At 51.4% G+C, this 57,671-nt stretch carries 48 protein-coding genes and 1 tRNA gene (2 of these 49 cut by a window edge); 3 read left to right on the top strand and 46 right to left on the bottom strand.

Going from position 1 to position 57,671, the window contains the following annotated elements; genetic code table 11:
- From ahpF to PG728_RS01970, 22 genes are all read right to left on the bottom strand, one after another.
- Positions 1-574, bottom strand: partial view of an alkyl hydroperoxide reductase subunit F gene (gene ahpF / locus PG728_RS02075; RefSeq protein WP_270625496.1) — the start only. It extends 980 nt beyond the left edge of the window; 574 of the gene's 1,554 nt are visible here — the first part of the coding sequence; the start codon lies at positions 572-574; its stop codon lies beyond the left edge, outside the window.
- A gap of 2 nt (positions 575-576) precedes the next feature.
- Positions 577-1,140 carry an alkyl hydroperoxide reductase subunit C gene (gene ahpC, locus PG728_RS02070; protein ID WP_072509340.1) on the bottom strand — a complete coding sequence of 188 codons (564 nt, stop codon included), beginning with the start codon at positions 1,138-1,140 and terminating at the stop codon, positions 577-579.
- A 104-nt stretch (positions 1,141-1,244) separates the two neighbouring features.
- Positions 1,245-1,544, bottom strand: a complete 300-nt coding sequence (locus tag PG728_RS02065) for a DUF2469 domain-containing protein (protein ID WP_072509339.1) — start codon at positions 1,542-1,544, stop codon at positions 1,245-1,247.
- A 2-nt stretch (positions 1,545-1,546) separates the two neighbouring features.
- Positions 1,547-2,392, bottom strand: a complete 846-nt coding sequence (locus tag PG728_RS02060) for a ribonuclease HII (RefSeq protein ID WP_270625495.1) — start codon at positions 2,390-2,392, stop codon at positions 1,547-1,549.
- Between the two features lies 1 nt (position 2,393).
- Entirely contained in the window at positions 2,394-3,146 is a 753-nt protein-coding gene (lepB, locus tag PG728_RS02055; RefSeq protein WP_072509337.1) for a signal peptidase I, read from the bottom strand.
- Between the two features lie 95 nt (positions 3,147-3,241).
- Positions 3,242-3,592 carry a 50S ribosomal protein L19 gene (gene rplS / locus PG728_RS02050; protein WP_072509788.1) on the bottom strand — a complete coding sequence of 117 codons (351 nt, stop codon included), beginning with the start codon at positions 3,590-3,592 and terminating at the stop codon, positions 3,242-3,244.
- A gap of 134 nt (positions 3,593-3,726) precedes the next feature.
- Positions 3,727-5,130: a tRNA (guanosine(37)-N1)-methyltransferase TrmD gene (trmD, locus tag PG728_RS02045; protein ID WP_270625493.1), complete on the bottom strand. Its 1,404-nt coding sequence runs from the start codon at positions 5,128-5,130 to the stop codon at positions 3,727-3,729.
- Between the two features lie 21 nt (positions 5,131-5,151).
- Entirely contained in the window at positions 5,152-5,637 is a 486-nt protein-coding gene (gene rimM / locus PG728_RS02040) for a ribosome maturation factor RimM (RefSeq protein ID WP_270625491.1), read from the bottom strand.
- Between the two features lie 73 nt (positions 5,638-5,710).
- A complete protein-coding gene (locus tag PG728_RS02035) occupies positions 5,711-5,959 on the bottom strand; it encodes an RNA-binding protein (RefSeq protein ID WP_072509334.1) in 249 nt (82 codons plus the stop codon).
- 2 nt (positions 5,960-5,961) lie between these two features.
- Complete coding sequence (gene rpsP, locus PG728_RS02030) at positions 5,962-6,417, bottom strand: 30S ribosomal protein S16 (RefSeq protein WP_072509333.1); 456 nt, start codon at positions 6,415-6,417, stop codon at positions 5,962-5,964.
- 292 nt (positions 6,418-6,709) lie between these two features.
- Positions 6,710-7,750, bottom strand: coding sequence for an inositol monophosphatase family protein (locus PG728_RS02025; protein WP_270625488.1), 1,041 nt, complete (start codon positions 7,748-7,750; stop codon positions 6,710-6,712).
- A 34-nt stretch (positions 7,751-7,784) separates the two neighbouring features.
- Complete coding sequence (locus tag PG728_RS02020) at positions 7,785-8,903, bottom strand: amidohydrolase family protein (protein WP_270625487.1); 1,119 nt, start codon at positions 8,901-8,903, stop codon at positions 7,785-7,787.
- A complete protein-coding gene (gene ffh / locus PG728_RS02015; RefSeq protein ID WP_270625486.1) occupies positions 8,900-10,474 on the bottom strand; it encodes a signal recognition particle protein in 1,575 nt (524 codons plus the stop codon). Before ffh ends, PG728_RS02020 begins: the two co-directional genes overlap by 4 nt.
- Before the next feature lie 36 nt (positions 10,475-10,510).
- On the bottom strand, positions 10,511-11,827 hold the full coding sequence (ftsY, locus tag PG728_RS02010; RefSeq protein ID WP_270625485.1) for a signal recognition particle-docking protein FtsY: 1,317 nt from the start codon (positions 11,825-11,827) through the stop codon (positions 10,511-10,513).
- 66 nt (positions 11,828-11,893) lie between these two features.
- Positions 11,894-12,520: a hypothetical protein gene (locus PG728_RS02005; protein WP_270625483.1), complete on the bottom strand. Its 627-nt coding sequence runs from the start codon at positions 12,518-12,520 to the stop codon at positions 11,894-11,896.
- 83 nt (positions 12,521-12,603) lie between these two features.
- Complete coding sequence (gene smc, locus PG728_RS02000; RefSeq protein WP_270625481.1) at positions 12,604-16,272, bottom strand: chromosome segregation protein SMC; 3,669 nt, start codon at positions 16,270-16,272, stop codon at positions 12,604-12,606.
- A 15-nt stretch (positions 16,273-16,287) separates the two neighbouring features.
- Positions 16,288-16,734 (bottom strand): nucleoside-diphosphate kinase, encoded by a 447-nt coding sequence (gene ndk, locus PG728_RS01995; protein WP_072509327.1) that lies wholly within the window; start codon positions 16,732-16,734, stop codon positions 16,288-16,290.
- 43 nt (positions 16,735-16,777) lie between these two features.
- Entirely contained in the window at positions 16,778-17,539 is a 762-nt protein-coding gene (locus PG728_RS01990) for an HPr family phosphocarrier protein (RefSeq protein WP_270625480.1), read from the bottom strand.
- Positions 17,540-17,666: 127 nt separating this feature from the next.
- Entirely contained in the window at positions 17,667-17,927 is a 261-nt protein-coding gene (locus PG728_RS01985; protein ID WP_270625479.1) for an HPr family phosphocarrier protein, read from the bottom strand.
- 36 nt (positions 17,928-17,963) lie between these two features.
- Entirely contained in the window at positions 17,964-20,057 is a 2,094-nt protein-coding gene (locus tag PG728_RS01980) for a PTS fructose transporter subunit IIABC (protein ID WP_270625476.1), read from the bottom strand.
- A gap of 25 nt (positions 20,058-20,082) precedes the next feature.
- Complete coding sequence (locus PG728_RS01975) at positions 20,083-21,054, bottom strand: 1-phosphofructokinase family hexose kinase (RefSeq protein WP_270625474.1); 972 nt, start codon at positions 21,052-21,054, stop codon at positions 20,083-20,085.
- Positions 21,051-21,821 (bottom strand): DeoR/GlpR family DNA-binding transcription regulator, encoded by a 771-nt coding sequence (locus PG728_RS01970; protein ID WP_270625473.1) that lies wholly within the window; start codon positions 21,819-21,821, stop codon positions 21,051-21,053. The genes PG728_RS01975 and PG728_RS01970 overlap by 4 nt, the downstream gene beginning before the upstream one ends.
- Before the next feature lie 231 nt (positions 21,822-22,052).
- Between PG728_RS01970 and ptsP the strand changes: the two genes are divergently transcribed.
- On the top strand, positions 22,053-23,723 hold the full coding sequence (ptsP, locus tag PG728_RS01965; RefSeq protein ID WP_270625472.1) for a phosphoenolpyruvate--protein phosphotransferase: 1,671 nt from the start codon (positions 22,053-22,055) through the stop codon (positions 23,721-23,723).
- 227 nt (positions 23,724-23,950) lie between these two features.
- Here the strand turns inward: ptsP and PG728_RS01960 are convergent, their stop codons facing one another.
- The 7 genes from PG728_RS01960 to PG728_RS01930 all read right to left on the bottom strand — a co-directional run bounded on the left by PG728_RS01960 (position 23,951) and on the right by PG728_RS01930 (position 37,477).
- On the bottom strand, positions 23,951-24,655 hold the full coding sequence (locus tag PG728_RS01960; protein ID WP_072509321.1) for an FHA domain-containing protein: 705 nt from the start codon (positions 24,653-24,655) through the stop codon (positions 23,951-23,953).
- 39 nt (positions 24,656-24,694) lie between these two features.
- Entirely contained in the window at positions 24,695-26,149 is a 1,455-nt protein-coding gene (locus tag PG728_RS01955) for a serine/threonine-protein kinase (RefSeq protein ID WP_270625469.1), read from the bottom strand.
- Positions 26,130-28,775, bottom strand: coding sequence for a transglutaminase-like domain-containing protein (locus PG728_RS01950; RefSeq protein ID WP_270625468.1), 2,646 nt, complete (start codon positions 28,773-28,775; stop codon positions 26,130-26,132). The genes PG728_RS01955 and PG728_RS01950 overlap by 20 nt, the downstream gene beginning before the upstream one ends.
- On the bottom strand, positions 28,772-30,022 hold the full coding sequence (locus PG728_RS01945) for a DUF58 domain-containing protein (RefSeq protein ID WP_270625466.1): 1,251 nt from the start codon (positions 30,020-30,022) through the stop codon (positions 28,772-28,774). Before PG728_RS01945 ends, PG728_RS01950 begins: the two co-directional genes overlap by 4 nt.
- A gap of 4 nt (positions 30,023-30,026) precedes the next feature.
- Positions 30,027-30,995, bottom strand: coding sequence for an AAA family ATPase (locus tag PG728_RS01940; RefSeq protein WP_270625464.1), 969 nt, complete (start codon positions 30,993-30,995; stop codon positions 30,027-30,029).
- A gap of 16 nt (positions 30,996-31,011) precedes the next feature.
- Entirely contained in the window at positions 31,012-36,873 is a 5,862-nt protein-coding gene (locus PG728_RS01935; protein ID WP_270625462.1) for an Ig-like domain-containing protein, read from the bottom strand.
- A gap of 193 nt (positions 36,874-37,066) precedes the next feature.
- Positions 37,067-37,477, bottom strand: a complete 411-nt coding sequence (locus tag PG728_RS01930; RefSeq protein ID WP_270625461.1) for a hypothetical protein — start codon at positions 37,475-37,477, stop codon at positions 37,067-37,069.
- Positions 37,478-37,797: 320 nt separating this feature from the next.
- Here PG728_RS01930 and PG728_RS01925 point away from each other — a divergent pair, with 320 nt between their 5' ends.
- Together PG728_RS01925 and PG728_RS01920 are read left to right on the top strand one after the other, a co-directional pair.
- Positions 37,798-37,962 carry a hypothetical protein gene (locus tag PG728_RS01925; protein ID WP_270625460.1) on the top strand — a complete coding sequence of 55 codons (165 nt, stop codon included), beginning with the start codon at positions 37,798-37,800 and terminating at the stop codon, positions 37,960-37,962.
- A gap of 157 nt (positions 37,963-38,119) precedes the next feature.
- Positions 38,120-40,777, top strand: coding sequence for a Cna B-type domain-containing protein (locus PG728_RS01920; RefSeq protein WP_270625458.1), 2,658 nt, complete (start codon positions 38,120-38,122; stop codon positions 40,775-40,777).
- Between the two features lie 555 nt (positions 40,778-41,332).
- Here the strand turns inward: PG728_RS01920 and PG728_RS01915 are convergent.
- From PG728_RS01915 to PG728_RS01835, 17 genes are all read right to left on the bottom strand, one after another.
- A complete protein-coding gene (locus PG728_RS01915) occupies positions 41,333-41,581 on the bottom strand; it encodes a hypothetical protein (protein ID WP_270625456.1) in 249 nt (82 codons plus the stop codon).
- On the bottom strand, positions 41,569-42,816 hold the full coding sequence (locus PG728_RS01910; protein WP_270625454.1) for an ATP-binding protein: 1,248 nt from the start codon (positions 42,814-42,816) through the stop codon (positions 41,569-41,571). The genes PG728_RS01915 and PG728_RS01910 overlap by 13 nt, the downstream gene beginning before the upstream one ends.
- Positions 42,817-43,260: 444 nt before the next feature.
- The gene (locus PG728_RS01905) at positions 43,261-43,536 is read right to left on the bottom strand and encodes a hypothetical protein (RefSeq protein ID WP_270625452.1); all 276 of its coding nucleotides are present in this window, start codon (positions 43,534-43,536) and stop codon (positions 43,261-43,263) included.
- Between the two features lie 9 nt (positions 43,537-43,545).
- A complete protein-coding gene (locus PG728_RS01900; protein ID WP_270625451.1) occupies positions 43,546-43,755 on the bottom strand; it encodes a hypothetical protein in 210 nt (69 codons plus the stop codon).
- Positions 43,756-43,960: 205 nt separating this feature from the next.
- Entirely contained in the window at positions 43,961-44,245 is a 285-nt protein-coding gene (locus PG728_RS01895; RefSeq protein WP_270625449.1) for a HigA family addiction module antitoxin, read from the bottom strand.
- A 15-nt stretch (positions 44,246-44,260) separates the two neighbouring features.
- On the bottom strand, positions 44,261-44,482 hold the full coding sequence (locus PG728_RS01890) for a type II toxin-antitoxin system RelE/ParE family toxin (RefSeq protein ID WP_270625447.1): 222 nt from the start codon (positions 44,480-44,482) through the stop codon (positions 44,261-44,263).
- The gene (locus PG728_RS01885; protein ID WP_072509311.1) at positions 44,469-46,076 is read right to left on the bottom strand and encodes a class I adenylate-forming enzyme family protein; all 1,608 of its coding nucleotides are present in this window, start codon (positions 46,074-46,076) and stop codon (positions 44,469-44,471) included. The genes PG728_RS01890 and PG728_RS01885 overlap by 14 nt, the downstream gene beginning before the upstream one ends.
- Positions 46,077-46,166: 90 nt before the next feature.
- Positions 46,167-47,315, bottom strand: coding sequence for a glycerate kinase family protein (locus PG728_RS01880; protein ID WP_270625446.1), 1,149 nt, complete (start codon positions 47,313-47,315; stop codon positions 46,167-46,169).
- A 97-nt stretch (positions 47,316-47,412) separates the two neighbouring features.
- Positions 47,413-48,747 (bottom strand): MFS transporter, encoded by a 1,335-nt coding sequence (locus tag PG728_RS01875; RefSeq protein WP_270625445.1) that lies wholly within the window; start codon positions 48,745-48,747, stop codon positions 47,413-47,415.
- Between the two features lie 9 nt (positions 48,748-48,756).
- Complete coding sequence (locus tag PG728_RS01870) at positions 48,757-49,635, bottom strand: SMP-30/gluconolactonase/LRE family protein (RefSeq protein WP_072509308.1); 879 nt, start codon at positions 49,633-49,635, stop codon at positions 48,757-48,759.
- 11 nt (positions 49,636-49,646) lie between these two features.
- Complete coding sequence (locus PG728_RS01865; RefSeq protein WP_270625444.1) at positions 49,647-50,822, bottom strand: thiolase family protein; 1,176 nt, start codon at positions 50,820-50,822, stop codon at positions 49,647-49,649.
- 55 nt (positions 50,823-50,877) lie between these two features.
- Positions 50,878-52,338, bottom strand: a complete 1,461-nt coding sequence (locus tag PG728_RS01860) for a CoA-transferase (RefSeq protein WP_024059245.1) — start codon at positions 52,336-52,338, stop codon at positions 50,878-50,880.
- The gene (locus PG728_RS01855) at positions 52,335-53,096 is read right to left on the bottom strand and encodes an SDR family oxidoreductase (RefSeq protein WP_072509306.1); all 762 of its coding nucleotides are present in this window, start codon (positions 53,094-53,096) and stop codon (positions 52,335-52,337) included. The genes PG728_RS01860 and PG728_RS01855 overlap by 4 nt, the downstream gene beginning before the upstream one ends.
- 22 nt (positions 53,097-53,118) lie before the next feature.
- On the bottom strand, positions 53,119-54,159 hold the full coding sequence (locus PG728_RS01850) for a LacI family DNA-binding transcriptional regulator (RefSeq protein ID WP_270625440.1): 1,041 nt from the start codon (positions 54,157-54,159) through the stop codon (positions 53,119-53,121).
- Between the two features lie 615 nt (positions 54,160-54,774).
- Positions 54,775-54,850: transfer RNA gene (locus PG728_RS01845), tRNA-Thr, on the bottom strand.
- A 136-nt stretch (positions 54,851-54,986) separates the two neighbouring features.
- Complete coding sequence (locus PG728_RS01840) at positions 54,987-55,910, bottom strand: DsbA family protein (RefSeq protein WP_072509304.1); 924 nt, start codon at positions 55,908-55,910, stop codon at positions 54,987-54,989.
- Positions 55,911-56,026: 116 nt separating this feature from the next.
- Positions 56,027-57,671, bottom strand: the 3' portion of a protein-coding gene (locus PG728_RS01835; RefSeq protein WP_270625439.1) for a serine/threonine-protein kinase. 194 nt of this gene lie beyond the right edge of the window; only the last 1,645 of its 1,839 coding nucleotides appear in the window; the start codon falls outside the window, past its right edge — the gene reads right to left on this strand; the stop codon is at positions 56,027-56,029.

The following is a 57,671-nucleotide window of genomic DNA, read 5'->3' as shown; positions in this document are numbered from 1 at the left end:
TGGTAACTACCTGTTCCAAAGTGGATCTGCCCTGTAAAAAGACTTCCCCGTCTTTTACTACCGTAGGTACGGATTGCAAATGTAGGTGGTCGAATTCCTCTCCGAAAGTTCCGCCATCAACCACCGTGTGTTTAACCACAGGATTGATTATCGAAATGGCGTTAAGAGCCTGGACTACGTCCGGACAGTTCATGCAGGAAAGTGAAACATAGGTGGTGTACTCGGCGGGTTCATCTATCTGTTTGATTGCGGCAATAATATCCTCATCTGCTTTAACCGGATGCCCACCTACCTGTAACAATGCGAGGACGAAACTGTTGAACTCGGTTCCGGAAGGAACCCCCGCAAAACGCACGCTAATATCGGAATCAACCCGGCGAATCACAAAGGATGGTTTGCGCTCGTTCTCTTCCCATTTGACCTGAATCAAATCCGATAATCCCGCAATCTGGTGCAAGATTTCGGAGGTTTGCTTAGATTGTTCGCTGTAGTCCAGTGAAGTAGCTAGTTCAACCGGGTATTTAATCAACCCGATAACCTGTTTTACCTGTTCCAGAATCTTCTCGTCTAGCATTTCTATAGCTTCCCTGACAAATCAAAAGTGGGAGTAATGGTGCTCTCTCCTAAATCCCAATTTGCGGGGCAGACCTCGTCGGGATGATCGTAAATATACTGCGCTGCCCGCACTTTTCGCAGCAGTTCCCCAGCGCTGCGTCCGACTGCATCTGAAGTGGTCTCGACATATTGGATAATGCCACTGGGATCAATCAGGAAAGTACAGCGATAGGCACACCCGGATTCTTCATCTAGGGCTTCAAAGGCGCGCGAAATCTTGCCAGTAGGGTCGGCAACCATGGGATAAGAAATCTTTTGAATTCGCTTAGAGCTGTCATGCCAGGCTTTATGAGAATGATGTTTATCGGTAGAAACCGAATAAACCTCAACTCCCATCCGCTGTAGCTGGGCGTAATTGTCGGCTAAATCCTCTAACTCGGTGGGGCATACATAGGAAAAATCTGCGGGATAAAAGAACATGACTGCCCATTTATCGCGATAGTCCTCACTGGAAACATCGACAAAAGAATCATTATGGAAAGCTATTCCGGACCAGTCCGGCGCTACCGTATTTATCTTGGACACTGCCAGCCTTTCTGCATATAAACCACTGTTAAATGCCTAACACTTCTCTCTATGGTAACAGGCAAGCCGGTTAGTCGTTAGGCAAACCAGTAACCAAGACCCGCTTACAGGGTAATTTCCGATTCCGGTAACTTCTCGACGTTTATGTCCTTGAAGGAGTAAACCTTTACTCGATTAACGAAGCGAGAGGGGCGATAAACATCCCACACCCAGGCATCTTGCAAAGTTACTTCAAAGAATACATCTCCGCCGTTATTGTGCATTTGCACATCTACCTCGTTAGCTAGATAGAATCGCCTATCGGTTTCCACCACATATTTGAAGATGGAAACTACGTCACGATATTCGCGAAACAGGGCAAGTTCCTGATGATTCTCATACGCCTCTAAATCTTCAATGCCCACTGTTATCCCTTCTGCGTGCTGAAAACTTGCGGAGACTGCGCTGGTCTTTCGCGGCGATTATTCCACGCTTGCGCCACTGTTGCAGACGATACCCCCTGCAAAGTCCAGCTGAGACGATGATATGAATCTAGCCCCAGCTGGGAAATAGCCGCCATATGCTGAGCCGACGCGTATCCTTTATTTTTTGCCCACCCATACCCCGGATCGGCAAGGTCGCTCATTAGTCTATCTCTACTAACCTTTGCCAGCACGGAAGCAGCCGCAATAACAACCGATTTTGCGTCCCCTTTCACCAAAGTGGTTACTTTTGGTGAGGTTCTGGGCGGGCAGGAATCTGCTATTGGCAAGGACGGGAATCCCGAATCGGTAGCGGAAAACAAATCTGAGGGGGGCGTAAGATAATCAAAACTGCCGTCAAGCAGTACTATCTGCGGATTATATCCGCTTTTTGCTAGGGCATCTAGGGCACGAAAGGCAGCTAGGCGCAATGCCGGGGTTAGACCCTCTTTATCAATCTCTGTCGCGGTGGCAGTACCCACCGCCCAGGCTGCCGGCCAGGCAGCTAACTCTTCAAACATGGCTTCACGCCGCTTGGCGGTGAGCTGTTTCGAGTCGGTTAAACCGGCGGGGGGCTCGCCCTCGCCTCCGTCAATTACCGCTATCCCTACGGCGAGCGGCCCGGCAATCGCGCCTCTTCCTACTTCATCTATACCGGCTATACAGATTCGGGTGGGAGCGAGGTTTTCTGTTTCTTGGGTGCTAGTAGGGTTAGCAGTTAAGGGCTTAAAAAGGGCGCGCGCACGCTCTAGTAGGGATAGTTCCAGGTCGCGGGTGGGAACGGTAGCCATTTTAGGGCGCGGGGGGAACCGCGGCGAAAGCGTCAGTGTTTTTTATGGTAGAGATGCGATTTATAGGCCACATAATCGCGAAAGCTCTACCGGTAACCTGTTTTACTGATACGAACCCGTTCGAGGGCTCTTTCATGTGAAAACGTGAATCCTCAGAGTTGGAGCGGTTATCACCCATTACCCAGAGCTTTCCGGCAGGTACGGTAACATCAAATTTTATTAACGAGGGCGCATTGCCGGGATTGATATATCCGCTCTCGTCTACTGATACGCCGTTTACTTTTAGACGTCCGTTCGTGTCACAGCATTGCACCCGGTCGCCGGGCAATCCGATTACCCTTTTTACCAGGTGATTTTGGGAATCATCGGGGCGTAGCCCCATCCAAATCATCATTTTACCGATAATGGAGGGGCTGGGAGTATTGGCGTCCCGCTTTAACCAGTTGTCATCGTCTTGAAAAACGATTACGTCTCCACGATTTAGCTGTCGGTAGTTGGGTACCAGTTTGGAGACGATTATTCGGTCATTGATTTGCAGGGTTTGTTCCATGGAGGAGGACGGAATCTGGAATGCCTGAAGCAGGAAGGCTTTTATGATTGCGGAGATAGCTAAAGCTACCACCACCATCATTAGGGTTTCGCGAATCACCAGCCACCATTTAGGAGGGGTTTTGCGTGCGCGACGACCGCCTGTTTTAGGGGTGTTGCTTGTTTCTTTTGCCCCTAAGCCACTTTCGGCTCGAGTTTGTCTCATTCCTTAACTCCCGCCATGAACCAACAAGTCCATCATGCCACAGATATAGTTAATCGGCTCTGCCAGCTGGCAGAGCCGATTAAGAATTAGCTTTGTTAGAAATCGCGGCGTTCTTTAATACGAGCCGCTTTACCATGACGTTCACGCAGGTAGTACAGTTTAGCGCGACGCACATCACCACGGGTTACTACCTGGATAGATTCGATAGTCGGCGAGTTTACCGGGAAAGTACGTTCTACCCCTACCCCGAAGCTAACTTTGCGAACCGTAAAGGTGGCGTTTGGCTGATTTGTGCCGCGGCGAGCAATAACTACGCCCTGGAATACCTGGATACGGCTATTTCCGCCCTCGGTAACCCGTACGTTTACTTTTACGGTGTCTCCGGCGCGAAATTCTGGTAGGTCGGAGCGCTGAGAGTCTTGGTTAATCTCGTCAATAATATTCAATGTTGTTTCCTCATTTGCTTTCGTTCCGCAGGTAACGTCAGCTGTCAGGCCGTATTTAACGGCGAATCTAGCATCACCAAGCGGCATTTGCGACCCCCTACGGCAGGTTACGCAGCCTACTTTGGCAACCTTGCCTATTGTGCCACGTTTTTAGCCCAGGACGGAATCTGACAGGTTGTGAAATCCCTAACCGCTACTAAATCTTGGTTTTCAATATCGGCCACCATAAAGATGCGCTGCCCACATTTCCGGTAGCCGTGACGGCGATAAAACTTCCTTGCCCTGCGGTTACCTAGATTGGTACCTAAGCCAATCTTGACGATATGGGGGTAGCGTTTTTGTAGCGTAAAGTGGGATACTTCCAGCATTGCTCCCGATAATCCCGAACCGTACCACTGCGGTTCAACATAACATTTTGATAGGTAGGCACAGTTTTCTCCCGTTGCCTTTACCAGGTTTTCTTCTGGCGGTAGATATCCGGGACTTCCGGCTTTTATCAGGGTGTATCCTACGGGTTGCCATTGGGGCAGTTTATTTTGGGCTTCGGCGGTTTCGTATGCGTCTATTTCTGCCAAAACAATCTGGATTCCGGGGTCTTTAAGATAGTTTTTGAAAACTTGCTCGGATAAGTTCTCGGCAATGAAGCACTCTATAGCATCCGGCGGTAAATAAGGCGGGCAAGCTTGTGGAAACAGGCGCGATGCCAGAGCAGAGCAGGTAGCTTCCTCACCCACCCTTGCCAACCGAAAACGAACTTTACGCTTAAAGGGGGCAGGCAAAAACCCGTGAGCTGCCAGTATTTCCCTATCGGTTTTATTGAGGACGTCCGGATTTATTTTCTCGATAAGATCAGGACGGCGCGTAGCGGTGAGTATCAGGGATTGCTCACGCCTCCAGGCTTTTATCTTTTCGTGATTTCCACTTAGCAGTACCGGCGGGATTTCTAGACCCCGCCAAGATTGCGGTTTGGTGTATGCGGGATATTCCAGCAGACCAGACAGTTCATAGGATTCTTCAAGCAGTGATTGGGGGTTTCCTACGAAACCTTCTAACAGCCGACAGGTGGCTTCTACCAAGGCAACTGCCGCTACTTCCCCACCGTTAAGCACATAGTCTCCCAGGGAAAAAGGTAGCACTTCCACACCGGGTAATTGCTGATAGTACTGGCTAACTCGTTGGTCAATGCCTTCATAGCGTCCGCAAGCTATCACCAAATGGTCGGTATTTTCCGCCAGTTCGCGCACCCGAGCTTGGGTGAGCGGAATCCCGGAAGGGGTAGGAATCGCCAGCACCTTTTTATTCGCACCAGATTCGCCGATTACCTGATCGATGGCTTTTCCCCAAATATCGGGTTTCATTACCATCCCCGCGCCCCCGCCTGCGGGGGCGCGGTCTACGGTTCGGTGTGCATCTTCACTCTGGTCTCTCAAGTCCCAGATATGGGTTTGTAAAATCCCGCTATCACGTGCTTTACCCATTAGGGAAACGTCTAGGCAATCAAAGAACTGGGGGAAAATCGAAATAATATCTATCCGCATTACGATTCCTCTACTAAACTGTTAAAACAGCCCTTCCGGTGCATCTACGGTGATTATCCCTTTATCTAAGTCAATCGTGGGCACTAGGGCTTTAACTAGCGGAACTTCTACTGGGTTAGCACTGGCAGTCTCTACTTGTAGGCGGTCTTGAAATCCTCCGATTGCTACCCCCACGCATTTTCCTAGTTCTTCTCCCGAAGGGGTTTCTACTCGTAAACCGGTTAGTTGTTCGGGAGAATACTCCCCCTCACGCGAACTAGCTGGTGCGTAAAGTTTTATTCCCCTTACAGCTTCCGCATCGTCACGATTATTTATGTGGGAAAAAGTTAGGCAGCAGCGCCCTTTTATTTCCCGGTAGGAGCTAACTTCCCAGGTTTGCTCGTCCTCGGTAACCAGCTGTGCTCCTTGCCTAAAACGTTCTTCAGGGTAATCAGTGAAAGGACGTACCAGCACTTCCCCTTTAAGCCCGCGAGCTGGTCCTACCTGCCCGACTTTCACTAAATCCATAGTTATCTTCCCTGCCTATAAATGACGCGAGCCCCATGAAATTTCATGGGGCTCGCTATCTAGAAAACCAACTCTAACGGCGTGAACGCCGATCGGTATCTACTACATCAACCCGAATCGGTCCATGAGTAGAAAGCGCTCCCATAACTTTTCGCAAAGCCCGAGCGGTGCGCCCTCCGCGACCGATTACTCGCCCTAAATCCTGCGGATTTACCCGCACCTCTAGCAGCTTACCGCGCCGCATATTGCGCTCGTCCACCCGCACATCATCGGGGTGATCAACGATTCCACTAACTAGATGTTCTAGTGCATCCGCCAACATTTTTAGGCTTCCTCACTCTCGGGAGCAGCTTCTTCCACCGCTTCATCAGCCTTGGCTTCTTCGGCAGCAGCTTCAGCTTTTTCAGCGCTGACCTTTGCCTTACGCTTTTGCGCCTCGTCGGCGGCGGCTTTCACGTTCTTTTCACGCGCCTGTTCGGCGGTGAGATTTTCTTTGGTCTTAATCCGGTTTTCAACGTTTTCTTTACCGTTGAACCGAGCAATATCACCTGATAGTACTAGCATCCGGCGAACCGCGTCCGAGGGCTGTGCCCCTACGCCTAGCCAGTACTGAATCCGATCAGATTTTACTTGAATGAAAGACGGTTCTTCGTTGGGGTTGTACTGTCCAACCTCTTCGATTACCCGGCCGTCACGTTTCTTCCGGCTGTCTACCACTACGATTCGGTAAACCGGGTAGTGAATCTTACCAACACGCTTTAAACGAATACGAACTGCCACTTTTGTGGTTTCTCCTGTTCTATTGACTGTTTAGTGCCCGCTCTAGCCGGTGGGATACGACCCGAATCAAGCACTTAAGACAAGGCCTCCACACAGAGAGGGGGGTGTCTTGGCCCGGTACAAGTAGCCATTGTGCCAGATTTTGTTACCTGGTTTCTACTTTATAAGACTCCCATTTGGCTTCTTTGAGCAGTTTCACACCTTTTGAGTATCGCCGCTATTATCTGAAACTGTTTTTCTTCCGGTTTCCCCTATCGTCCTTATAAAAATAGCCGGGAAGAAATGAAAATAGCTATTGACAGGATATAAACTGCTCAACCACCGCGTGCGCGGTAACCGGATTAAGACCGCAGGCACTGGCAACAAAGGCTCCTCGCAGATACTCTGGTTCGTTGCGATTTTGCGAAGTCTCAAAGGTTTTAACGTTTCCACCCGCGACCCTCACCATATGAATTCCGGCTGCCACATCCCAGGGGCGCATAGTGGTTCCGAAAGCCACGGCAGTGTGCCCGGCTGCCACCTGCGCTAAATCTAGCGCCGCAGCTCCGGGCGAATGAACGGTGGCATAGGCGTTAGCCAGCGAGGCAGCCAGTTCCCAAGATTTTTCCGCTCGCCGCGGATTCTTATCGCGAAACGGGAAATAACCAGTAAGTATTCCTTTACTTTCCACCTTGGCCCCCGCGGCACACATCGGGCGCGCAGTTTTCCCTTCATAGAGAACCGCTTCTTTAGCATCGGCGGTGAAGAGTTCGCGGGTATAGGGAGCATAGATGACTCCCGCCACCATTTTTCCGTCTAGTTCCACTCCGATGGAAGTATTGAAGTAAGAGACTCCGGAGGCGAAGTTGGCGGTTCCATCTATGGGATCAACTATCCATCTAACCCGCTGACCTAAATCTTTTATGATTGCTTTCGCTTTTGATACTTCCCCGATTTGCGGAGAAGTTTCTCGGGCTTTTGCGGCTGCTAGCTGCCAGGAAAAGTCGCTAACTGCCACCGCCGCGGTTAGCTCGCGCCCAGATTTTTCTAGATAGGCATCTTGTATTTGCTGTAAGGAAAGCGCCCCAGCAGCCTTTATTATATCTGTGGTGAGGACGTGCTCTCCGGTTTCCTCTCCCAAGATTCTAGAGGACGGAACCGAGCTTCCCAGCAGGTATTGCAGCCTGGCTTCAACGTAACGGTCATGGATAGTTACCGGATCGTGGATTCCCGCTTTCAGAAAAATTTCCAAGGGGGCGCGAAAAACGCTACGTAAATATACCCCTACCTGCTGTGCAACCTCTCCCGCTACAATCATTAGCGCGTAATCGAGGCTGCTTTCCGACGTGCTCATACCTTCCATTATTACCCTTTTTAGGTTATTAGTCCTAGCTAACCGCAGCTGCCGGAGAAAACTCTTGCCCGAGTAACGCCACTTTTTCGGGTTTAGTTGCCCGTGCCGCCTCACCAGTCGGGTCTGAGGAATAGCGCAGGTAGTCGGCGCGCGCTCCCGGCTCTAGAGCCCCAATCCCTAGATAGTCGCGGGCTCGCCAGGTAGCCAAATCAATAATCTCGCAGGTCTCGATACCGCCGCGTTCCCACAACGTCAGTTCCCGCCCCAAGTCCCCATGTGATTGATACCCGCCAGAATCGGTACCGGGCAGCAATTGCACTCCGCTTTGATGGAGCATCGCAAAGTGTTCGCGCCGCTGCTCCCACATTTTCTGCATCGTCGCCGCATATACCGGATATTTCTTGCCCGCCTGGGCTGCGAACTGGTTAAACAATTCCACCTGCAGCAAAGTTGGGGTGACGGGAATCCCGCGGCGGGCGCACTCTTGTGCCTGGACACTATCGATTCCACTGCCATGTTCGATACAGTCAATCCCCGCTTCCAGCAATCCCGCAATCGCTTTATGGGAAAATGCGTGTGCCGTTACCCGCGCTCCCACCTGATGGGCAGCCGCAATCCCCTCTTTCAAAATCTCGGTTGGCCACAGGGGATCTAAGTCCGATTCCGCTCCATTTGAGCGGTCAATCCAGTCGGCCACAATTTTTACCCAGCCGTCACTTTGCTGCGCTTGGGCGGCCATCACCTGCGGTAAATCACTTAGGGTTTCAACCTCTAGCGGCAGCAGACGCAGATAGCGTTTGGGACGGGCGATATGGCGTCCGCAGTGAATAATTGGAGGAAGCTTAGGATTCCCTAAAATCCCAGGGGCGTATTCCAGGTTTCCGCAGTCACGAATGGCTAAAATTCCGCAGTCCCGATCTGCCACGGCCTGCACTAATGCCTGAGAGGGGGTAGATACCTCCCCCACCGCCGCGAACCCGATATGACAATGCACATCGCAAAATCCGGGTAGAAAATAGTCACCACCGGCACTGTTATCTTCTCTAAACCCCCCGAAACGTCCGTCCTCAGTAATCGTTAATTGACCCCGCACCCAGCGGGGAACCCGCTTAGCTTCCTCACGGTAATAAAAATTACCGCTCAGCAACTTCATCGCTGTCCTAGCATCCGTTTCAAATCATCGGGCAAATCATCCAAGGTGGGGGCAGGGGAAGCTGGCTGGGAAGCACCCAGACCAAAGGCGCTACCGGCAGTAGGCGCTGATGGTTCGTCCTTAACGGTTTGCTGCGCCTCCCACTGTTTTTGTTTCGCGGGATTACCAAACTTGCGGCGATTCTTTTTGCCGCTCTTTCGCTGTTTCTTGGTAGCTCCTCCGCGTCCGCCCGGCATTCCGGGGATTGCCGGCATTCCGGGAAGTCCCCCACCATTAGACATACGTTTCATCATTTTTGCAGCCTGGGTAAACCGCTCGACAAGACCATTTACCTCGCTAACGCTGGTTCCGGAACCGCGCGCAATCCGGGCGCGCCGTGAACCGTTAAGTAAGGATAGATCATCCCGTTCTGCCGGGGTCATGGAGTTTACGATGGCTTCAATCCGGTCGATACTTTTTTCATCAAACGCATCTAACTGGTCGCGAAACTGATTCATGCCCGGTAGCATCTTCATCAGTTTCTTCATCGACCCCATTTTTCGCAGCTGCTGGAGCTGTGCCATAAAGTCGGCGAGGGTGAACTGGCCTTTTTGCATCTTGCGCGCCAGCGCCTCGGCTTCTTTTTGGTCATAGGCTTTTTGGGCTTGCTCGATTAGGGTGAGCATATCGCCCATATCGAGGATACGTCCGGCCATTCTCTCGGCATGGAAACGTTCAAAATCACCCAGGTTTTCCCCGGTGGAGGCAAATAGAATCGGTTGCCCGGTTACTCCCCGTACCGATAGCGCCGCCCCGCCGCGAGCGTCACCATCAAGTTTAGAGAGCACTACCCCGGTGAAACCCACCCCGTCACGGAAAGCAATCGAGGTTTGTACTGCGTCCTGACCTACCATTGCGTCCAGGACAAACAGAATTTCGTTCGGATTAACGGCGTCGCGAATATCGCGCGCTTGGCGCATCATTTCCTCATCAATACCGAGGCGACCGGCGGTATCGACAATGATTACGTCATAGCCTTCGGTGATTGCCCGGTTCAAACCGGAACGGGCAACTTCGACCGGATTACCCTGTCCGTCCCCGGATTCGGGAGCGTGAATATCGACTCCAGCCTTTTCCGCCACGATACTCAGCTGGGTAACCGCACCGGGACGCTGAAGGTCACAGGCTGCGAGGAGGACGCGTTTACCCTCTTCTTCGCGCAGCCATTTGCCCAGTTTCCCAGCCAAAGTGGTTTTACCAGCACCTTGCAGACCTGCCAACATGAATACGGTAGGACCGCGCCGGGCATAGCTAAGTTCGCGTGTTTGCCCCCCGAGCACCCCTACCAGTTCGTCATGGACAATTTGGACTACTTGCTGTCCAGGATTGAGCGCTTTTGAACGCGCTGCCCCATAGGCTTTTTGCCGCACCGCTTTAGTGAACTGGCGTACCACTGGCAGCGCCACGTCAGCTTCTAAGAGGGCGCGCCGGATTTCAGAGACGGTAGCATCTACATCTGCTTCCGTGAGCAGCCCTTTTGAGCGTAGGCGCTTGAAGGAATCAGCTAGGCGATCGGACAGGCTATTGAACAAAGTGGTTTCCTCCTGGAAATAGTTTCGCCGTCTAGTCTACTTTAGGAGAGCATCTACGAAATCTTCGGGTACGAAAGGTGCCAAATCATCTGGACCTTCCCCTAGTCCTACCAGTTTAACTGGCACGTTCAGTTCCCGTTGTACGCTAACTACAATTCCGCCCCGAGCGGTTCCATCGAGTTTTGTCAGCACAATTCCGCTAATGTTTACCACTTCGGAGAACACTTTCGCCTGTTGCATCCCGTTTTGCCCGGTAGTGGCATCTAGGACTAGCAGGGTTTCAGTCACGGGGGCACTCTTTTCGATAACCCGTTTGACCTTACCTAGTTCGTCCATCAAACCGGCTTTATTTTGCAAGCGCCCAGCGGTATCAACCAACACCACATCCAGGCCTTTTTCTTTTCCGTATTTAACCGCATCAAAGGCTACGGAGGCGGGGTCAGCGCCCTCTTTATCGGAACGTACCACTTCCACCCCAACCCGGTTTCCCCAAGTCTCTAGCTGGTCAGCAGCGGCCGCCCGGAAAGTATCGGCCGCTCCCAGCACGACTGACTTGTTTTCTGCCACCAAAATACGGGCAATCTTGCCCACGGTAGTGGTTTTCCCGGTGCCATTTACTCCCACGGCGAGGACGATCCCCGGCTTTGTCCCATCGGTCTGCTCTAGATTTAGGTTGCGATCTAGATCCGGGTTTACCAGTTCAATCAGTTTTGCGCGCAGAATCTCCCGGATTCTCTCCGGATCGGAAGTTCCCAGCACTTTCGCCTGGGTACGCAGCTCTTCCATCAGTTCATCGGTAGCGGCAATCCCTAAATCTGCCATTAGCAGGGTATCTTCTATTTCTTCCCAATCGGCGGCACTCAGGTCTCCGCGCCCAAGTACCCCGAGCAGCATTTTTCCGAAAGAACCGGATTTGGCTAGGCGCGAGCGCAGCCGCTGCATTCGTCCTTGGGCGGGTTCGGGGGTTTCCAGGTTTGCCTGAGCGTCTGGAAGCTCCTCGCTACTGACCGGAGCCTCTGACTCAAAAATTTCGCCAGTTTCTTCACTTGCCGCGGTTTCTTCCTCTGCCTCTGGAGTGGTCGCCAAGGGTTCTGGCGTAGCTTTCGCTGCCTGTTTAGCGCCACTTTCACCCTCTTTAGACTGGTCTAAGGGTTTGAGTTCCTGAGAACTGGCGGCGGGTGATTCTTCCTTTTCACCCGCTTCTTCGCCCCCGGCTTCCAGTTGCTTTGCTTTAGAAGGCTCTAGTTGTTTTTTCGCTTTCGCCGAACGTACCGCGACGGTAGCGCCCGTTCCCACAAGCGCCAAAACCAGAACTATTACCGCAATCCCAAGAGGAGAAAAAAGAAAATCCATGCTTCCTATTGTCACCTATTGGGGCTCTCAGGTCATATCGCCATCATCGAGGGCGAAAACCAAATGTTATTTTGAGTCCTCAAAGCTAGTTTCTTCTGCTTTTAGCGGCTGCCAAGAAACCTTATCTACCTCAAAAGCTGCCTCGGTGTCCGGTGCTTGTTCATTTTCCGGCTCGCTAAGGGCTTTAACCTGAGGAACATAGCTGGTTGCGTCCTCGGGCTCTTTTACTACCTGAAGGCGGGCAGCCGCAGGAGGACGGCGACGCTCACGGGGAGTAAAAGCGGGAGGCAGCTGACCGGGCAGTAAATCTGTAGATTCCTCTAAGCTATCTGCACTATCAGCACTATTTTCGACTTTTTCGCTATCTTTATCTGCCTGCGGCGCTTCGAAGTGTTCTACTTCCTGTCCCCATATCTGTCCGGCTGCGTTACGCAGGGTTTCCATTTCCTTTAGGGGATTAGCAGAATCGGCAGGAGTAGCCTCTTGTAGCAACGCATTAAGACGTACCCGCTTACCAAGCTGATCTTTGGGGGCACGATGACCGTTTTCTTGCCAAGAATCGGCTGACTGGCGAATCCAATTGCGGTAACCCCCACCGGGGCGGCGGGTACGAACCATTACCGCTACCACTAGCACCCCTAAAAGTACACTGATACCAATGCCTACGAATAGCAGAATCAACGGTTTGGTCACGTTTCTAGTATGCCAATACTTAGCAGATTTACCGACTTAGCTTCTTGACCGATACCAAACTGTTACCTGATTTGAGTGTGATATTAGCTATCTGCCCGCTCAAGGCGCTGCGAGATTACTCGAGACACGCCCTCGCGCATAGTCACCCCGTATAGGGCATCAGCTACTTCCATCGTGCGTTTTTGGTGGGTAATCACAATCATTTGGCTTACTTTACGTAGCTGTTTAAACAGCTCCAGCATTCTGGACAGGTTTAAATCATCTAAGGCCGCTTCGACCTCGTCCAAAATATAGAAGGGCGAGGGGCGGGCTTTGAAAATCGCAATCAGGAACGCCAAGGCGGCTAAAGAACGTTCCCCACCAGAAAGCAGTGACAGGCGCTGCACATTTTTTCCGGCAGGTCGGGCGTTCACTTCTACCCCGGTGCTTAACATATCGTCAGGATTGGTGAGCTTAAGAGAACCCGTACCCCCGGGGAAAAGTCGGGAAAATACCTCGGTAAATTCGTTAGAGATATCGGTGAATGCCTGAGTGAATGCCTCTTTTACCTGGTTATCTACTTCGCGCACCACCACTAATAAATCGGCTTTTGAGGTACGTAAATCACTAAGCTGTCCCATTAAAAACTCGAAGCGTTTTTCCAGAGCCTGATGTTCTTCCAAAGCCAGAGGATTCACTTTTCCTAACCGGGCGATAGCGCGAGTGGCTTTATCTAGCAATGCGCTTTGTTCGGCCCGGTCATAGGGACGCCATTGACTTTTATCATCCACAGTCGGCTCGCTAGCAAAATCAGTTCTAACTTCAGTATCACCGCCGGCTTGCGAGCTATTTTCCGGTAAAGCGTTAGCGTCAAGTTCTTGGTTTGAGGATACCTGGGTATCCTCAGCTTCATTTTCGGCTCTCCTAGCGAGCAAATCCGGGGTAGGTACCAATTGTTGCGGCCCAAATGAGGATATTAATTCTTCCGGGGAAAGTGCATAACGCTCTCGGGCTTGCTCAGTTAGCTGTTCGGAGCGTACCCGATATTCTGCTGCGGCCACTTCATCGCGGCGGCTTAAATCATTTAGCTCTGCTAGTTCCCTGTTCAAGCCGTCAATCTCTTTACGGACTTCATTAGCCGCATTAGAGGATGCTAGGCGGGCAGCATCGGCGCTATCTCGCCAGCTTTTAGCTACCTGGGCTACCTGCGCTGCCCGGCCAGCAAACTCTTGACACCAATAAGACGCTTGTTTCATTCGCTTCGATTTAGTGGCACGCTCAATTTCGCGCTGGCTGCGAGCCGCCAGGCGCAGCTGAAAACGTTCCAAAGCTTTAACTTCCCCTTGGAAACGCTCGCGTAAACTATTGGTAAGTTGGGTGGTGGCGGACAGCTTTAAATGTGCCTGTGCTGCTTTTTCTCGGGCAGCCAAATCGGCTGCCCGAGCGGTCTCTAGTTGCTGTTCAAGGTCTTGTAGGGGTGCTGAATCTTCAGGCGCTCCAAAATCGTTTAGCGCTTTTTCAGCCTGCTGGACTTTTTCGCTGCAAGCGTCAAAACTGGTGTTTGCCTGTGCCAGTTCTGTTTGGGCACGTTTTTCTTCCTCTTCCGCTCCCCTGACTGCGGCTTCCCGTAGCGCCCGCTGTTGGGCTTGGGCAGCTGCCTGGGCATCGGCAGCTCGCAGACTTTTCAGTGCTTGTGCGCAATCCGACGATGCTTGCGATAGTTCCTTATTTAGCTGTTTAACCTGATTATCGGCGTGTTCTTTGTCTTTTTCCGCCTTGGCGAGTGCCTCGCGCGCTAGGCGCAATCGCCGTTCAACCTCAATCTGATTTACGCTGCCACTGCCGGTAAAACCGGCATATTTACCGATAATAGTGCCATCGGGCAGCCCTACTCGCGCCGAGGGAATTTCCTCGATTATTCTTTTTGCTGCCCCTAAATCGGTAGCTAAATAGCACGAATCTAGCAATTGTTTTAGCGCCGAATGTAACTGCTTAGGCGCTGAAATAACCTCTGTAGCAGCGATTTCACCTGACTTAGATTGTTCCTTGGTCTCAGATACGGGAATAGCTGAACCAGATTCTCCCCTACTTACCACCCAGCTAACTTGTCCCTTCGCGCCTTTGACCGCTTGTAAACCCGCTTCTAACTGGGAATCTTCTATAGCGAGGGCGACTCCAGCTTGTCCTAGCAACGCGGCGACTGCTTGCTCCCAACAATCAGGCACACTAATCAGGGAAGCTAACTGTCCTAGAGACTGGGCTGCCTGAGCAAAAGCCTCTTGGGCTTGGTTTGAACAAGTAGCCAAAACCTGTCCCAGGCTAGCTTCGCTTTCTCCGGCAGCCACCACTTTAGCTTCGCTTTCGCGCAGACAGTCACGCGCTTTTTCTAGTTGGGAACGTACCTCGTTTTCTTTCTGGGACAACTCTCGGTATCTACTGGCAGCATCGGTGCTTTCGGTCACCGTTTCTTCGCGGTGAGCTGTCTGTTGGGCACGCGCCGCAGCTAGTTTTTCCGTAGCCGCTGCTACCGAGTCTTGCGCCCTTTGCGTTCGCGAGCGGGCTGCTTCCAGGTGAGCCTTGGCGGTCTCTAAATCTCGCTCCAAGCGGGCAGCCTTATTGGTTTTCTGTTGAACTTCCTCACGTAGTTGCTGGTAAAGGCGATTTAGTTCCTTGACTTTACGAGTAGTTTCTTCGCGCGTTGCCTCGGCCGCATCTAGTTGTTTACGATGCGCCAAAGCGTCCTCATCATGAGCTACTAAATCGCTTTGTAGACGCGCCAAATGGGTTTGTCGCTGTTCAACGCTAGGACCGGTAGGCTCGGGTTCGGGTTTCGCCAGGGAAGCAGCCCGTTCATTCGCCAGTGCCTCCAAAGCCCGCAAACGTTCGGTGATGGTGGTCAGCTGTTGCCAAAGATTAGCGGCTCGCCCCGCCAAATCGCTTTGGGTAGCATCTGCATTTAACTGTTGCAGTTTTTCTTGCTGGGCAGCTAGTTTAGTGTGTAATTCTTCGCGTTTTGTCTCTTGGGATTTTCCGCTTTCCTGGTAGCGAGACAGTTTGACGCGCAGCTGTTGGAGGTCATCAGCTAGAATCCGGCATCCCGCATCCCGCACTTGGGCTTGTAGCACTGCGGCGCGGCGTGCGGTTTTGGCTTGCCGGGCTAAAGGACCGAGTTGGCGCTGAATTTCTTTAGTTAAATCTGACAGTCGAGAGAGTTTTTCTTCTAGTCCATCAAGTTTGCGCAGCGCCCGTTCTTTTCGGCGTTGATGTTTTAGCACCCCGGCGGCTTCTTCGATTAGGGCGCGCCGCGCTAAGGGATCAGCAGAGAGCACCTGGTCAAGTTTGCCCTGCCCGATAATCACGTGCATATTGCGTCCCATACCGGTATCAGACAGTAGCTCTTGGATATCTAGCAGCCGACAGGGAGTACCGTTAATGGCATATTCGGAGCCGCCCTGACGAAACAGGGTACGCGAAATCGTAACCTCGCTATAGTCAATCGGCAATTCCCCATTGGTATTATCAATGGTGAGCGCAACTTCTGCCCGTCCGAGCGAGCTGCGGGAGGTGGTTCCAGCAAATATAACGTCTGACATTTGCCCGCCCCGGAGGTTCTTGGCACCTTGCTCGCCCATCACCCAGGCTAGGGCATCGACAATATTGGATTTACCGGAACCGTTGGGACCTACTACGCAGATAATTCCCGGAGTGAACTGCAAAGTGGTGGCGCTGGCAAAGGATTTAAATCCGCGCAGCGTCAGCGACTTTACATACATTTATTTTCTGCTCCTTTAGGAGAGCTCCGGAAACCAAATTTTGATCTCGCGGGCAGCAGAACTGGCAGAATCTGCGGCGTGAACTAGATTTTGGATATGTCCACTGTCATAGTCACGACCGAAGTCGCCGCGGATAGTTCCCGGCGCTGCCTCGGTGGGGTTAGTGGAACCCACCAGGGAACGCACCCCTTCGACTACCCGAGTCCCCTCGATAACAGCGGCAACGATTTTTCCGCTTCGCATGAAATCAACCATGGATTCAAAGAAGTGTTTGTCGCGATGCTCTTCATAATGACCATGTAGCTCATCGGTCGAGGCTTGCAGCACCCGCAACGCGGCAATGGCGTATCCTTTTTGCTCGATTCGCGCTAGGATTTTGCCGGTAAGTCCGCGATGATACCCGTCCGGCTTCACCAAAATCAGGGTGTATTCCTTATTGGGATCCAGCTTTTCTTCGCCCATTCTTGTTCCTTTCAGTTTATTTTCGCCCCACTCTAAACAGATTTTATCTATCCGGGGAAACCGGTAAAGAGTGAACCTCTCCTGGCTGCACCGCCTGGGAAGATTCTTTAGCTGAGGACGCAGTTTGCCCAGTTAGCTCTGCTTCAACCGCGTCTAGGGCGTTGCGCGACTGGGATCCGGTAGCGACAATAGTCACCTCGTCTCCGGGGTTTATTTTTAACCCCATGAGGGCGAGGACGCTGCCTGCTTGCACCCCATTTAGGGTTACTTGGGCATCGAAACCGGTCGCTATTCTAGCTAGCCGCGCTGCGGGGCGAGCAGATAGAGGATGCTCACCGCTATAAAGCACCGTACGGGGTGCTAAGGGATCTAGAGCCGGTGGTGGAGGCAAAATATCAGCTGCGTCCTCTTCGGGGAAAAACTGCGAAGCGGCACTAATTGCCCGTAAGATTTCCGCCAGTCCAGCCCCTTGGGAGGCGGCTACTGCCCCTGCCATGGTTCCTTCCACTATCGGACCGCGCCCTAATCGCAGCACCCGCATCCCTAAATCGGTGATAACCTGCTGACAAGCCAGGCGAGCTGCACCGAAATCAGCCATGAGCACAATTGAGTCTTGCTCGCTGAGCTTTTCCATTATCACCGAAACCTGCGCGCTAATAATCTCGGTGGCAGTGCCCAAGCCTTCATCGTGACATCCGCACGGCTCAATCAAAACCTCGGGTGCTAGGGAGGAAACCACTTCACACACCCCTCGTGCCAGGGTCTGCGATTGCGAGACAACAATGAACGCGGTTTTAGGATGCATAAGTGCTCCTTGCCTATTACGGATAATGTTCCTCTAGGGTATCGCGCGGCGCACCAAGTATTTAATCCCCCGCTAGGTCAGCTAGCGCCGGGTGAAAATACCCTGCTAGAAAAACCGGTTATCGGTGCTACTCGGAATCTAGGTCTTTTTCAATCAGTTCCGCAATAACTGTTACTGCCTGTTCGTTTTCGCTTTCTACAGTGACCTCGCAACCACATTCGGCACCGAGCGTCATAATCAGCATCATCGATGATGCGTCAATGGGGCCTTCTTCGGCAGTGGCTAAAGTGATTTCCTCATCAAATTCGCCAGCCTTTTCCGCAACAATAGCCGCGGGGCGTGCATGTAAACCTACCGAAGATCCAACTTTTACAGTTTTGGAAGCCATTTTGTTTCTACCTTTCTTCAAACCTTTTTCACTATACTAAACTCTTGACTTTTTGCTGGGGTTTTTGCGCATCATCTTTGCAAAAGTTACCCCGATAGCAGCCACGATTACTCCCATTACCAGTGCAAGTAGCGCCCCAATAATGTTGTCGTAGGCGAAAAGGACGAAGATTCCGCCATGCGGAGCTCGGCACTGCACCCCTAAAAGCATTGACAATGCGCCGGTGACCGCTCCTCCCGCCATCATTGAGGGGATTACCCGCAAGGGGTCGGCGGCAGCAAAAGGAATCGCGCCCTCAGAAATAAAAGATAAACCTAATAGCCAAGCTGCTTTACCATTTTGCTGTTCCGCAGGGGAATAAAGTTTAGGACGCAGCGTGGACGAAAGCGCCAGCGCCAACGGTGGAACCATGCCGCTTAGCATTACTGCTGCCATAAATTCATAAGCACCGCCAGTGGCTTGGGATAATCCCGCCGTACCCACCAGGTAGGCTGCTTTGTTTACCGGACCGCCCAAATCGAAGCACATCATCAATCCGATAACGATACCCAGCAAAATCGCAGAAGAACCCCCCATAGAGTTCAACCATTTTTGCAGCGCGCTCATTAAAGCCGCCAGTGGGCGTCCCAGCAGTAATAGCATTAACAGTCCCATCAGTAAGGAAGCTACCAGAGGTACGATTGCTACCGGCATTAAACCGGCTAACCAACGCGGGCATTTTAGGGTAGATAGCCAGTTGGCGATAAGACCGGCGATAATCCCAGTCACCAGCCCTCCGATAAATCCAGCTCCTAGCGCTACCGAGATTGCTCCCCCGATAAAACCAGGGGCAATTCCGGGTCGTCCCGCTAATCCGAAAGCTATGTAACCTGATAGGGCTGGCACCAGGAAACTCATTCCGGTTTGCCCCAGGTAGGTAAGCAATGCTCCCATGTACAGCGGGAATCCGGCACGGGAAGTGATTATATTACCCTCGAATGGCCCGTTCGAGGGTAAATTCCACAGGGAGAAGTTCAGAGAAATATCTTGGGCCAGTCCCGCAACGTCATAACCGCCAATTAGGAAACCGAGTGCAATCAGTAACCCTCCGGCCGCCACGAAGGGAATCATATATGACACCCCTGCCATTACCGCTTTTTGGATTCGCTGTCCCCAGTTCAAGGTTTTCGCTGGTTCTGCGGGTTGCGCGACAGGCTTTGACCTAGCATTTGGGTCTTTCTTTTTTGCCATTACTTCGCTAATTAGTTTGCCAGGATTGTTGATTGCGGCTTTAACTCCCACATCAACAACCGGCAGATGCTCGAATCGCTCCGGCATCTGTATACTCACGTCATGGGCAAAAATCACCCCGGCAGCTGCGGCAATTAGGGCGGAATCTAGGCGGTCAATATGCCCCGATCCTTGCGCCTCTACATATACCGGAATTCCCAGTTCTTTACCTTTGTTAATCAGGGAGTCTGCCGCCATATAGGTGTGGGCAATCCCGGTGGGGCAAGAAGTAACTGCTACCAGATATTTTTCCTGGTCAGGAGAGTCTCTTTCATCTTTTTTGTCCGTTTTTTCCGCACTTGCCGCTTTGGAAGTAATAGGCGATTTTGATTCCGGCATAGCCGACGCATCTTTAGTAGTTGGGGACGCCTTGGTGACAGCGCCCGCCGCAGCGGCGGGGGCAGCGGGCGGAGACACTACCTCCATAATGATTTGCGCTGCCTGTTGCGCAGATTCGACAGAGCGCAAACCAGCTAAGAAATCCTTATCTACCAGTTTGCGTGCTAGTTTTTGCAGCAGTTTCAAATGAGCTTGTCCTTGCCCCTCAGCAGCGGCAATCATGAAAACTAAATCTGCTGGTCCGTCCTTAGCCCCAAAATCCACTGGTTCTTTAAGCCGGGCAAACGCAAGCGAGCCAACTGTTACCGCCTTTGAGCGGCAGTGAGGAATCGCGATTCCACCGGGCATACCGGTGACGGATTGAGCTTCCCTGGACATCAGGTCATTAATTAAACCGGTTTCTGTAGCACGCCCACTGGCAGCGATTTTACGGGCGAGCGCGGTTATCACCTGGTCTTTATCTGTCCCCAGCGGTTCATCTAAGCTAACTAGCTGCGGGATTATCAACTTTTGCTCTTCCATGATTCTCCTTAAATGGGGTAAGCGTTTATAGGCTGAGTTTGGTTATCGCGACTTGTTCGGGATGAATTTCTTCTGGCCGAGGTGGCTGCGTTCCTTCTTTGGTGCAGGCAGCAGCCCCGTAGGCTAAAGCCCTAGCTAAGCATTCTTCGGGGGGTCGCCCTGCCATTTGCGCCAAGATATAGCCTGCTAGAGCCGAATCGCCAGCTCCAACTGTTGAACGTACCGGGACATCGGGGCTACTTCCATGCCACGCGCCCTCGCCGGTGATTAGGATGGCTCCAGCTTTACCCAAGGTTGCGAGCACTGCCCCTACCCCGCGTTCACTAAGCTCTTTAGCTTTTCGCGCCACCGGCAATAAATCACCGCTGGCGGCAGCGTTTTCCAGTTCAGCTCCGTTGCCTCCCAGCAGCTCGGCAAGTTCAAAAGAGTTCGGTTTCATCAAATCTACCCTTACGGTTCCCAGGGCTTTCCCGAGGGCGCGTAAAGGGCTCCCAGAGGTATCGAGCGCGAACCGTCCGGGGCAAGTTTCCATTTCCTTTAGACAGGTGAGGTAAAAATCATCCGGCAAGCCGGGCGGTAAAGACCCGGAAAGCACCACCCAGTCTCCGTCCTCTAAATCTCTAGCCTGTTCTTTAAGCGCCCCCAGCAGCGATTTTTGCTGCCCGGGGGTAAGCCTTGGCCCCGCTTCATTTATTTTGGTGGTTTGCCCCCTGCCATCAATGATTGTGAGGTTAGTACGCACCGCTTCGGAAATATCGGTGCTCACATACGGCAGTTTTACCTGGTCTAAAAGCCCTAGAATCGGGTCTTGAGGGCAGGCGGGCAATACACAGCGAACCGCAGCCAAAGCCTCTTGGGCTACCCGTGCCACATTTATTCCTTTACCTCCCACGTCAGTGTGGGTCGAGGTGATGCGATGAACATTCCCCGGCACTAGGGTCTGCGCCAGGTTTAAGGTTTTATCCAAACTAGAGTTTGCACTCAGGGTAATAATCATGCCAAAAACACTTTCTTCGCTAGTTTTTCCAAGTCTTTACCGGCGATTTCCTTTAGGCGTTTATCGGAAATCAGGATTTCGATTTCCTCGGGACTAGCGAATTGAACAGTAGCGGTATATCCATATTTATCGGAGTCCGCTAGCATCAGGCAGCGATTACTGCTTTGCACCATTGCCCGTTTTACCGCGGCTTCTTCGAGGTCAGCAGTAGTATATCCATCCAGAGGATCCATTCCGTTTGTGCCGAGAATGGTTAAATCGGGGTGAATCGCGCGCACGGACTGCACGGCCAGCGCCCCTACAGTTGCCAGGGTGGACTCACGCAACATCCCCCCAATCAAATGTATTTTCAGGTTACGAGTGGCCGCTCCTATTGCGGACGCGATTGCCGCAGAGTTGGTTACTACCAGCAAATCTGCGCGATCTGGCAGGAGCTTAGCAAAATAGGCGGTCGAAGAGCCGGCATCTATGAAAACCGTAAATGCGCCCTCGGGAATATAGCTGAGGGCGCGCTGAGCGATTTGCTGCTTTTGCTCGCTGTTGATTTTCATTCGTTCTGCCAATTGGGATTCGGCAATCTCGCGAGTTGTAACCGCTCCCCCGTAAACCCGTTTAGCTTTGCCTTGCTCAGCTAGAATATCGAGGTCGCGGCGAATGGTTTCGTCCGATACTTCAAAACGATTAGCCAGGTCCCGCATAGACACTTGCCCAAATTGCGCTAGCGTTTGTTCAATCTGTAAGCGCCGCCCTCCGCTGTGAACCGGCATCTTCGCCCTCCCCTTAACGCCAAAAAGATATTCCAAAAACGGAAACAACATAAACATTCTAGGTAAGACCCCAAGCAAAAACAAGAGATTTTAGTGAGTTTATTTCAGGTTTTTGTGGGTTTTTACCCCTCTTTTTGTGGTTTATTATGGTTTACCTGCAAGCTTTCTTGAAAAAATAACTCAATCATGAAACACTTATTTCAATTGAACCGACCTCAGCGAGGAGGACAAATGTCTACAGAAAACACGATTTATGGAACACCGGTAGTAAATGGTCTAGCCTATGGGCCAGTCGCCTGGGTTAGCCGTTTTGAAATCCCCAAACTAGATTCCACAATCATTTCTCTAGACAAACGCGAAGACGAGATTCAGCGCTACACCCAAGCCGCAGAAACTGTCTCCTCGCGATTACGCGAACGCTCCAAGGAAACCGTAGGTAGCGCCTCGGATGTACTTGCCGCCCAGGCAGAGCTTTCTCGCGACCCAGGATTCAAGAAAATGGTAGTCGGCGCGATTAAAAAAGGGACTCCCGCCCCGGTCGCCGTAGTCACCACCACCGAAATGTTTTGTGGAATGTTCGAGAAAGCCGGCGGGTTAATGGCAGAACGCACCACCGACCTTAATGATCTTTGTCAGCGGGTTGTCGCTGAGCTTTTAGGAGAACCCGAACCGGGACTACCCCGACTAAGCGAGCCATCGGTACTATTTGCCGATGATTTAGCCCCCGCAGACACCGCCGGATTAAACCCGGAAGAAATCTTAGCTTTAGTAACCGAACAGGGCGGCCCGACCTCCCATACCTCTATCATTGCTCGCCAACTAGGCATCCCCTGCATAGTTGCAGCGCGACAGCTACATGAAATCCCGCAAGGCGAATCAGTATTCATCGATGCCTCTTTAGGAAGCATCACCACCGGAATAACCCCGCAGGTGGCTAGACCCAAAGTTGAAGCCGATTTGCGCGCTCGGGAAGCTATCCGAAACTGGTCAGGCCCTGCCCGTCTAGCCAGTGGCGAAGCGGTCGAATTACTGGCTAACGTACAGGACGGAGAGGGCGCGAAGAAAGCCGCTGCGGGATATGCACAGGGAGTGGGACTTTTCCGCACCGAGCTCTGTTTCCTCGATTCAGCTAAAGAGCCCACCACCAGCCAACAAGCCGATATTTATTCGCAAGTATTTTCAGCTTTCCCGGATAAAAAAGTGGTTACTCGCACCCTAGATGCCGGTTCGGACAAACCAATTTCTTGGGCAACTCTAGATGCAGAACCCAATCCGGCACTGGGGGTAAGGGGCCTGAGAACCACCGGCATTGACCAGGAGCTTTTCACCCGCCAATTAGACGCGATTTCCCAGGCTGCCCTAGAACACACGGGGAAAAATTGGGTAATGGTTCCTATGGTTTCCACCCTTACCGAGGCGAAATGGGTAGCGAAACTAATTAGAGAACGGAATCTAACTGCCGGAATTATGGTAGAAGTTCCGGCAGTCGCAATTATGATTGACCAGTTCCTAGCGGAAGTTGATTTCGTCTCGATCGGCACTAACGACCTCACCCAATACGTGATGGCCGCCGACAGAATGAACGCTAACCTCGCAACCTACACTGACCCCTGGCAACCAGCAGTTTTAACCCTGATTTCCCGGGTTGCTAAAGCGGGACAGCGACTTGGAAAACCGGTAGGAGTATGCGGGGAGGCAGCGGCCGACCCGATTTTAGCCTGTGTCCTAATCGGTATGGGGGTCACTTCCCTATCTATGGCTGCTTCCGCCATTCCGGGGGTGGGTGCCCAGCTAGAGCAAGTAACCAAAGAACAGTGCGAAAATGCCGCCCACGAAATACTGACGGCACTTGATGGCGGAGATGCCCGCGCAAAGGTACGCAAATCCCTAGGTATTGATTAGTTTCTAAAGAGGGTACACAGCTTTCTTGAACCCTAGGCTTAGCAGCGCCTGGGGTTCAAGTATTTCCCCTAAACCTCAGTACTAGCAGCGTTCACAACTGTACCTATTGGCGCTACCAGAGGGCAGCATCAACGGGAAACATATCGAAAGATAATGACCAACAAGGCACTAGCAGCTTCCCTAAACGGAATAAACAGGAGTTAGCGCATAGAGCAGTATTTCGGATTTTAGTATCCGGCGGGAGCAGTCCCAATCGACAGATATTGCCCCTCTCCAACATCTACAATATCGCCTGGTTGCAGCACTATCGGACAGGCAGGATCAATCGCATGAGTTTGCCCGCCGCGACGCAAACGGGTACCGTTTACCGACTCTAAATCCTTCAGGGAGGGGTTTCCACCCCCATCAATATAAAGCAAACAGTGGCTACGAGAAATCTGTTTTGCCGGGCTGGGAACCGTCATAGCTTGTGCCTGCGGATAGGACGAGGTTGCGACCTCGGGACGGCGACCGACCACAATCGCATTATCTAAAATCATGGACTGCCCTTGCCCCGAGGTAACCGTGTAGTTAAAACTAGGACGGCTTTGCTGCTCAACCCCATATTGAGCTTGCCCATAGTCTGCTGGTTGCTGATAGGAAGCCGGGGGATTAAATTCTGGCTGTTGATAGGGGGGCTGCGATTCAAGCGCCGGTTGCTGGTAACCGGTCATTCCTTGCGGAGAATATCCGGGATACTCCGGAGCAGCCGGTTGCTGGTCGTAGGGATTTGCATAACCGGAACTAAACTGCTGCCCATAGGGGTTAGGATTCATTGGCATTTGCCCTGAAGGAGCCGCCTCGGGCATCCCATAGATACCGCTGGGCGGAACATAACCGGCATTAGCGTTACCTGACTGGTTTGGGTAGTACTGGTAAGGGTTGTTATCCATATCTTTTCCTCCATAACCAAGGGGCAGCTTTGCTCTTGCCTATTGACACCAGTCTACCCCAGGTGAGCTTTTTCCATCTAAGCTAACCGCGAATACCTTTACACACCATTTCCCATTCTTGGCTTTCAACGCGATTTTTGCTTCCGAGACATTATAGTTACCGGTATTTTTTCCATCTACGCTCTCTTGCACCTGGTAGGAGGCAGGAGTGTCGCCTTTCCCAGGTTTCCAACTCAAAACTGTTTGCCCATCATTTCTCGCCTTTGCCGTTAGGTCGCTCACTGGAGGCACTTCCTCAACAATTCCGTCCTCGGGCGACGCGGTAATCAACGGGGCACTTGAACTGTTGGTATTTTTGACTGAAGTAGTCCCGGATTTCAGATAGTATGCCACCCCGGCTCCGGTCCCGGTCACCAGTACAAAGCCAGCAATTATTGCCAGGACGATTCGGCGCCAACTTGTTTTAGGAGCACCCACTAGCGAACGAGACAGCGCCAAAGAAGAACCGCTCCCCACGATTAGAGGACTGTCTCGATGCCCCGAACCAGCTGACCCTGCCGTTTCTTGAAAACCGAATCCACTACCTTTCAAGCGGGTAGCATCTGCATCGGTACTGACCTGCGCCAAAGTAGGATTAGCGCTAGCAATATCCATACTGGTAGGTGGAAGATTTAGGCGATGCTGGGCATCTTGAAGCGCCTGACCTAAATCGGCGGCGCTCTTAGGTCGCTGCCCGGGGTCTTTTTCCAGCGCCCAAGCCAATATTTCACGAATCGGAGAAACCAGTTGCGGAGCATCTAGCCGAGGAGGAAGGCTCAAAATCCGCCGCGTGAGCGCATTGGCAGAGTTATCTTCTCCGGGTATCTCAAAGGGACTGCGACCGGTCAAAAGCGAATGCATAGTTGCAGCTAGAGAATAAATATCGGTAGCGGCAGCGGCACAAGAGTTCTCGTCATGTTGTTCTGGCGGCGCCCAAGGTACTGACAGTCCTAAAACATCGCGGTGAAGTACCGGTTTACCTAAAGGCAGAGCTAAGCCAAAATCTGATAATACCGGGGTTGAGAATTCAGAAATTAGTACATTCGCCGGTTTAATGTCACGATGTACCAAACCGGCTCGATGTACCGTTTCTAAAGCACCTGCCAAGCGAATCGTGGTGTCTAGGGCTTGTTCCGCTGACAGCGGGTATCTGCGAACCCTTTGCGAAAGATTTGCTACCGGACAGTATTGCAACACCAGATAAGGGCGTCCATCAGGAAGTTTACCGGTTTGATAGAGGGAGAGGATTGCCGGATGAGCGCTGGTTAGCGCCAAAGAGTCAGCTTCGGTTGCAAAAACTTGTCTGCCTTCTCGGCTTCCAAGTTCCCGCAGCACTTTGATAGCAACTTTACGTTCGGGGCGCTTTTGTCGATACAGGTAGACATCAGCGAATCCCCCTCTGCCCAGCAGGGACTGCATACTAAATCCGGGAATACTAGGGGGAGTTTGGTTCATGATTATCCCCTTTCTTGAAGATGGTTTCCTCCCCGCTGCTAACTTCCTGCACCCCGCGGGTAAAGTCTAGGGTATTTCCTATTTCAAAGGTCTGTACTGTTGCCAGGTGAGTCTCGTCCTCTACGCCCTCTCCCCCAGTTAGCTTGGGCGAGACAGCCAGGCTAGTGCTATCACTAAAATCTATCCCCACCTCAGGTAACCCTACTTTTGAAAGCCTGGTGGCTTCCGTAAATACGGTGTTGGATCCAGCAGAAACCACCTCGGTTTGACCGGTGGAGGGAGCAAGAGGCGTACGTAGCTGCCGGTATTCCTGCTGGGTTAATCCTAGGGAGAGGCTAGGTAGATAGATTTCTTTGCGGGGAGTAAACATTCGTCCTATTGCGGGGGCGTTTGCCAGTTTCTTGCCCAGGTGACCACGTATAAACCGGTTATAGAGCGAGGACGGGCGAATCGCCGCCACCAGTGCTTTCCCTTTTCCAGCTGCCGCTTTCCAGCTGACGGTTAGCTGTTTAACCAATTTCCATGCCCAATCTGGGTCAAGTCCTTCTGCCTGATCGGGTCCATAATCCAAAAAGTCAGCAATCCCCGCTAACTCCCGCGCGCCCGACTGCGGTTTCTCTTTATTCATTGCCCCTAAATAGGTGTCTATTATCCAGGCGGCTTCTTGTCGGGTAGTCCCCGCTGGGAGGCGAATTCCCCTATCGCGGAAGCGGTCAATTATTTCTTCCCACGCACCTTTAAGCCGTCTAGCAGGTTCTTTAGCTTTTCGACGCCGATGGGCGCGATACCATTTAGCTATTAAAACTGCCAGGATTGGGGACAGCAGCAGTAACAGCCAGGAACCATATTTTGCGACTTGTACCAGCGCCTCTAATATCTGCATACCAGTAGAGGGGTTATCGGCGTGCGCCTGTTTTTCCACGTGAGGCAACACCGGCGGGGTGGCTGGCGGAGGCGGAGGCTGCAACACCTGCGGCTTGGGAACTGATTTTGGTTGCGGCTGGTCGGTGCGGGGAACTCGCTCCCTAGGAGGTGTGGGGTCGAACGTTATCCACCCCACCTCCTTAAACTTCACTTCCACCCAGGCATGAACGTTATCCCCTTTGAGTTCTAGGTTTCCACCGGCTTTTTTATCTGCCGGGTAGGCTCCGAGCACCACCCGCGCCGGAGCCCCGAAAGACCTCACCATTAGTGCCATTGCTACCGCGTATTGTTCATCGTCACCGATTAGTTGCTGCCCTTGAAAAAACTGCGCCATACGGGAGGCACGGTGTCCTGGTCTAGACAGCCCATCGGAGCCGTCAGAATAGAATCCTTGCCCCGAAAGGTAAGACTCCACGTTGCGCACCTTTTGTAAAGGCGTGGTCGCCCTCGCAGTTAGCTGGTTGTTTAGCTCAATTACTTCGGTAGGGATCGCTTCGTCCTTTCCTTGCGCAATAGTGTCAAATTCCAGACCGGAAATCCGAGCATCACTGGGGTTAAGGTCGCGCGAAAATCTGAGGTGATAGGACATACCGGCAGCATTAGAAGCTGCGAAAGCAGAGCGTAGCGACTGTGAATAATAGATAACCGGTTTGCTTTGCCCACTAACTGTTATAGAACTCGCATTCCCCAGCAGCGGAACCCAGGGTTGATCATAATTAACCAATTTGACCTGGGCGTTTGCTCCAGGCGTAACCTCTTTATCTAAAACTGAATCTACCTGAACAAATTGGGCGTTTAAGTTGGGATCAATTTTGAAAACCGTACCGTCATAAGCGTTCATGGTGGCAAAACGCATTCGACTTCCCGCCGGATAGTTCTTCACTTCGGCAATAGTTTTGTCTTTCCAGTCACGGGAAAGATGTCTAAAGGAAGCTAGCGGGGAAATGAAATCTTCCAGGTCTACCGGCGGGAGGACGTGGCTGCGCAACACTTCGCGGTTTCCGCGTTCGCTTACCCCAGCCAAAGTCCCCGCTACCAGGCAGACCGATAGGGTAAGGGCCATAATCACTAGCGGGCGGGTAATAGTATTTTTCTTGCTAACTCCCGCTAGCTGAACCCGGCGAGAACGCGCTTTGGTGGCAGAAGTGGTCACTAGGGCGCACCATAGCAGCGCAAAGAGGAAGTAGCCTCCCCCTGCCCAGGGCGCGCCAGGTACTAGAATCCCACCCCAGGCAATTGCCACTACAAGCGCCGTAGTGGCAGGCAGCAGAGCTAGCCAAGGCCTGCGTGACATAGCGGCTAATCCCGCTAAAAATGCGGTTAAGAGGCAGGTCATAAAGGGGAGTACTGCCGTTCCGCCCGCAGGAGTTAGCGGCAGGGAGGCAGTTAAGGAATCTCGCCAACTCGTAACGGTAGCGGTGACCAGCACTTCCAAACCGGATAATGTGGGGTAAAACTTACGTCCTTGTGGGTCGGTAGCAGCCAAAGTGGGGCCAAAAGCCAAGAACACCCCTAACATTAGGGTGGTAGTGGAGATTATTCCTAAATGCCAACGGCGACTAACCACACAAACCCCGCAGCCCAGGATGACCCCGCCGCTTGCCGCTATGGTTCCGGTAAAGCCCAGGAAAGACAGCGAGAATAGAAAACAGGGAACGATAAAAAGCACGAGAGAGCTGATAGCTAAAACACTTCTCTTCACAGGCTCATCACCCCGTTTAGGGCGCGCGGCAGCTGAGAAAGCTCTCCGATGTTTAGCAGTCGGCGAGAGCTCGCTTCTCTTCTAGTCAAGGCAGCGCCATCATCTGCACGAATACCGGTAGTTGCCATATCCACTGGGGGAAGTAAACAGATTTGTTGTAGGCGGCGCATAGATATTCCAGGTCCACAAATCAGGGAACATACCGAAGATTGAGCTTCATGGGCGAGTGCCCAACGAACCACTTGGATAAACTCTTGCTCATTTTCTCGCATCTGAACTTCAGTTAGAAAATCTAATGCCGCCCCGGAACTAGCCACCTTAAACCCGGTTTTACCGGCATAAAGAGTTAGGGGCTGTCCATTTGACAGCGAAGAGACGGCCAGTGAGGCTGCGGCTTCAACCGCCAATTCAAAATCGTCTTGCTGATAGTCCTTCGGGTTTAAATCTAAAACAATTAAATGATGAGAGCGTCTAGTCTCTAGGTATTGACGTAGCATTAGCTCACCGGTATGAGCGGTCATTTTCCAGTGAATATGGCGGCGGTCATCCCCACTTTCATAGGGGCGCAGCGCATGGAATACCGCATCCGAACTGGTTATTACTGAGGAGGCTACCCCCTCCATATCTCGGGTATATCCACTCAAAGTACCTAAAGCCGAGGTGAAGTTGGGATACACGTACACTTCATGGTGCTGCCTCCAGGTACGAACCCGCCGAATCAGCCCTAAAACGTCTTGCCGTACCGTCCTAGCAGGGCCAACCAGAATTTTTTCTCGCCGTTTAGTTTGTAACTGGAAGCTGCGGGTAAAACTCTTGCCCGCCCTCAGGGTTGGCAGAGGGATATCGACCTCTTCATCTCCCAGCGGCAACTCGATAGTTAGGGCACGTAGCGAACGGCGACCGTCATTTTTCGCAATCACCCTACCTATTAGCTCTTGTCCTTTTCTTAAGCGGTCTTGCTCTACTTTTACCTGTAAAGACAAATCTGCTCCACCCCAGGTTTGTAATATCGCCAACCCTAGGGCTCCCAGAGCCCCAAACATTATTGCCGCTGCCTCTGCCCAATCCCATAACAGATAGGCAGGTAGGCTTACTACTCCCCCCAGGAATACTAGCCACCCTAAACCGGTCAGCGGAACTTTGCGCACCGCAGCCAGGTAGCTACGTGAGCGCACCCTATTCCAGGCTTTATTTCCGCTTTTCACCGCATTTTTTAGCGCGGTAGTAGTGTCCAGGGGAACTTTCATTATTTTAGGCCTTAGAATCTACCGGTGGAGGTACCTCACCTAGGGCACGTTCAACTACGCTTTGCGCGGTTGCTCCCTCGAATAAAGCATCTGCATCCATAATTATTCGGTGCGCCCAAACTGGAACAGCCAAGGTTTTTATGTCATCTGGTAATACATAGTGACGCCCTTGGGAGGCAGCCCACACTTTCGCCAGCCGCATCATCCCGATTGCTGCGCGGGTAGAAACCCCCAGATTGACAGCTTCGTCTAGGCGGGTTGCTTCCGCAAGTTGCTGAACATAGCGGATAATCTGCTCATCTACATAGTTGCGCAGCCCCATTTGCCCCAGGGAAATGATTTCTTCCGCTTTAACCACTGCTTTTAGATTCTTGGATAAATCTGGTTGGCTAGCTCCAGAGAGTATTTTGATAGTAGCTTCTTTATCGGGATACCCTAGGGAAACTTTGATTAGGAAGCGATCGAGCTGCGCCTCGGGTAGTTTATAGGTTCCGGCTTGCTCTACCGGGTTTTGGGTGGCAATTACCAAGAATGGGGACTCAACTGGGTGAATCACTCCATCTACACTGACTTGATGTTCTTCCATTACTTCTAGCAGGGCTGATTGGGTTTTAGGGCTGGCACGGTTAATTTCGTCCGCGAGGACGATATTGGCAAAAACCGGTCCGGCATGGAAATCCCATTCCTTAGTTTGCTGGTCATATACGGTTACCCCGGTTATATCAGTGGGGAGCATATCCGGGGTGAATTGGATACGGCTATGGGAAGCAGCCACCGAAGCGGCGAGGGCGCGCGCTAGGGCAGTTTTACCAGTTCCGGGCGCATCCTCTAGCAAGATATGTCCGCCTGCTAGGAAAGCTGCGAGCACCAGACGAACCTGGTGTCCTTTCCCTAGAATCGCCAAATCAACGTGTTCGGCTATTTGCCCGAAGCGGGTAGCAAACTCTGCGGCTTCTGCCTGTTTTAGAATCATATGGCGATTTCACTTCCTATAATCGGGGCAGGTTTTCCTGCACTTCAAGACGGTTAGTAAATGGTTTATGATATCCGCCGACGAAAAGATTTATTTGCGCGGGCAGATAGGGTCGGTTAGTTAATGTGTCGTTAGTCAAAGTTGCGGGGAGTTCGATTAGCGGGGTCAAGTGTGGCCATATTGGCTTAGATTCGACAATCATAGGGGTAAGATCCAACCAATTTTGCAGGTAGGAGACGGCGGCAGTCGGTGTATTACTGGGAGATGTCGAGGGCGAGGTACTGGGGTTTGGGGTAGGGGTAGGTTTTGGTTTAAGGGTCGAGACCTCAAGCCTTTCCGAATCCACGGAAGTTCCCCCGGATTTTAGCTTCAACTCAGCCCTGATAGTCCAGGTTTCTCCCGGTTTTAAGTTTTGAAGGGTAATTGTCCAACCGTTTCCCTCATTGAACTGGGTTTGGTATTGGTCGGAGGCAAGAGTAGCTCCTGCCGATTCTTTCCCGGAAACCTCTAGCTCAATATAGCTGCTGTCCCACACGTCTAGACCATTTACAGTTACTTCTATCTCCGTGCCAGTTTCAGACCTTTTCTTGCTGTTTTCTTTGATTTGACCAATATCTGGATTTTTCTGAGCAGGCATATTACCACTAACCGAACCAGTGACCAGTTTGTTATGGGTAAAGGCGCAGCTGTAATCCACTTTCAGGTTATTTTTTGCCCGAGGATCACGGTAGCTGAAAATTCCGCCAGTGACGCTAATATCTGCCACTTTAGTTACTTTACATTCTCCGCTATCCCCGACCGGGACGGCATAGATCATTTCTACCGAGGCTTCACGCGCTCCTGCGCGCGCCAATTTAGCCTTTACCGTATCCTTGCTGAAAGCGTCAAAGGTTATAAACTCACTCGTAGCCGCCGGCCCCGACTTGGTATTAACCGCCTGCACACTGAAAGTATGGGAACCACCAGCCAGCTCTTTAACGGTCAATTTAGTATCTTTAACTTGCTGCGGACTGCCGCCCGAAACCGTAACAATATAGTGATCAATCGGAGAACCTCCATTACTGACAGGAGAATCCCAACTTAAAGTTGCTGCTCTAGGACCAGTAGCGGTAGCGGAAAGATTAGTCGGAGCACTGGGGGTTATTTCCACTTCAACCGCTACAGACGCCTCCGAGGGCTTAGAGTCCCCTACTCGATTGGTGGCAACCACGGTGAAAGAATGCGACTTTCCAGGCTCTAAACCTGGGAAATCGGTAATCGTGCCAGTAGATTTAACGCTCCGCCCAGAAACCGAATCGGTAACCGTATAACCAGTTATGGGAGCGCCATTAGCGGCAGGAGGAGTCCAGCTAACACTGACCGTGGTTGATTCGCTAACAGTAGCAGTTACCGCCGTGGGAGCATCAGGTACCGAAACCACCCTAATCGTAGCTGTACCGCTAACCTGACGATCAGAATCCCCGCTCGCGTCCTGTAAGGTGTAGGAAACCACCAGGTCTCCTTTGAAAGTTGCAGCTGGGGTTACCTGTAGACTGGTTCCCGTTGCAGATATCTGCCCCAATCCTTGCACTACACTGGGTGAACCAACGGTTTTCAAAGGCTGTCCGGGATACGGGTTCGTAGCGTAACGATTTAAATCAATACTGAGGGTTTTCCCAGATTCACCCTCTAAATCAATCGCCGCAAGTTGAATCAATGCTCTAGTAGAGCTGACCACCCTTACCGGTATCTTCCCAGTTGTCGGAGCTGAGCCGTCCTCTACAGTTACTTCAATACTGCCCGCATCCCCCTTAGCTTTACCAACTTCAGCCGCGACCGAGAGTATATGTCCCTTTAAGGAGGCTTTAATCCCTGGTGGAATAGCCCCGAGTCGGTAATTCATCTTTGCGGGGTCATCTCCATCTTCATCACTAACCATATCCGCAAGATTTGCGGTAATCGCTTCTTCACCCGCGGCAACTTCTAGGCGCGTAGGGGTAAAAACTGGGGGATGGTTGCTGGTAGATGCCACATTTATCGGTAACGTCAGGGAGGCACTAAGTGCGCTAGAGTCATTTGCTTGCCCGTCACTAACCTGCATCACCAGGGTAGTTTTACCAAAGAAATCAGGACTTATCTTTACCTGGAAAGAATCATCTCCAGACATTTTCACTCCCCCCTCAAACCCGGCACCCAAGGTGATGGCTTTCGCAGAGTGAACGTGCGGAGTACGAGATTTCCGGGTAATCACATGGGAAGCTAAATCAACGGTTAATGTCTGCCCAGATTCTGCTTTTAAGGGCACGGTATCGGGATCAATATAGGGTTTTTGCTCGGAAACCCCGGGCACGTTTACCACCGCATTGGCGCTGAGTCCATCCTGGTCAGTAACCTTATACAACACCAATTGCCGTTTAGCGGGGGCAGGAATCACCAGTTTTTGTCCCTTAACGCTTACTCCCTCCTGTTCGCAAGTAACCGTTAAGGCAGCTCCATCTCCGTCAGGGTCAATATCATTGGCAAGAACATCCACCTCGATAGGGTCACCAACTTTTCGTCCGCCTTCTTTCGCGCTAACCAAATCATCGGCAGCTTCAGGGGCTTGCAAGGGCGCATAGGGGTCTACTTGCACAGTTGCTATGGAGGTATCTTGCCCGCCTCGCCCATCGGTGATGGAGTATTGAATCCCATAGGAGTCAGCTTTCTTCGGGGTGGTGAGTACCACCGAGTTCTCCCGGGCTTTAGCATTAACGGTTTGCCCGGCGCTTTGCAGCGATTTGGCAATCAGGCTAATCCCGTCACCGTCCGGGTCGGTATCGTTAGCGGTCACCGCCACCGCGAGGGCGCGATTTGGTCTTACCCGTACCTTATCCGCATTTGCCTGGGGTTTCTGGTTCAAAGTGGATGCGGGGGCAATCCCTACTTGCACCCGCGCCATCCCCTGTTTACCGAAGCGGTCTTCCACAATATAGCTGAAAGTATCAGTTCCGATTTTTCCGGCAGTTGGCTGATAATTAAGCCAGCTAGAGCCGATATCAACTACTCCCATCTTGGGGGCATCGGCAATTCCCACCAAAGATACTGAATCTCCATCAGGGTCAATACTGGTCAGTTCCACCGGTATCCGGGTACTTTGCCCGGAAATAACCCTCCCGGTAAGTACCCGAGGTTCGGGAGCGGAATTATCCGAGGTATTTGCCGGTTTTATTTCTACACTTACCCGCGCACTTGCCTGGTTCTGGTTGGTATCTATCGCCGTATAGGTAGCCTCGTATTTACCAGGTTTTTTCGCTAGGAAACGCACCTGGTTTCCAGTAACGAAGAACTTTCCTGCGTCTGGCGGGGTGGTAGTGGTGATTGTCGGCGAGACTTTTAGAGTTAAACCTACCGGGGAACGGTCATTAGCCAGCACATCTACACTAGCTACATCTCCTACTCTCCCCTTGGCCCGATCAGGTTTTACAGTTGGAGGTGCTGAACGTGACTGGGTTTTTACCGGAATAACCGTAACTACCCCTTCGGCGCTTTCATGCCCATTTGATACCTGATATTTTAGGGTTTCTGCTTTGGTCAGTCCGCGCGGAGCAGTGATATTTAGCAGCGAATGATCCATTACAGTTGCTCTCAGCGGCGAGGACGCATCTACGGTCACTGATTGGGTAACCAGAACGTCTCCAGCCGGATCGGAATCGTTAGCCAGCACATCTGACAGCACCTGTCCCCCCACTGGCAACACTGCAATATCATCTTCTACCACCGGTTTTCCGCGTTTACCGGAGCTAGCCACATCCACTCGAATAACTCCGGTCGCGGTGGCTGGCCCGTCAGAGACCGTGTAGGTCAAGTAGTAGGTTCCCTCTTGTTCGGAGCGGAATGATAAAGTTCCGCCCGCCAAATCGGGGGTAATCTGCGGCCCGGTTTGTTCGATATTTACCCCTGCCAGGGTCAAGGGATCGCCATTGGCATCGGTATCATTTGCCAAGGGACGAATGGTAATGGTGGTTCCGGCTCTAGCGAACGCGATATCTCCGTTTGCTTCCGGAGGAACGTTTCCGGATGCACGTACATCTACCAGTATTCTTCCGGTTATTTCTTCTCGTCCATCAGAAACCAGAACTTTTAGTTCTTTCTTCCCTACCCCTTTGGCTTGATTGCGGATTACCAAGGTACCTTCTTGCCGATATTCGACTTGGTTATCCTGGGAAGAGGACGCACCAGTTAGAAACAGGGAATCTCCGTCAGGGTCACCGAACACCGGGAGGGCGTTGTACTCGATTTGTTTACCTGATTCAACTACTACGGTTGGTACTCGTTTCTGGGTCGGTGCACTGTTTTGAGGCTCCGGGGTAACCTTCACGGTTACATTGGCGGTATCTACCCCACCGCGTCCGTCTTTAGCCTGATAGGTGAAGTTTATAGTTCCGCTGGCATTAGCTGGCAGTTCAATCCGCAGAGCTGCCCCTCCGCGTACTGGCTTTACCTGGGCAGCCCCGGCTCCTCCAACTATTTCAGCAGTTAGTAAATCACCATCGGTATCAGAATCGTTTTCCAGTACCGGTAGCGTGGTTATTTTCCCTGGTCTAGCCCCGAACACATCATCGCGAGCCACCGGCGGAGTGTTTTCTTTTTGCCGATCTTTTTGCGCAATCTGTTCGGTCAGCTGGGGAGAATCTTCTCGCTGTTCTTCCTTCTTTAACATGGTAGAGATTTCGTCCCAGTTATCTACCAGTTCCATGTTTTTGTCAGCTAACCATACTGCCCCATCGGTAGTGTCATTGAGCACCACTAGGTCGCGGTTCTTGCGAAACACCGGGGTTTGCGCAGTTTTTAACCTCGCAATATCTTGCGTAGGTCGATAAACCTTTCCCGCGCATTCACGCACAAATTTGCCGCTTACCGACCAGGCTCCATAGATACATTCTGATTTCACCGCTGGTCTAGCTGGATTTCCCCCACTGGCACCCGAGGGAATATCACTGGTGTCACCGCTGTTGATATCAACTTTTATTAGTTTATCCTCGTTGGCGATAACCACATAGGGTTTTTGAGGACCAGATTCTTGTAGGTGCAGCTGCGAACCAGAAAGTTTGACCCTTTTCCCACTGGGTAGATAGAGAATTCCTTGCTGACTGTCGAGGGCGACTGCCTGCCTTCCCACCCCTGCCACTTCCAACTTGGCTCCCAGGGGCATCTGCGAGATTTTTATCCGTTCATCTTTGAAGAGTTTTCCCTCTTTAGTGACGGTTACCAGTTCTTTCGTGGTCGGTGAGGCTAGGAAGAATTCCCCGCTTTCTCCTCCTGCCAGTTGCGCTCCTCGCAGGGAACGCACCGTAGCGTTGGCGCGGTTACGCTCTTGGGTTAATATATCTTCTCCACTCCACAGCAGGCCGGATTCGGGATCTAAAATTGCCAGGTTAGCGCCAGATTGGGCAATTTGTTGCCCCTTAGCCAGGGAAGTGGAAGTTTCCAGCCGTACTTTCTTGGGGTCAATTTTTGTAGCCTCACTGGCAGCTTTGTTTTGAAAGTGAACGTTTTCTCCCGCTTGAGTAACGTCAAACTGTCCCGCTTTGGAACGTACCGCTCCATCCAGGGCACGCGCCGGAAAGTTTAAATGTCCCACCAGGTGTTGAGATTGATTGGTGACCCAGATTCCGCCATCATTTAAATCCACCTGCGCCCGGGTAATACCGGGGTGTTGCCAAGCCAGGTAAACAATTACCATGCTCAGGGCAGCTAGTGTGGCGATTGTAGCTTTTCGCAATCGTCCCCGGACTTTTAGATTTTTTTGTTTCTGGCGCTGAAGGGCGGAATATCCAGTAACTCCGGTGTTTTGTTGCAAGCCGCTACTGTTTACGAAACTGCCAGATTGTCCCCGACTAGAGCGCGAGGAACTGCCCATTCTCCCTTTTCTTCCCCGCACTCCAGTCACGACCCCGTCCTCTTCGCTAGCTCAAGGTTTCCCGTGACCGGCAGTAAAATGACGCACAGACCGGGAACTAATCAGCAGATGATTACTAAATAATGACTTTACTAAATCTGCCTACTCTTTCGCCTGTTTTAAAAGTTATCCACAGGTATGGTTTGCCAGACCTCTAGGGGATACTTCCGGTGCAGCTTAGGTTTTTCGTACACCTTAATCGCAGATAGATGCTCTGTCCTCCACTGGTTTGGAAAGTAACCAGGTATTGAGCTCCACTTTCGTTATTTACCGCTCTTTTCGGCAAAGTTACTTGCTGTCCCTCTGTCTGTTTGATCAGGGAATTCGCGGTTTCAACGCTGCCCACCAATTTGGCTGTCTCTGCCTGGTCTTTTCGGCTGAGGGCAGCCGCAATCGCCCGGCTTTGCTGCTCTATCTGCCCACTTGTGGCTTTATCGCGCTCGTGACTGCCAAGCCACGCATTAAGCGTTTTCGCTCCCCAAACAAGACAAAGCGCAATTGCAACTATTTCGAGGACAATAATCCCCTGCCACATAAGGCGCTTACCGGTAGTTTTTCTTGACATTTTTACCTGTCGGCATTCCTGTTTGCTGCGCATTTTCATAAGAACAAAGGAGTTAGCGACCATATGGAAACCAAACTACTGATAGCAACAGTTTCATATCCAACTTGGCGATAAACCCATCGTTGGCTATTGTTTCACAGCAATTTTCTCTCAGCAAACATCTCTGCTTTTTCAAGGTATCTCCTGGTCAGCAAGGAAATAAAGCTCGCATTTTCTGTCTACTAACGCCACTAATGCTGCCCTGTTTTAGCAGGAGAAGAGACTGTCGCGCGCCCTTTCTAGCCAAAACCACCCTCCCAGAACAGTTCCACCCTCCCAATATGCCTAAAACACCATTAAAACTCCCCTATACCCCTAACCGGGAGGGTGATTTTGTATTAGGAGGGCGTTTTGGTCGCAGTCTCACACAGCTTAGCAAGACTGCGGGCTGCGACTTTGATGCTTACGATCGCGCTCTGACGCAGCTGAGCAGCACGCCCTCGTAACTTAAAACCTAAACCGCTTAGTCAGGTCGCGTGATTCTATTCGGAAACGAAAAACCTCCCCTACCTCCTCTAATCTCCCCAGCAAACCCAATCGATTTACATACCCGAGGAAACCTCAGCGGTTGCGGGCTAACAAGCACCACCTTAAAATGAGAATGTGTTAAGAAAAAAGGGTTCCTCTATATTCCAGTTCTTCGCCACCCTCGCGACTCTCGCGGTGATTGCCGCTATCGGCTCAACTATCCCGGCTTCGGCACAGGGAATCACCACTTGGGATGACCTGGTAACTAAAGCCAACGCCCTCACTTCCGGGCAGCATGAGCTGACGGTCACCGGGAATCTTACGCTCAATGAACAGTCAAAACCATTGGTGGTTTCCGAGGGCGCAGAGCTGACCCTGAAGGGGGCGGGCACAGTTACCGGTATAAACACTCCAGCAGTGGAAGTGAAATCCGGTGGGAAACTGAACCTGGCGGGCCCGTCCTTCACCAAAACGCAGTTCACCATAAAGGGAGACCTAAACTTTAGCGCCGGTTCTATTCACGATTCCGACCCTGCCGGCCCGGTGATTTTCGTTAATGGCGGCAACTTCACCATGAGTGGCAAGGCTGACTTTTCCAATAACCTCACGCCAGAGAAAAAGGTAGCTTCCGCTGCCACTCCCGAAGGTGTCGATAGCGAAAAACTAGCCCCCATCACCGTCTACAACGGGACAGTATCACTCAAGGGAGGCACCATTAAAGGTAACCAAGGCCTCCTCAGAGGGGGGGCTCTGGGAATCTGGGGCAGTAAAGAAAAGCCTGCCTCCCTAAACATCAAGGATGGCGAAATAGCCGATAACCGGGTGGAGCATTCCAGATTTAACGGATATGGCGGCGCAATATTTACCGCATACACCAACGTAGGCATCTCCGGCGGAAGCATTCATGGCAACTCCACCGAGTACGGCGGCGCCATGGTTATGGAAAATGGCTCTCTGGACATTAGTAACGGCACTTTCCAAGGCAATAAGAGATCCGAATATGGCGGCGCAGGCGGAGCCCTCTTTCTAAATAAAATCAATACCAACATTTCTGGTGGCACTTTCAAAGGTAATCTCGGTAGCGACAAGGGCGGCGGTGCCATCAAGATTATTAATAGCGATTTGCATATTACCGGTGGAAACTTCACTGAAAATGAATGTTTGGCCTGGGGTGGCGCTATTAATGTTGTAGGTGGCACCGTAAAAATTGATGGCGGCTCCTTCACCGGAAATACTGCCGGCTCCTCCGGCGGGGCGATTAGCCTATCTGGGGGAACCAAGGAGGACAAGAACGGCGCTAAAACAGTTATCAATTCTGCTTATTTTGCTAATAATAAATCCTCGGGATTTTGGGGTGGTGGCGCTATTTACAACGACACTTTCTCTTCTTTGACCATTAACGATGCGCTGATCCGTAACAATTCCTTTAAGGACTGGATACCGGTTCAAGCTGGAGGTCGCCCCTACAGCATCCAAGGAGGTGGGGTCTGGAATTGTCCGACCGGACAAACGATTCTTAACGTTACCCACGGGAGTGCTATTTTCGACAACATCGCCCCCGATGGAGGAAAGAACAAAGAATTCAAGGGTGCAGGTGATGATTTCGTCAGCATCTCTGAACATAAATATGACGAGCCGGCTGTCACTGCCGGTAAACCGGTTTCTATCAGCCCCAGAATGTTGGGCGGAGGAAAAAGACTTTGGTATCAGGATGGCTCGATTTACGGTATCCATTCAAACTGGAAATCACCGCAGCGGCGACTACCGCGCTATATCAAGGGCGGCGAGAATGTTCAAATACCCTACAACCAGGAAATTAACGACAACAAGGCTTTCAAATCGGTTCCCAGTGCCGCTTCGAAGCAGCTCGCGGAAAAACTTGCCCGGGTAGTTATAGAAAATAACACCGCTACCGGTACTGGAATTAGTGGCGGAGGAATCGCCAATAACGGTTTACTTACTCTAGGTAGCCCCGATACCTGGAAACTTCAGGTCAAAAAATCTTGGGAGGGCGATAATGCGCAGCAGCGTCCTACGAAGATTAACCTTGACATTCTGGTTGGCGGTCTCCAAGTTGATCAGATAGAACTGAGCAAAGAAAACAACTGGACAGCTACGGTCGAAAACTTCCCCGATCCCGACACTCTGATTGATGCCAAGACCGGCAAGAAACTGCCAATCACTTTCAAAGAAAGCGGCGAAAATGGCAAACAGCTAGACGGCTACCAGCTAGCGGTAACCGATGAGTCCAAAGACGAAGCCACCAAAACCTACACAGTTTCAGTGGTGAATAAGCTGACCACTGAGGTGGAAGTAACCAAGAAATGGTCTAATCCCCACAAGACTTGTCCGGATGTGTCCCAAATTGAGGTAAAGCTACTGGCAAATGGGCAAGATACCGGCAAGAAACTGCTGTTAAATGCTGCTAACTCTTGGGAAGGTAAGTTCACCAACCTACCAAAGTATATTGACGGTAAACTCGCTGAATACACTGTTTCCGAGGTAGAGATTAAGGGATACCGCAGTGAAATAATGGGAGATGCCACCGGAGGGTTCTTGATTACTAACAAGTGCACGGTTCCACCCTCGGACACCACTCCTCCACCTCCATCACAAACCACTCCCCCTACCACTACTACCCCGCCTCCACCAGGAGATACTCCCCCACCTCCGAGTGTTAAGATTCCTCCGCTGCCCACTACCGGCTCTGAAATCAGCGCCGCCTTGGCGCTAGGGATTCTGGCTTTGGCTACCGGAGTAGTGCTGGTGTGCCGGCGCGTAGCCAAGAGATAAATAGAGACCCGAATACCGAAAGCCATTTTGGTCCGATTCCTCACCGGTAAAGACGCTAAGGTGGCTTTCGTAATCTAGCAAGCGCAGCGGCTACTTAAGGGGAAACCCCTAGGTAGCCGCTGCTTAGTTTTCTTCCCGGACAAAATTTAACCCTGCTGGTAGCTTGATTTGATTCCTACTCCCGCTATTAAAAGGCGACGAATGTTTCCTTACAGGCCCCTGTTTCGACACCCTAGGAGGTATCGCCTGGTATCACTGGGGTTGGTCAGATTTAGCCACCCTCACCGGCACATTAATCGCCCTGGTAGTAGTCTTAGCACCGCTCCTGCGAAGAATCCCGCCCCTACAAAAATCGGGCTACTAAGATTCTTATCATTCCCTCTACACGCGGGAGATACCAGACGCAACCTGTGCGGTCTCGGGGCGATAAAAGCGCTCGGGGGATCCCGGTGAGCCTTGCAAAAGTTGAGACAAGGACCGATTTGGAATTTATCTAGAGGGAAACGTATCCGATTAATAAGCTAATCATGGGTAATCTGTCCCCTCTCGCATCTTTTACCGCTCCGAGACAGACCGGCGCGGGGGATATATTTTATCCGAGTGGGCGCGGTGGGCATAAGAAATCGGGGAGGGACTCGATTTCTCCCCGATTTCTTGGGCGGGAGGAAAAATATATCCCCCGCGTAGACCAGAGATACGGAGCGCTTTTACCGCCTGCGCGCCCTCACCTCGCAACGAAATAATCTCGATAGCGCTGCACTCTCCAGGAAAAAATCGTCCTCTCCAAGCGGTTAAACGCTCCACAGTGTCGAGATAGGCATTGCCCAAAGCCCCGATCCCATCGGTAGGGATTCTTTTCCGGCATACAGCAGGATTCCACAACGAAACTTGTCACCAGCTAACTTTTGTAAGTGGCGCAATCCGGAAAAATCTTTGCCCTGCAAACTGACTGCCGCCTTGACCTCTACGGCTACCACTTCGCGACTGCGTGACTCCATAACCAAATCGACCTCTTTCCCGGTAGAGTCCCGGAAGTGGAACAAGTTAAAGGGGATCGCTGACCACTCTCGTTGTTTCAAAAGTTCAGTGGCTACGAAAGATTCCAGTAGCCCACCGGTAAAGGAACTGGAAATTTGCATTTCTAGAGACTTGGCATCTACACCTACCAGGCTGGTCGCCATGGCAGGATCTTGTAGGAAAACTTTTGGCTTCGAAATCACTCGCCGGGTTAGATTAGTACCCCAAGCTGGTAATACATCAATCAAGAACACGTCCTTTAAAGCATTTAGATACCCGGGAAGGCTCCGCTCTGGAATGTTCAGTTCCCTGCCAGCGTGCGCCGCGACAAATTCTGAGGATCCCTGCGAGGCAATTTTTCTCAGCAAGAGGCGCAGTCGATCTGGATACTGAATCCCATACAATTCGGTAGCATCCTTGGTTAATACCCGTTCCACATACGCTTGAACCCAGCGGTCACGCCGCCGAGGAGTAGCTTCGGCAATTTCGGGGAAGGAGGATTCGGTAACCAGGCTTAGATAGTCACTGCGTTCCAGGTTGGACGCTGGTAGTTGAGGGTGCGAATTCCAGGAATTTGCCGCAAAATCTTCTTTAAAACCCGCGCGTTCCCCCTGGCTGAAACCGCGTAAACGTAGAGTTTCCGCACGTCCCGCTAACGATTCCTCCGCTCCTTTCAGATTCATCAGGTTCGAAGAACCGGTGATAATGAAGCGTCCAGACCGACGATTTTCATCAACTGCTGCCTTGATTGCACGAAAAAGTGCTGGCACTCGTTGGATTTCGTCGATTGCCACGGTCCCTTCCGAGAACTGGCGCACAAAACCGTCAGGATCCGCCTGTGCGGCCTGTAAGGTCGCGGCATTATCCAAGTTGAGTAAGCGATGACTCCGATTTTGTAGCAGTTGAGTTACTAGGGTGCTCTTGCCCACCTGGCGTGCACCCGACACCGTCAGCACGGGAGTGTCACTTAAAATTTCTTCAGCTAACACTCTTGCATTTCGCGGAATCATATCGGCAACCACAAACCGATTTTAGCACTTCATTGAGATTTAGACGGAATTTCATTGCGGTTTTACAGTAGACCCGTTGCGGTTTTACAACTCTGTCGCTGCGGTTCTACAGTACTTCCATTGCGGTTTTGCAGTGTATCCGTTGCGGTTCCATAACAGACGCAAGCACCCCTTTCACCCTCCCCAGACAAAATCGCCCTCCCCAGACATAATCACCCTCCCCAGGCGGCTAATGCGCCTGTTAATCCGCCTCTAAACTTCACTCGGGAGGGCGATTTTACATCTGGAGGGCGATAACGCAACCCCCACACTACCGCTACCACCAGCACGGAAAGATTTGGAAAAGGCTACCCAACCCGGAAAGCCATGAGAAACAAAGCAAGAGCCTCTGACCTCAGAACAAAAACCCAGGTTGGCATCAACAGCGTACTTATCTGAAGTGGCGTGATGTCTGTGTTACGCGATTCTCGACCGGTAATAGGATTGAGCTCCCTGTCTACTCATTCCAAGCAGCCCGCCGATTGCTTGCCAGGTCATTCCGGCTTGCCGGGCTTTAGCTACCGCTTGAGTGAGTTCCATTTCGGCTTGTTCTTTACGGTCTCTAGCCACCTGGATATCCCGGAAGGCGTCAGCATCCCAGATTCCCTTCGCAGATTTCATGGTTTCTTCTGGGTCGGTTTGAGTGAACTTGGCGGCGTATTCTTCGTCAGTGAGTTTAGTGTCGGTAATCATGGGTGCTCCTTACTGAAAGAATTTGGTTCTAGCGGTCATGGCGTGAAAACAGTCTCCGTCTCGGTTGGTAAGAACCTCGATTATGTGTCCATCGGGGGCAGGACCCAAAAACAGGGTTACTCCCTCGTCAAGGTCGAGGATGCGCCAGGCGTTGCGTATAGCGTGGGTGATTTCGGCTTGCGTGTATCCATGTTTGAAAGCGCTTGCCTTAAACCTCATTAAGCAAGTTTACTTGACAAGCTTACGTGTGTCAAGAAATCTTGCTTGCGGTGATTTTATTGTCCCCACATGCCCTAAAGATTGGGCATAGGCGCCACATTTACCGCTAAATACCAGCTGTTATCACTTCAGGGGTAATCCCGTTATTGTAGCGCCGCCGATTCCCAGCAGACAACAGGCTCAAATGCGTATGTCCCCCTACAAGCTAGAGGGCAACTAGCGGCTCTACCCTGGGAGTCTCTTTACTACGAGCCTGGGCTAGCTCATAGGAGGTCTGCATATCCAGCCATAGGCGGGCATTGCCAATTCCCGCAAGCTCCAGGCGCAAAGCTAGGTTAGGAGTCAGCGCCGCTTTCCCATTCAAAACCCGCGAGAGCGTAACTCGAGATACCCCCAATTTTCGACTGGCATCACTAACTGAAACCCCAAGTTCCTTTAAGAAATCCTCCCGGATTACCGCCCCGGGATACACCGCATTTTCCATACTCATCCTCTCTAACCCTCCTCAGTGATAGTCAAGGTAATCAACAAGTTCTACATCTTCCCCTACGAATCGAAAAATCAACCGCCAGTTCCCACTAACTCGCAGCGACCAATAACCCGCAAGTGATCCAGTCAGTTTATGCGCACGGCAACCCGGAAAGGTCAGCAGCGGCGCTAAAATTTCACTCACAGTTTGGCAGTTTCCAAGAAAATCTAGAGGATAAATCAGTTTAGAGAGAAACAAACAATGCTCGTACCGCGCTCTTGTCCACCTTCGAACCAGCGGTCAGCGGAATGGCGGAAACCTGGCGGAAGTATACCGGAACCTGGTAGCGCGCCAACCGCTTATTTAGTTCTTGTTTCAGTTGTGTTTCACTGGTGTTTGCCCCATCCGCAAGTACCACGGCAGCAGCAGCAACTTCACCATAGATTGGGTCGGGAACTCCAACCACAGATGCATCTGCAATCACGTTTAGCCTACGCAGTTCTTCTTCCACATCGATACACCAGATTTTTTCACCACCGCGGTTAATCATGTCTTTCTTGCGGTCCATCAGGTATATATACCCCTGAGAATTGGCCCGCCCTACATCACCGGTGGCTAGCCAACCATCAGCAGTCAAGGCTTCAATTTCGATTTCGTCATAGCGCCTAGCAATGTTAGCTCCGCGCATTTTTATTTCGCCTACCTCGCCAACGGGCAACTCCGCCCCAGAATCATCACATATCTTCACTTCTAGTCCGGGGATGGGTAATCCCGAGGATCCTAAGTAAGGAGAGCCAGCCGCATCACAGGGAAACACGAAAGCAGGAGAGCAACTTTCGGTTAGCCCATACACCGTACGGAACTGCATTTGTGGCATCCATTCGTGTAATTCTTTAATTCGCGATACTGGCATATGGGCTGCGCCACATGCCATCTTCTGCACCGATGGAAGTTCGGGAAAACGATCACGCTCTTCTAACATCAACGCGAAAACCGTAGGAGAGGCATGCACAAAGCTAACCTCAGAAATGAAAATTTCCTTGACAAATGGTCTGCCTTCCATACGTTTCTGGATATGAATTGAACCTCCCAAATAAATAAATAGTCCAATGATGGCAATCATTCCGGTTACATGGTAGATGGGAACAGCGATAATAGTAGTGTCATCGCTGGTTAACTCAAGTACCCTTTCATAAGAACGTACAGCATGTACTGCGTTCATATTTGTCAGCAGCACACCTTTGGATAGGGATGTGGTTCCCGAAGTGAATAGCAGGATGGAGTCCTGCTCGATTCCCGGAAGTGGAACCTCTGCCAGCACTGTTTTCGGGTCTAACTCCCCCTTCTCACTATTCAAAGGTAACCCGCAAGCACAGGTGTTAGAGGAGGTGGTAACCACTGGCTTATCCTCAAACCAAGCAGCTTGCTCAGGATGACAAATGACTAAATCTAAGTTAGCCCGAGCCACCAAAGCATCTATTTCCGCCCGACGGAATTTACCAGGGAGCGGCACTATGATGGCGCCTAGCCGGTTGCTAGCGTAGAAAGAGGTAATAAAGTCAATTCCGTTGTCCAGCAATACCCCTACCCGGTTTCCGGGACCAATTTTGTATTCTGTATGCAAATAGACCGCGAACTGGTCGGTTAGCTGCTTGACTTCAGAGAAAGTGAAACGGTTACCGTCCTCAGCATAAATTGCCACCTTACTGGCGAACCGTTGCGCGGTATTTCCTAGAGTTTCATACAGTGAAGCAGGACCAGGTACATAGGTTTGAACCGTTCGCCCGTATACCTCGACTGGTTGCAAATCTTGCACCATTTCTTCTGGCCAAAGTGCTTGTCCGGAAATCATTTTTTACTCCTTATATTTTGCAGTTTAGATAGCAAAACAAGCGTGACCTCACTGCGATTAGATATTGCTAGCCCAAGGGGATTAGACTGTTCAAAATTCTTTAGTATGTCTGGCAGCGGCAAGTATTCGGCAGGTCATCCGCACCGACTCACGTAACGTCGGTTGAGCTTTTGCGAGAGCATCTTTTAGGCTACCCACCTCGCGAACTGTGGGGACAATGGCGGCAAAGCCATTTTCATGCAGCGACTCAACGTCACGCCCTAAATTACCGGTAAACGCAATAGTGGGAAGCCCCTGTTTGCGAGCAGCGAGCATAACCCCCCACGGAGTTTTACCGAACTTAGTCTGAAAGTCCATGGAGCCTTCACCGGTGAACACGAAGTCCGCACCCGCGATTTTTTCGCCGAGCTTCACGGTGTCTATCACGACTTCCACGCCGCGCTGCGGTTTTGCGCCCAGCAGTGCCATGAAGGCTGCGCCCAGACCGCCGGCTGCTCCGGCTCCGGGAATCTCGGATACGGCACGCCCGATTGCTGAGTCCAGCAGCTTGCCCCATTGGGCGAGGGCTGCGTCAAACACCTCAACCTCATTCGGTTGCACGCCCTTTTGGGGGCCGAAGACGGCGGTTGCGCCGCGTTCGCCGGTGAGTGGGTTGTCGACGTCGCACGCGAGCGTGATTTCTACATCTTGCCAGCGTTCGCTGATGTCGCTGGTGTCCAGGTTGGCGGCGTCCGCCAGGGCCAGTGCCCGGGTCTCAATTTCCTTGCCTGCGGCATTTGTGGCAACCGCGCCCAGGGCGTGCGCCATGCCCCAGCCGCCGTCATTGGTGGCTGATCCGCCCAAGCCAACTATCAGGCGGGCGGGAGAGAGGCCAAGTATGTGGTTGAGCAGCTGACCCACGCCCGCGGTATTTGCTTCGCGGGGGTTCAGCTCTTCTGTGGTGAGGTGTTCGATGCCGGCAGCCTCGGCGATTTCGACGACCGCCAGGCGTTCCGCCTCGATCCACCCGAAGTGCGCGGTTCTAGGGCGCTCTAGTGCATCACTAACTTCGACAGTACGCATTTCACCACCTAGCGCATCGACTAAGGATCGAGTGGTTCCCTCGCCACCATCAGCCATGGGAACCTCGATACATTCGGCATCAGGAAACACATCAAGAACTCCGGCCCTCATGGTGGCTGCGACAGTAGCTGCGGTCATGGTTCCCTTGAATGAATCTGGCGCAAGAATAAATTTCATTGCTTCTCCAATCTTTATCGCTGGTGGGGTAACCGGTAACTTTGGCTACCCCACCAGCGATTGTTCGTACCTAGACGTTATTACTCATCGGGAATGATTAGGCATCCTGATAGTGAGACTCCAAGACACCCTTAGGGATAAAGAGCTGGAGAAGCACCCCTAAGATTGCACATGCCGCCATGAAGAGGAAGGTGAAATTGTATCCAGCGGCGACCTCCCAGCCTCCCCCTAGAGCAATAAGCCATCCCATCAGCAGCGGTGCGAGACCCCCTCCAATGAACATTGCGGTAGTTATGAACCCGTTTGCGGTACCGTGAGCACCATCGGGGGCATTATCTGTTGCCGCAGCGTAGTACACCGGCCATACAGCGTTAGCTACTAGACCGAAGAAAAGTTGCAAGAAGATGTAGAACGCCATGCTACGCACAAAGTAGAAGCCTCCAACACCAACAGCCATCCAAATACCACATAACACAATTGTCGTGCGGCGTCCCAGATAATCAGACAGTGACGGCCAGAAAATCTGCCCCAAAGCACCTGTAATCGTAAATACGATTGAGTAGGCAGCTGCCCGAGAGAAATCGAGACCCATAATGTTGGCAAGATACAGTGGCAATACATAATTGATGCCCATGTAAACAATTTGCGTAAGCATAGTGGTTCCAGAAGTTAGCATCACAATACTATTGCGTAAGCACTTACCAACAGCACCTTCGGCATCTGCGTGGATTGCTTCCTGCTCCGGATCTATCGGAACAGTCATGCCATTAGCTTCGATTTCTTTGTAAGTAGCAACGATACGATCACGAGTAGAATACCAGTGCCAGAAAAGCATTACTGGTACTGACACGATTAGACCTATGAAGAATACATACATCCAGTTTTTATCGCCGAATGTCTTTAAAATCCAAGCTACAGCCAAACCAGAAAACAACGCTCCAATTGGGTAACCCGTGTGATGTACACCTAACGCGAATCCGCGACGTTCCTTTGGCCACCATTCTGTAGTGTTAGAAATACCAATAGGTTCGCCTGCACCTGCGCCCAGATTTACTCCGATACGCAGGGCAATAAATACAGTCAGACTATGTGCAATCGCTTTTATTCCAGTGAAGGCTGAAATAAGGTTATAGCCGATTACCAGAGGCACCTGGAAAGCTGCTCTCTTCCACCCTACACCGTGTTTGTCGCTCATACGCGAGGCAGCAATGGGCAATATTGCGAGTGAGAACATAATAATCGCAGTGATTGTTCCCCATTGTTCCGGACTCAGCTTGAAGTGGTGAGATATCACTGGACCAAGGCGAAGTATTACTTCGCGATCGAAAGCGTTAATAGCCCAAATAATCCAGGTTACGCCAAGGGCAACCCAAGATCCTTTCGGGATAAGGCTAAGAGGCGCAGAACCGCGGCTGATTCGATTATGTTTCATTTCTTCTCCTTATTTTCCAAACCGAGGAGTCTCGTAGCCTTTAATTCCAAGATCATCAATCACATACAAGGTTCCGCGCGCAGCACCGTCTTCGGGGAAACGGGGAAGCGGAGGACGCGCCATGGTGGTAACAAAAAGCCGATCTAAATTCGACCCACCAAATACTGGACAGGTAACCTTCTTTACCGGCATTTCAATTTGGCGTTCCAGTTTTCCATCGGGATCGTAACGATTCAGCTTTCCCGCATACACGTGTGCTTGCCAGACGAATCCTTCAGCATCAACAGTCATTCCATCGCACGCTCCCCCATCCGACTGATCTACGGTCGCAAACACTCGTCGGTTAGAAACGTCACCAGTTTCCAAATCGTAGTCGTACGCCCAGATGTCCCCGGTCCAGGTATCTGCAAAATAGAAGATTGATCCATCAGGTGACCAGCATGGACCATTCGAACAAATGATTCCTTCGTCAAGCACCCGTAGTTCTTTGCCCTCTTCATAGGAATACAGGCGACCAGTCGGGGCTTCTTCCATGGTATCCATCGATCCGAAAACAAAACGTCCGCGGAAATCTACCTTTCCATCGTTGAGTCGATTCTTTGGGTATTCAGGTTCTGGATCTGAAATTAATTCAGCTTTATCAGCCTCCAGATTGTACTTGTAAAGTCCAGTTTGAAGCGCTAGCAGAACCGACTTTCCATCTTGATACAACGCCATGGAACCAATTTTTTCTCGCACGTCCCAAACTCGTAGATTGCTAGTGTCTTCGTGGTGGCAGAACAACCTTCCATCTTGAGAATCAATCCACCACAGCTCTTGGTTTTTAACATCCCATATTGGGCCTTCACCCAGATTGGGTTTTAGATCTATCACCTTTGATATTTTCATTAGGAACTCCTTTATAATGCACGGAATACTGCTGCTACCCCTTGACCGCCACCAATGCACATGGTTACCATGCCAAATTCGGTGTTGGTGCGGCGCAGGTTGTAAAGGGTACGAAGTGTCAAAATAGCGCCAGTTGCTCCCACCGGGTGCCCCAATGCAATCGCGCCACCCAGCGGATTAGTCTTATCCATATCCAAATCCTGGTCACGGATTACTGCCAAAGCTTGAGCAGCGAAAGCTTCGTTGAGTTCAATCCAATCAATGTCGGAAAGAGTTAGTCCGGCCTTCTCTAGAGCGCGGGGAATCGCTAACGATGGAGCAAAACCCATAATTTCGGGAGACAAACCTGCCTTTGCAAAACTAACCAGCTCACCAATCGGCTTTAAACCTTCCGCCTTTGCAATAGATTCAGTGGTCATCACCAACATGGCAGCAGCATCGTTAATGCCGGAGGAATTACCGGCGGTAACGGATCCACCTTTGCGGAAAGCAGGACGTAGTTTGGCCAACTTCTCCTCGTTGGAGGTGGGTCGCAAATGCTCATCGGTGTTAAACACACGCTCCGACTTACGTTCCTTAACTGTGATGTCCACGATTTCATCTTGGAACATGCCGTCAGCTTGAGCTTTTGCGGCTAACCTTTGTGAACGTGCTGCAAAAGCATCTTGATCCGTGCGGGAAATATCGAATTTATCCGCCACATTTTCTGCGGTAACTCCCATCGGGTAACCACCAAAAGGATCGGTTACTAGCGACATGGTTCCATCAACCAAGGTATGGTTTCCAGTGCGCCAGCCGTTACGCGCCTGAAAATCCATAAAGGGCTGGTTCGACATATTTTCAGAACCACCTGCAACTACAAATTTCGAATCTCCAGCACGCAGTTCAAGCGCTGCAGATTGAACTGCCTGCAACCCCGATCCACATAACCTATTTACTGTAAAAGCAGTGGACTCTTTGCGAACTCCCGCCTCTAAGGAAATTCGGCGTGCCAAGAAGGCATCGCCGCCTACTTGTCCCACGCAGCCAACTACTACTTCATCAATTGCATCCATGGGAACGCCAGAACGTTCCACCGCCGCTTTCATCGCGGTTGCCCCCATGACGTGATTAGGCGTAGTGGACAGGGAACCAGCAAATGTACCGATTGCAGTCCTTGCGCCCTCAATAATGACTATTTTTTCCAATTGTTTACCTTTCTTAATAGAACCGCTCCCGCCTTCGCGGAATCCAGTGTTTTACTTAACGCGTCGTATGTATAAGCGCCGCTGCTTGGCGAGCAGCGTCATTGTCATCAACCTCGAGAATCTTCCAGCCTTCGGTGGTTAGTTGCACCATGTAATGTTCAGAAGCCAAGTAGACTTCTTGCCCTTTATCTAGGGCGGCAGCACCGTAGAAAGTTAATTGATCCACTTCATCTACCCACTTGGGATGTTTCGAATCGGCAATCATCAGGAAGCAGATTCGTTTCGCACCGTCCACAATGTCCATGAAGCCACCGCAGCCGATGGCTTTGCCACCGAAAGCCGAAACGTTAATATTGCCTTTACCATCTACTTGCCCCACACCCATGTAGGTGATGTCCACGCCGCCACCGTTGTAAAAATCGAACTGTTGCGGATGGCTGATAATAGCTGCCGGATGAATTGCACACCCAAAGTCCACTCCCCCTAGCGGGACACCTCCGTATGTGCCGGACTCCACCGTTAAGGTAACTTTGGCGAGCTTACCGCTCACCGCGAGCGCCCGACCTATGGAGTCACCAGGGAGACCGGTACCCAGATTAATAATGTCTCCGTCGCGTACCAGCTTTGCGCCCCTCTCCCCAATGCGTACCCGAACTGGTTCCACCTCGTGGGCAAGGATGGACTTTGCAAGTTCCTCAGAGGAGGCATACCCCGTGATCAAATCCATATTTACCTCAATCGCGGAGTTAGTTTGCTTGTGGTATTTCGCTGGATCGGAAGTCACCATAACGTAATCCACCAGCACACCGGGAACATTCACCAGACGAGCCGGAATGTCACCACGCTCTACAATCTGCTTCACCTGGGCAATTACGATTCCGCCATTATTATGAACAGATTGCGCGATTGCCAGTGAATCCAGAATTGTCACGTCGTCTTCTTGCGATATGTTTCCATCTGGATCTATCTTCGTTCCCCGTATAATCGCCACGTCAATCGGGAAAGACTTGTAGAACAGATATTCCTTACCATCTATTTCCACCAGTTCCACATACTCGTCAGGAGCTGTGACTGCACGGGCAGAATCGTTAATTCGCCCCCCATCCAGCCGTGGATCAATGAAAGTACCTAATCCCACAGTAGAAAGCTGGCCCGGCCTACCGGCTGCTATCGTACGATACAGCGTGGATATTTGACCTTGAGGTAAGCAAATAGCTTCTACCTCGTCTTCACCCAAGAGGTTTGCCATAGGCGGGTTTAGTCCCCAGTGTGGACCCACTACGCGTTTTAGTAATTTTGGGTGTGCCAGGCGAGCTAGCCCATCCACTCGGTTCGACTGCCCAGCTGCATGTACGAATGTCAAATTATTCGGGGTACCTTTTTCTAAGAATGACTGTTCGATATGCGCATAGATTTCATCAGCTACGCTCATCATGGTGAAACCATCGGCAGCTACAGTAGCCCCGTTCGGAATCAGTGATGCTACTTCTTCGGGCGTCACTTGTTTAAAGCTCATAGCTTGTATCCCCCTCCGATGCGAATGGTTTCACCGGTCAGGTAGGAGGCATCGTCAGATACCAGGAACGCAACCAGATTGGCTACATCCTCTGGTTTTCCGGCACGCTTGAGGGACACCTTTGCGACTTGCTCTTCATAGAGGTTCTCGAATCCAGCACGTGAAGGAATTTCCTTAAGCTTGCAGGTCATATCCGTTTCAATAAAGCCAGGGGCAATTGCATTGGCGGTCACATTCTTGAACCCCAGCTCCTTGGATATAGAGCGGGTTAGGGAGACAACTCCACCTTTTGCTGCAGCATAGTTAGTTTGCCCCACGTTTCCTTGCCAAGATTCGGAGGCCACGTTACAAATGCGCCCATACTGGTTTTCACGCATATGGGCTCCTACCTTGCGACACAAGTAGAAAACGGCAGAAAGATCTACTGCGAGCACCACATCCCACATGTCATCGGTCATCTTATGAAGCATGCCGTCACGGTTGATTCCGGCGTTATTTACCAGGATGTCAATCTTGCCCAGTTCAGCAATCACCTGCTCTATGGCAGCATCCACAGCTTCACGATCGGCAACATTCAAGGCAATGGATCGTGACTTGCCTCCACACTGTTCAGCCACCACCTTGGCAGCCTCGCCATTAATATCTACAACAACCACGGTGGCGCCGCGCTGCGCAAGTTTTAGCGCGATGCCTTTACCAATCCCCTGCGAGGCTCCGGTTACTACCGCAACCCTGCCGTTTAGCGATATCGAATCCATTATTCTTATACCTTTCATTAGATTAAATAGGTTGACAGCGGCAAGAATTGCCGATATGTAGTTCATATGGACATACGATGTCCGTTTGCTTGACCCGCTCGTTACGCATCAGGTTTTCTAGCTGCACCACAGCTTGATCCGCCATCGCACGAATTGGTTGCACGATAGTGGTAAGTGAAAATCCTGGCCATACCGCTGGAGTAACACCATCAAAACCTCCCACAGCGACGTCGTCAGGAACGCTAATACCATGAGCGTTAAAATCCTCTATTATCCCAAAAGCAATGGCATCTGAGCCACACAGAATTGCCTCTGGTAACCCACGTTTTAGCGAACGAAAATGTTTTGCGGCGTTATACCCGCCCCCAGTTCCCAGATCGGTACGCACAATCCACTCGGTAGGGGTGGACAATCCGCTTTCGATTAGACCTTCAAGATACCCAACGTGACGCTCGTTTGAAGCCGAAGATCTCCGGGGACCAATAGCCAGCGCTATCTTCTTATATCCGTGGCTCACCATATGTAGAGCCATATCTTTTGCCGCGTTCTTGTTATCTATTCCCACAAAAGCTGCACGTACTGTTGGCATTTTGCGTGATACCTGTACATAAGGCAGGTTTGCATTGCGCAATAGGCGAGCTACCGAAGCATCGCCGTCTTGTGTTGCGGTAAGAATGATTCCATTAACTCCATGCTGAGTCATTGTTTGCACGGTCGAGAGCAAATCTTTAGGACGGTCGCCGGTATGAGCTAACAGCGTGTTTAGATTATGTGACCGAGCGACCTCTGCTACAGCAACGCCTAGCTCCTGGTAAAACGGGTTGGAAAGATCCGCAAGTACCAAACCTACCAACGAGGGGATAGTGTGCATATTTGTAGCACGTTCTGGTACTTCTATACCGTAAGCACGTGCCAATTCGATTATTGACCGCCGGGTTTCATCAGAGATTCCTGGCTTCCCATTTAATGCATAGGAGACCGCTGCCTTCGACACTCCCAACACCTGGGCGATATCAGATGCCGATCCGCGGGTAGCCCTACTACGGTTCTCATTAACCCTCATGCATTTCTCCTTGTAACGCCCAAGGCTCGCTTCTTTGCTGAGACCCTTTTGGACGCTTATGCTCATAATCACATCAAGCCTAGGAGTTAAGCAACGTTAAGTTGTAGGGTTTATTTTTTACGTTTCTCCTGTTTAACCCAAGTGTTACCGCGTAGGAGACCGAAGCTTTTTAAAAACGAGCAATAATCACCAACACCGGTAAGCTACGATTTGCCCCAAACAATCTTCAAAAATGAACATTCTCCGATGGTGATATAAGCAGCACGACCTTGACGCGTTCTAAGTCACTATGAGTGATTATCGCTATCCGCCGCTCTTATGCATATGAATCATTCTTGCTGCGCTACCTTTCCCACTCGACTGAATAATGAGAAATGGCTAGGGAGCAATCACGGGAACCCAGCAAGACACTTCCGCTTTCTCAGCTAGCTGATATTTTTAGAACATGAGTGAACAAAATATACTATCTGCCGAGAATGCTAGAAAAAAGTTCATAGGCAACACCTATAGACCCATGGGAAAAAAGGCCTCCGTTCGCTCGGGTGGTGAAAATGCCTGCCGAATTGTAAAGACTCGCAACCAAATCCTAGCTGCGCGACAATAACCATTCTCGCCTGGAGCCGACTATCGGGCTCGAACCGATGACCTGCTGTTTACAAGACAGCTGCTCTACCAACTGAGCTAAGTCGGCCTAGGAAGCGCTGCAACCAGCACCACCCTCGCGCCTTCGAAAAGGCACGTCCTTTAGTTTGCCATGACTTCCGTAGATGACCAAAACCGCAGCTAAATCCCGGCTTGGAAACCTACGGAAACCACAGGTATAACGGCTATTTACCCAACAGCGCCCCTTCATTCAAAGAACCATCATTATTGAAGGGCTTTTCAACCAATTTGCCATTGGAAGCAAACATCGGGGTTCCCACCTGTTTAGTTTGTTTTCCGGCGGCGTCAGCCCACTGCTGTTGCCAGCCGATTAGTCGCTTAGATTCAGTATCGGCAGCAAAGGTGGCTATCACTTCATCTTTGATTCCCAGTTGCTTAGCAATTTCTTTGATTTTCGCCAAAGATTGCCCGGCATCAGCCATAATTGTGTTTTGACCTTGGTCTTTCCAGCCTTGCTCCTCGCCTTTAGCAAACATGGTTTCCCAGGCAACTGCCATTAGCTTTTCATGGAAATCCAACAGTTTATCGGGCTGCTCGGCACCAACCTGCATCGCCGCCTCTCCCGCAATCACTGTCCAAGGAATCGCGTGAGTAACCACTGTATGTAAAACCAGATTGGTTTTCCCATCTTTAGCCAGTTTCAAAATTTCTTTACCGTTTTGCTTTTCTACATTTAAGCAGGCCGGGCAAGCATAGGAGTACCACATTTCAACCGTGGGCACGCCTGTCTTTGCCTTATACACACCCTTATCACTAACTAAAATCCCTTGGGCAGCCTCAACTGCTTCTTTACCCGACAGGGCAGCTATTTTTTCTGGACTCTGACCGGAAATGACTGCGCCGCTACCGTTCTGCGCTTCTGCCGCTTGGTTATTTCCGCTCTGTGCAATCAGGTATCCGGCGAGGGCGACCGCCGCCACTACTACTAGCACCACCAGCGCAATCAGTGCGCGTTTCATTGTCTGTTTGCGCCGCGCGGCTTCGCGTTGCGCCTCTACTTGTTTCCAGAGCTTTTCTTGCCGGGCTTTCTGGTTCTGAGCCGAATTTTTAGCTTTTCCAGCTTGGATTTTTCCTTTTTTCTGTGTCATCGTTTTCTCCGCAAATTTCCTGGTTTATTGTTTCAAGCATAGACGAGGACGCGCCCTCCTCCCAGCCAAGTGATGCCACTAGGCTTATCTGGGTATCCGCTCGCCCCACTCCTCGCTTACCAGTTTCCATTTACCACCATATATTGCGCCGTGGCTGCCGCCCCTACCGTTACTAATAGCCAAAACACGCGGCTAACCGGGCCGCTAAACATTCGCATAGCACTGCCGAAGCCTACCCTAAACGCCCGCGAACACAGCGCTACGATTGCCGTGAACAGGGAATACGTTAAATATAACCAGAGGTGCTGCACCTCGGGCATCTCCCGTATTCCCGCCGGTAGCAGCGAGTTGGCAACCTCGATAAGTGGCTGACACCCATATTCTCCTATCAAGGTCACTCCCACTCCCACCATGATAGTAGTTAGCGCTGCCCCTATTAGGGGAGTGAGGACGGGTTGGGATTTAAGGGCTGCTCGCGGGGGTTTAAGCAACCCGGAAACTAATTGCGCATCACGCAAACGCGCCCTGAACACTCCAAATAGGCAGAAAACTCCTACTGCGACCATCATAATCGCGGCATAAACATAGGAGTTTAAGTCTCTGACCAAGGAGTTTGGGTTCAAAGCTACTGCCCCTGCCCCCAGGCATAATGCCAACATCAACAGCACACAGGACAACCACGCCAGGGGCAATTTGTGGGGGATATAACGGGGTTGCCACTCGGCTGAACCAGAAAGATTCCCGGCTTCGCTTTGGCTGTCCCCAATAGTGCGTAAATGCGAATCTTGACCTTGAGCCCTAAAATCGGTACCTAGACCTGCCCCTATAGGTTTTAGCTGCTCGCCCTCGTTCCTTCCCCGTAATTGTCCCCCACTATTGGCAGGCGGAGCAGGATAGTCCCCATTATTTTCATCTAACAAAGCTGCGGTTGTAGCGAGAGCCACCCCATTTACCGGTTGATTATTCCGCGGAGCGTAACTGGGGGGAAGTACGCTTTGCCTGCCTGCCACCGCTGCGCCACCGCCAGGAGCACTAAGCGCAGTCGCCGCCTCCTCCCCAAGGAGCTCCTCCCCAAGGAGAGCCGCGTTGTTAGCAAAACCGGAATCGTTGCTATCTAGCACCACCGAATCCGGGGAGGTAACTGGCAGATAGGACGTAGGGTTTTCCCCTTCACTAACCGCTTCAAAAGCCGCTATTAGTTGCTGCGGGCAAGGACGAAGCGCGGGATCTACTTGAAAACCGGCAGCAAACACGGTCGCTAGCTGCCCCGGAATCCCCGACAAATCTGGGCTACCCGCACCGATTCGCCCTAGGACTGCTTCAATAGGTCCAGACCCGAAAGGAGGATGCCCACTTGCGCAATAGAGCAACACGCATAACCATGCCCACCAGTCATCTTGCTCCTGGGCATTTTCACCGTGAATCAGCTGTGGAGAAATATATCCCGGAGTCCCGGTAACCAAACCGGTAGCGGTTAGCCGTTCTTCACCAACAGTTTGGGAGATTCCGAAATCGATAAGCACCGGTCCTTGTGCCGCAATCATAATATTTGCCGGCTTTATATCCCGGTGCAAAACCCCGGCACTGTGCAGTTCCCGTAAAATCCGTGCCAACCATTTTGCCAAGTCAATCAAATCCGGTAAGTCCCAAGTACCATGCTTAATTACGTCCTCGGCCAGAGTTACCCCTTTAATCAGCTCCATTGCCACATAGGGCGTATCGCCATCGATATTTACTTCAATAACTTTTGCCACTCCGGAG

The organism is Varibaculum timonense, assembly GCF_027694345.1.
In the GTDB taxonomy this organism is placed as follows: Bacteria; Actinomycetota; Actinomycetes; order Actinomycetales; family Actinomycetaceae; genus Varibaculum; species Varibaculum timonense_A.
This window is presented reverse-complemented; position numbering and strand designations above follow the sequence as displayed.

Excerpts from the sequence above, each read along its gene's own strand:
- PG728_RS02060 (WP_270625495.1), bottom strand. The coding sequence starts at position 2,392 with ATGGCTACCGTTCCCACCCGCGACCTGGAACTATCCCTACTAGAGCGT.
- lepB (WP_072509337.1), bottom strand. The coding sequence starts at position 3,146 with ATGAGACAAACTCGAGCCGAAAGTGGCTTAGGGGCAAAAGAAACAAGC.
- trmD (WP_270625493.1), bottom strand. The coding sequence starts at position 5,130 with ATGCGGATAGATATTATTTCGATTTTCCCCCAGTTCTTTGATTGCCTA.
- rimM (WP_270625491.1), bottom strand. The coding sequence starts at position 5,637 with ATGGATTTAGTGAAAGTCGGGCAGGTAGGACCAGCTCGCGGGCTTAAA.
- PG728_RS02035 (WP_072509334.1), bottom strand. The coding sequence starts at position 5,959 with ATGTTGGCGGATGCACTAGAACATCTAGTTAGTGGAATCGTTGATCAC.
- PG728_RS02025 (WP_270625488.1), bottom strand. The coding sequence starts at position 7,750 with ATGAGCACGTCGGAAAGCAGCCTCGATTACGCGCTAATGATTGTAGCG.
- PG728_RS02020 (WP_270625487.1), bottom strand. The coding sequence starts at position 8,903 with ATGAAGTTGCTGAGCGGTAATTTTTATTACCGTGAGGAAGCTAAGCGG.
- ftsY (WP_270625485.1), bottom strand. The coding sequence starts at position 11,827 with ATGGATTTTCTTTTTTCTCCTCTTGGGATTGCGGTAATAGTTCTGGTT.
- smc (WP_270625481.1), bottom strand. The coding sequence starts at position 16,272 with ATGTATGTAAAGTCGCTGACGCTGCGCGGATTTAAATCCTTTGCCAGC.
- ndk (WP_072509327.1), bottom strand. The coding sequence starts at position 16,734 with ATGGGCGAAGAAAAGCTGGATCCCAATAAGGAATACACCCTGATTTTG.
- PG728_RS01990 (WP_270625480.1), bottom strand. The coding sequence starts at position 17,539 with ATGCATCCTAAAACCGCGTTCATTGTTGTCTCGCAATCGCAGACCCTG.
- PG728_RS01985 (WP_270625479.1), bottom strand. The coding sequence starts at position 17,927 with ATGGCTTCCAAAACTGTAAAAGTTGGATCTTCGGTAGGTTTACATGCA.
- PG728_RS01980 (WP_270625476.1), bottom strand. The coding sequence starts at position 20,057 with ATGGAAGAGCAAAAGTTGATAATCCCGCAGCTAGTTAGCTTAGATGAA.
- PG728_RS01975 (WP_270625474.1), bottom strand. The coding sequence starts at position 21,054 with ATGATTATTACCCTGAGTGCAAACTCTAGTTTGGATAAAACCTTAAAC.
- PG728_RS01970 (WP_270625473.1), bottom strand. The coding sequence starts at position 21,821 with ATGCCGGTTCACAGCGGAGGGCGGCGCTTACAGATTGAACAAACGCTA.
- ptsP (WP_270625472.1), top strand. The coding sequence starts at position 22,053 with ATGTCTACAGAAAACACGATTTATGGAACACCGGTAGTAAATGGTCTA.
- PG728_RS01960 (WP_072509321.1), bottom strand. The coding sequence starts at position 24,655 with ATGGATAACAACCCTTACCAGTACTACCCAAACCAGTCAGGTAACGCT.
- PG728_RS01955 (WP_270625469.1), bottom strand. The coding sequence starts at position 26,149 with ATGAACCAAACTCCCCCTAGTATTCCCGGATTTAGTATGCAGTCCCTG.
- PG728_RS01945 (WP_270625466.1), bottom strand. The coding sequence starts at position 30,022 with ATGAAAGTTCCCCTGGACACTACTACCGCGCTAAAAAATGCGGTGAAA.
- PG728_RS01940 (WP_270625464.1), bottom strand. The coding sequence starts at position 30,995 with ATGATTCTAAAACAGGCAGAAGCCGCAGAGTTTGCTACCCGCTTCGGG.
- PG728_RS01935 (WP_270625462.1), bottom strand. The coding sequence starts at position 36,873 with ATGGGCAGTTCCTCGCGCTCTAGTCGGGGACAATCTGGCAGTTTCGTA.
- PG728_RS01930 (WP_270625461.1), bottom strand. The coding sequence starts at position 37,477 with ATGTCAAGAAAAACTACCGGTAAGCGCCTTATGTGGCAGGGGATTATT.
- PG728_RS01925 (WP_270625460.1), top strand. The coding sequence starts at position 37,798 with ATGCCTAAAACACCATTAAAACTCCCCTATACCCCTAACCGGGAGGGT.
- PG728_RS01905 (WP_270625452.1), bottom strand. The coding sequence starts at position 43,536 with ATGATTACCGACACTAAACTCACTGACGAAGAATACGCCGCCAAGTTC.
- PG728_RS01900 (WP_270625451.1), bottom strand. The coding sequence starts at position 43,755 with ATGAGGTTTAAGGCAAGCGCTTTCAAACATGGATACACGCAAGCCGAA.
- PG728_RS01895 (WP_270625449.1), bottom strand. The coding sequence starts at position 44,245 with ATGAGTATGGAAAATGCGGTGTATCCCGGGGCGGTAATCCGGGAGGAT.
- PG728_RS01885 (WP_072509311.1), bottom strand. The coding sequence starts at position 46,076 with ATGATTTCCGGACAAGCACTTTGGCCAGAAGAAATGGTGCAAGATTTG.
- PG728_RS01880 (WP_270625446.1), bottom strand. The coding sequence starts at position 47,315 with ATGAAATTTATTCTTGCGCCAGATTCATTCAAGGGAACCATGACCGCA.
- PG728_RS01875 (WP_270625445.1), bottom strand. The coding sequence starts at position 48,747 with ATGAAACATAATCGAATCAGCCGCGGTTCTGCGCCTCTTAGCCTTATC.
- PG728_RS01870 (WP_072509308.1), bottom strand. The coding sequence starts at position 49,635 with ATGAAAATATCAAAGGTGATAGATCTAAAACCCAATCTGGGTGAAGGC.
- PG728_RS01860 (WP_024059245.1), bottom strand. The coding sequence starts at position 52,338 with ATGAGCTTTAAACAAGTGACGCCCGAAGAAGTAGCATCACTGATTCCG.
- PG728_RS01855 (WP_072509306.1), bottom strand. The coding sequence starts at position 53,096 with ATGGATTCGATATCGCTAAACGGCAGGGTTGCGGTAGTAACCGGAGCC.
- PG728_RS01850 (WP_270625440.1), bottom strand. The coding sequence starts at position 54,159 with ATGAGGGTTAATGAGAACCGTAGTAGGGCTACCCGCGGATCGGCATCT.
- PG728_RS01840 (WP_072509304.1), bottom strand. The coding sequence starts at position 55,910 with ATGACACAGAAAAAAGGAAAAATCCAAGCTGGAAAAGCTAAAAATTCG.